This window comes from Streptomyces sp. NPDC012474 (genome assembly GCF_042955185.1).
Lineage (GTDB): Bacteria > Actinomycetota > Actinomycetes > Streptomycetales > Streptomycetaceae > Streptomyces > Streptomyces cahuitamycinicus.
On record NZ_JBIBEP010000006.1, the window covers coordinates 215,999 to 273,669 of the forward strand.

The 57,671-nt window shown below is 72.3% G+C and carries 48 protein-coding genes (2 of these 48 running past the window's edge); 34 read left to right on the forward strand and 14 right to left on the reverse strand.

Annotated elements, in window-relative coordinates:
- The 3 genes from ACFY9S_RS16215 to ACFY9S_RS16225 all read left to right on the forward strand — a co-directional run.
- Window positions 1-1,208, forward strand: partial view of a cellulase family glycosylhydrolase gene (locus ACFY9S_RS16215; RefSeq protein ID WP_391128245.1) — the 3' portion only. Its footprint begins 310 nt before the window's first position; the window shows 1,208 of its 1,518 coding nt (coding positions 311-1,518); its start codon lies off the left edge, out of view; it ends in the stop codon at window positions 1,206-1,208.
- Between the two features lie 229 nt (window positions 1,209-1,437).
- Complete coding sequence (locus ACFY9S_RS16220) at window positions 1,438-3,048, forward strand: alpha/beta fold hydrolase (protein WP_391128248.1); 1,611 nt, start codon at window positions 1,438-1,440, stop codon at window positions 3,046-3,048.
- Between the two features lie 80 nt (window positions 3,049-3,128).
- The gene (locus ACFY9S_RS16225) at window positions 3,129-3,806 is read left to right on the forward strand and encodes an SUMF1/EgtB/PvdO family nonheme iron enzyme (protein ID WP_391128251.1); all 678 of its coding nucleotides are present in this window, start codon (window positions 3,129-3,131) and stop codon (window positions 3,804-3,806) included.
- Between the two features lie 11 nt (window positions 3,807-3,817).
- Here ACFY9S_RS16225 and ACFY9S_RS16230 read toward each other — a convergent pair whose 3' ends face one another.
- On the reverse strand, window positions 3,818-4,414 hold the full coding sequence (locus ACFY9S_RS16230; RefSeq protein WP_391128254.1) for a TetR family transcriptional regulator: 597 nt from the start codon (window positions 4,412-4,414) through the stop codon (window positions 3,818-3,820).
- A 111-nt stretch (window positions 4,415-4,525) separates the two neighbouring features.
- Here ACFY9S_RS16230 and ACFY9S_RS16235 point away from each other — a divergent pair, with 111 nt between their 5' ends.
- Complete coding sequence (locus ACFY9S_RS16235; RefSeq protein WP_391128257.1) at window positions 4,526-5,416, forward strand: NAD(P)-binding domain-containing protein; 891 nt, start codon at window positions 4,526-4,528, stop codon at window positions 5,414-5,416.
- 57 nt (window positions 5,417-5,473) lie between these two features.
- Here ACFY9S_RS16235 and serC read toward each other — a convergent pair whose 3' ends face one another.
- Window positions 5,474-6,592, reverse strand: coding sequence for a phosphoserine transaminase (gene serC / locus ACFY9S_RS16240; protein WP_391128260.1), 1,119 nt, complete (start codon window positions 6,590-6,592; stop codon window positions 5,474-5,476).
- A 72-nt stretch (window positions 6,593-6,664) separates the two neighbouring features.
- Window positions 6,665-8,014, reverse strand: coding sequence for a mucin-1 (locus tag ACFY9S_RS16245; RefSeq protein ID WP_391128263.1), 1,350 nt, complete (start codon window positions 8,012-8,014; stop codon window positions 6,665-6,667).
- A gap of 206 nt (window positions 8,015-8,220) precedes the next feature.
- Here ACFY9S_RS16245 and ACFY9S_RS16250 point away from each other — a divergent pair, with 206 nt between their 5' ends.
- The 16 genes from ACFY9S_RS16250 to ACFY9S_RS16325 all read left to right on the forward strand — a co-directional run bounded on the left by ACFY9S_RS16250 (window position 8,221) and on the right by ACFY9S_RS16325 (window position 29,325).
- A complete protein-coding gene (locus ACFY9S_RS16250) occupies window positions 8,221-9,240 on the forward strand; it encodes a substrate-binding domain-containing protein (protein WP_391128265.1) in 1,020 nt (339 codons plus the stop codon).
- Between the two features lie 71 nt (window positions 9,241-9,311).
- The gene (locus tag ACFY9S_RS16255; RefSeq protein ID WP_391128268.1) at window positions 9,312-10,655 is read left to right on the forward strand and encodes an ABC transporter substrate-binding protein; all 1,344 of its coding nucleotides are present in this window, start codon (window positions 9,312-9,314) and stop codon (window positions 10,653-10,655) included.
- Window positions 10,656-10,750: 95 nt separating this feature from the next.
- On the forward strand, window positions 10,751-11,743 hold the full coding sequence (locus ACFY9S_RS16260; RefSeq protein WP_102913604.1) for a carbohydrate ABC transporter permease: 993 nt from the start codon (window positions 10,751-10,753) through the stop codon (window positions 11,741-11,743).
- A 7-nt stretch (window positions 11,744-11,750) separates the two neighbouring features.
- Window positions 11,751-12,593: an ABC transporter permease subunit gene (locus ACFY9S_RS16265; RefSeq protein ID WP_391128271.1), complete on the forward strand. Its 843-nt coding sequence runs from the start codon at window positions 11,751-11,753 to the stop codon at window positions 12,591-12,593.
- A 72-nt stretch (window positions 12,594-12,665) separates the two neighbouring features.
- Window positions 12,666-15,542 (forward strand): FAD-linked oxidase C-terminal domain-containing protein, encoded by a 2,877-nt coding sequence (locus tag ACFY9S_RS16270; RefSeq protein ID WP_391128795.1) that lies wholly within the window; start codon window positions 12,666-12,668, stop codon window positions 15,540-15,542.
- A 120-nt stretch (window positions 15,543-15,662) separates the two neighbouring features.
- On the forward strand, window positions 15,663-16,799 hold the full coding sequence (locus tag ACFY9S_RS16275) for a peptidoglycan bridge formation glycyltransferase FemA/FemB family protein (RefSeq protein ID WP_391128274.1): 1,137 nt from the start codon (window positions 15,663-15,665) through the stop codon (window positions 16,797-16,799).
- A 204-nt stretch (window positions 16,800-17,003) separates the two neighbouring features.
- Window positions 17,004-17,963 carry an EamA family transporter gene (locus tag ACFY9S_RS16280; RefSeq protein ID WP_391128277.1) on the forward strand — a complete coding sequence of 320 codons (960 nt, stop codon included), beginning with the start codon at window positions 17,004-17,006 and terminating at the stop codon, window positions 17,961-17,963.
- A gap of 80 nt (window positions 17,964-18,043) precedes the next feature.
- Window positions 18,044-18,646, forward strand: coding sequence for a DUF664 domain-containing protein (locus ACFY9S_RS16285; protein ID WP_391128280.1), 603 nt, complete (start codon window positions 18,044-18,046; stop codon window positions 18,644-18,646).
- Between the two features lie 535 nt (window positions 18,647-19,181).
- Window positions 19,182-19,976: a TIGR03084 family metal-binding protein gene (locus ACFY9S_RS16290; protein WP_391128283.1), complete on the forward strand. Its 795-nt coding sequence runs from the start codon at window positions 19,182-19,184 to the stop codon at window positions 19,974-19,976.
- 31 nt (window positions 19,977-20,007) lie between these two features.
- Complete coding sequence (locus tag ACFY9S_RS16295; RefSeq protein WP_391128286.1) at window positions 20,008-21,717, forward strand: acyclic terpene utilization AtuA family protein; 1,710 nt, start codon at window positions 20,008-20,010, stop codon at window positions 21,715-21,717.
- A complete protein-coding gene (locus ACFY9S_RS16300) occupies window positions 21,714-23,312 on the forward strand; it encodes a carboxyl transferase domain-containing protein (protein ID WP_391128288.1) in 1,599 nt (532 codons plus the stop codon). The genes ACFY9S_RS16295 and ACFY9S_RS16300 overlap by 4 nt, the downstream gene beginning before the upstream one ends.
- A gap of 35 nt (window positions 23,313-23,347) precedes the next feature.
- Entirely contained in the window at window positions 23,348-25,201 is a 1,854-nt protein-coding gene (locus ACFY9S_RS16305; protein WP_391128291.1) for a biotin carboxylase N-terminal domain-containing protein, read from the forward strand.
- Window positions 25,202-25,257: 56 nt separating this feature from the next.
- Window positions 25,258-26,379, forward strand: coding sequence for an acyl-CoA dehydrogenase family protein (locus ACFY9S_RS16310; protein WP_391128294.1), 1,122 nt, complete (start codon window positions 25,258-25,260; stop codon window positions 26,377-26,379).
- A 38-nt stretch (window positions 26,380-26,417) separates the two neighbouring features.
- Window positions 26,418-27,986, forward strand: a complete 1,569-nt coding sequence (locus ACFY9S_RS16315) for an AMP-binding protein (protein ID WP_391128297.1) — start codon at window positions 26,418-26,420, stop codon at window positions 27,984-27,986.
- The gene (locus ACFY9S_RS16320; RefSeq protein WP_391128300.1) at window positions 27,983-28,717 is read left to right on the forward strand and encodes an enoyl-CoA hydratase family protein; all 735 of its coding nucleotides are present in this window, start codon (window positions 27,983-27,985) and stop codon (window positions 28,715-28,717) included. The genes ACFY9S_RS16315 and ACFY9S_RS16320 overlap by 4 nt, the downstream gene beginning before the upstream one ends.
- Window positions 28,705-29,325: a TetR family transcriptional regulator gene (locus tag ACFY9S_RS16325; RefSeq protein ID WP_391128303.1), complete on the forward strand. Its 621-nt coding sequence runs from the start codon at window positions 28,705-28,707 to the stop codon at window positions 29,323-29,325. The genes ACFY9S_RS16320 and ACFY9S_RS16325 overlap by 13 nt, the downstream gene beginning before the upstream one ends.
- A gap of 156 nt (window positions 29,326-29,481) precedes the next feature.
- Here ACFY9S_RS16325 and pdxH read toward each other — a convergent pair whose 3' ends face one another.
- A complete protein-coding gene (pdxH, locus tag ACFY9S_RS16330) occupies window positions 29,482-30,150 on the reverse strand; it encodes a pyridoxamine 5'-phosphate oxidase (protein WP_391128306.1) in 669 nt (222 codons plus the stop codon).
- Between the two features lie 285 nt (window positions 30,151-30,435).
- Between pdxH and ACFY9S_RS16335 the strand changes: the two genes are divergently transcribed.
- Window positions 30,436-31,536, forward strand: a complete 1,101-nt coding sequence (locus tag ACFY9S_RS16335; protein WP_102911329.1) for a citrate synthase 2 — start codon at window positions 30,436-30,438, stop codon at window positions 31,534-31,536.
- Window positions 31,537-31,587: 51 nt separating this feature from the next.
- On the opposite strand, the gene ACFY9S_RS16340 is transcribed toward ACFY9S_RS16335, so the two are convergent.
- Entirely contained in the window at window positions 31,588-32,064 is a 477-nt protein-coding gene (locus ACFY9S_RS16340; protein WP_391128309.1) for a diadenosine tetraphosphate hydrolase, read from the reverse strand.
- Between the two features lie 911 nt (window positions 32,065-32,975).
- Here ACFY9S_RS16340 and ACFY9S_RS16345 point away from each other — a divergent pair.
- Window positions 32,976-34,433: a PAS domain-containing protein gene (locus tag ACFY9S_RS16345; RefSeq protein ID WP_391128312.1), complete on the forward strand. Its 1,458-nt coding sequence runs from the start codon at window positions 32,976-32,978 to the stop codon at window positions 34,431-34,433.
- 25 nt (window positions 34,434-34,458) lie between these two features.
- On the opposite strand, the gene ACFY9S_RS16350 is transcribed toward ACFY9S_RS16345, so the two are convergent.
- Window positions 34,459-35,214 (reverse strand): sugar isomerase domain-containing protein, encoded by a 756-nt coding sequence (locus ACFY9S_RS16350; RefSeq protein ID WP_391128315.1) that lies wholly within the window; start codon window positions 35,212-35,214, stop codon window positions 34,459-34,461.
- A 269-nt stretch (window positions 35,215-35,483) separates the two neighbouring features.
- Between ACFY9S_RS16350 and ACFY9S_RS16355 the strand changes: the two genes are divergently transcribed.
- Together ACFY9S_RS16355 and ACFY9S_RS16360 are read left to right on the forward strand one after the other, a co-directional pair.
- Window positions 35,484-36,176, forward strand: a complete 693-nt coding sequence (locus ACFY9S_RS16355; RefSeq protein ID WP_062927503.1) for a metal-dependent transcriptional regulator — start codon at window positions 35,484-35,486, stop codon at window positions 36,174-36,176.
- 609 nt (window positions 36,177-36,785) lie between these two features.
- Entirely contained in the window at window positions 36,786-37,703 is a 918-nt protein-coding gene (locus ACFY9S_RS16360) for an alpha/beta fold hydrolase (RefSeq protein ID WP_391128319.1), read from the forward strand.
- Between the two features lie 19 nt (window positions 37,704-37,722).
- On the opposite strand, the gene ACFY9S_RS16365 is transcribed toward ACFY9S_RS16360, so the two are convergent.
- The 3 genes from ACFY9S_RS16365 to ACFY9S_RS16375 all read right to left on the reverse strand — a co-directional run bounded on the left by ACFY9S_RS16365 (window position 37,723) and on the right by ACFY9S_RS16375 (window position 40,877).
- Entirely contained in the window at window positions 37,723-39,315 is a 1,593-nt protein-coding gene (locus tag ACFY9S_RS16365; RefSeq protein ID WP_391128321.1) for a transporter, read from the reverse strand.
- Entirely contained in the window at window positions 39,312-40,103 is a 792-nt protein-coding gene (locus ACFY9S_RS16370; protein WP_391128324.1) for an ATP-binding cassette domain-containing protein, read from the reverse strand. Before ACFY9S_RS16370 ends, ACFY9S_RS16365 begins: the two co-directional genes overlap by 4 nt.
- Window positions 40,104-40,214: 111 nt before the next feature.
- Window positions 40,215-40,877, reverse strand: coding sequence for a bifunctional DNA primase/polymerase (locus tag ACFY9S_RS16375; RefSeq protein ID WP_391128798.1), 663 nt, complete (start codon window positions 40,875-40,877; stop codon window positions 40,215-40,217).
- A 305-nt stretch (window positions 40,878-41,182) separates the two neighbouring features.
- On the opposite strand from ACFY9S_RS16375, the gene ACFY9S_RS16380 reads away from it, so the two are divergent.
- A complete protein-coding gene (locus tag ACFY9S_RS16380; protein WP_391128327.1) occupies window positions 41,183-42,568 on the forward strand; it encodes a transcriptional regulator in 1,386 nt (461 codons plus the stop codon).
- A 296-nt stretch (window positions 42,569-42,864) separates the two neighbouring features.
- A complete protein-coding gene (locus ACFY9S_RS16385; RefSeq protein WP_391128801.1) occupies window positions 42,865-44,829 on the forward strand; it encodes a hypothetical protein in 1,965 nt (654 codons plus the stop codon).
- 43 nt (window positions 44,830-44,872) lie between these two features.
- Here the strand turns inward: ACFY9S_RS16385 and ACFY9S_RS16390 are convergent, their stop codons facing one another.
- Window positions 44,873-46,183, reverse strand: a complete 1,311-nt coding sequence (locus ACFY9S_RS16390) for an ABC transporter substrate-binding protein (RefSeq protein ID WP_391128330.1) — start codon at window positions 46,181-46,183, stop codon at window positions 44,873-44,875.
- A 117-nt stretch (window positions 46,184-46,300) separates the two neighbouring features.
- On the opposite strand from ACFY9S_RS16390, the gene ACFY9S_RS16395 reads away from it, so the two are divergent.
- Together ACFY9S_RS16395 and purU are read left to right on the forward strand one after the other, a co-directional pair.
- On the forward strand, window positions 46,301-46,801 hold the full coding sequence (locus tag ACFY9S_RS16395) for a hypothetical protein (protein WP_102912438.1): 501 nt from the start codon (window positions 46,301-46,303) through the stop codon (window positions 46,799-46,801).
- 72 nt (window positions 46,802-46,873) lie between these two features.
- Window positions 46,874-47,755 carry a formyltetrahydrofolate deformylase gene (purU, locus tag ACFY9S_RS16400; protein ID WP_391128332.1) on the forward strand — a complete coding sequence of 294 codons (882 nt, stop codon included), beginning with the start codon at window positions 46,874-46,876 and terminating at the stop codon, window positions 47,753-47,755.
- A gap of 61 nt (window positions 47,756-47,816) precedes the next feature.
- Here the strand turns inward: purU and ACFY9S_RS16405 are convergent, their stop codons facing one another.
- Together ACFY9S_RS16405 and ACFY9S_RS16410 are read right to left on the reverse strand one after the other, a co-directional pair.
- The gene (locus ACFY9S_RS16405) at window positions 47,817-49,172 is read right to left on the reverse strand and encodes a maleylpyruvate isomerase N-terminal domain-containing protein (protein WP_391128335.1); all 1,356 of its coding nucleotides are present in this window, start codon (window positions 49,170-49,172) and stop codon (window positions 47,817-47,819) included.
- Window positions 49,169-49,750: a sigma-70 family RNA polymerase sigma factor gene (locus tag ACFY9S_RS16410; RefSeq protein WP_391128337.1), complete on the reverse strand. Its 582-nt coding sequence runs from the start codon at window positions 49,748-49,750 to the stop codon at window positions 49,169-49,171. The genes ACFY9S_RS16405 and ACFY9S_RS16410 overlap by 4 nt, the downstream gene beginning before the upstream one ends.
- Before the next feature lie 360 nt (window positions 49,751-50,110).
- Between ACFY9S_RS16410 and ACFY9S_RS16415 the strand changes: the two genes are divergently transcribed.
- Together ACFY9S_RS16415 and ACFY9S_RS16420 are read left to right on the forward strand one after the other, a co-directional pair.
- Window positions 50,111-50,491 (forward strand): STAS domain-containing protein, encoded by a 381-nt coding sequence (locus ACFY9S_RS16415; protein WP_102913061.1) that lies wholly within the window; start codon window positions 50,111-50,113, stop codon window positions 50,489-50,491.
- 168 nt (window positions 50,492-50,659) lie between these two features.
- Window positions 50,660-51,172 carry an EF-hand domain-containing protein gene (locus tag ACFY9S_RS16420; RefSeq protein WP_391128340.1) on the forward strand — a complete coding sequence of 171 codons (513 nt, stop codon included), beginning with the start codon at window positions 50,660-50,662 and terminating at the stop codon, window positions 51,170-51,172.
- A 28-nt stretch (window positions 51,173-51,200) separates the two neighbouring features.
- Here ACFY9S_RS16420 and ACFY9S_RS16425 read toward each other — a convergent pair whose 3' ends face one another.
- The gene (locus ACFY9S_RS16425; protein WP_391128343.1) at window positions 51,201-52,703 is read right to left on the reverse strand and encodes an AMP-binding protein; all 1,503 of its coding nucleotides are present in this window, start codon (window positions 52,701-52,703) and stop codon (window positions 51,201-51,203) included.
- Window positions 52,704-52,792: 89 nt separating this feature from the next.
- Between ACFY9S_RS16425 and ACFY9S_RS16430 the strand changes: the two genes are divergently transcribed.
- The 4 genes from ACFY9S_RS16430 to ACFY9S_RS16445 all read left to right on the forward strand — a co-directional run bounded on the left by ACFY9S_RS16430 (window position 52,793) and on the right by ACFY9S_RS16445 (window position 56,969).
- Window positions 52,793-53,989, forward strand: a complete 1,197-nt coding sequence (locus ACFY9S_RS16430) for an amidohydrolase family protein (protein ID WP_391128346.1) — start codon at window positions 52,793-52,795, stop codon at window positions 53,987-53,989.
- The gene (locus tag ACFY9S_RS16435) at window positions 53,989-55,122 is read left to right on the forward strand and encodes an acyl-CoA dehydrogenase family protein (protein ID WP_391128349.1); all 1,134 of its coding nucleotides are present in this window, start codon (window positions 53,989-53,991) and stop codon (window positions 55,120-55,122) included. Before ACFY9S_RS16430 ends, ACFY9S_RS16435 begins: the two co-directional genes overlap by 1 nt.
- 6 nt (window positions 55,123-55,128) lie before the next feature.
- Window positions 55,129-56,049 carry an acyl-CoA dehydrogenase family protein gene (locus tag ACFY9S_RS16440; protein ID WP_391128352.1) on the forward strand — a complete coding sequence of 307 codons (921 nt, stop codon included), beginning with the start codon at window positions 55,129-55,131 and terminating at the stop codon, window positions 56,047-56,049.
- Between the two features lie 443 nt (window positions 56,050-56,492).
- Window positions 56,493-56,969 carry an ATP-binding protein gene (locus ACFY9S_RS16445; RefSeq protein WP_391128803.1) on the forward strand — a complete coding sequence of 159 codons (477 nt, stop codon included), beginning with the start codon at window positions 56,493-56,495 and terminating at the stop codon, window positions 56,967-56,969.
- A gap of 500 nt (window positions 56,970-57,469) precedes the next feature.
- Here ACFY9S_RS16445 and ACFY9S_RS16450 read toward each other — a convergent pair whose 3' ends face one another.
- Window positions 57,470-57,671: the end of a cyclase family protein gene (locus ACFY9S_RS16450; RefSeq protein WP_391128355.1), read on the reverse strand. 725 nt of this gene lie beyond the right edge of the window; only the last 202 of its 927 coding nucleotides appear in the window; its start codon lies beyond the right edge, outside the window; it ends in the stop codon at window positions 57,470-57,472.

Below are 57,671 nucleotides of genomic sequence, written 5' to 3' on the forward strand. Positions count from 1 at the left end.
AGCCCGGCACCATGCCGGACAGCATCAGTCACGACGGCAAGAACACCGACCTGCGCGGGCTGACGTCCCTCCAGGTCCTGGACAGGATCGTGGCCTACGCGGGCCGGTCCGGCCTGAAGATCGTGCTGGACCGGCACCGGCCGGACGCGGCGGGACAGTCGGCGCTCTGGTACACGGCGTCGGTCCCCGAGTCGACGTGGATCACCAACCTGAAGGCCCTGGCGACGCGCTACAAGGGCAACTCCACCGTGGTCGGCATCGACCTGCACAACGAGCCCCACGACCCGGCCTGCTGGGGATGCGGCGACACCTCCCGCGACTGGCGCCTGGCCGCCCAGCGCGCAGGCAACGCGGTGCTGTCGGCCAACCCCGAGCTGCTGATCATGGTCGAGGGCGTGCAGTCGTACGACGGCACGAACGGCTGGTGGGGCGGCAACCTGATGGGCGTGGCCCAGCACCCGGTCCAGCTGGACGTCCCGAACCGGCTGGTGTACTTGGCGCACGACTACGCCACGTCGGTGGCCCAGCAGTCCTGGTTCTCCGACCCGTCCTTCCCCGCCAACATGCCGGGGATCTGGGACAAGTACTGGGGCTACATCTTCAAGCAGAACATCGCCCCCGTGTGGCTCGGCGAGTTCGGTACGACCCTCCAGCCCTCGGTGGACCAGAAGTGGCTGGCCGAACTGGTGAAATACCTGCGCTCGACGTCCGCGCACGGCGCCGACAGCTTCCACTGGACGTTCTGGTCCTGGAACCCCAACTCCGGTGACACGGGCGGCATCCTCAAGGACGACTGGCAGACGGTCGACACGGCGAAGGACGCGTACCTGGCGTCCGTCAAGGCCCCGGGCTTCGACACCGGTCCCGGTCCCGGCCCGGGCGGGCCCGGCGACCCCGGAGGCGGCAAGGCCGCTTGCTCCGCCGCGTACACGGTCAGCAGCGACTGGGGCGGCGGCTTCAACGCCGAGGTGAAGGTGACCAACACGGGCACGCTGCCGCTGAAGTCCTGGAAGGTGACGTGGACGTGGAGCGGCTCGCAGAAGGTCACGAGCATGTGGAACGCGTCGCACACCCAGAACGGGGCGAGCGTCGCCGCGGTCAACGCGACGCACAACGGGAGCGTGCCGGTGGGAGGTTCGGCGGGTTTCGGCCTGGGCGGTGCTCCCGGGGGCGGAGGTGTGACGGGTCTGAGTTGTACGGCGACGTGATCGCGGGGTGAGTGGGGCGCCCGGTGCTCGCCGGGCGTACCCATGCCGGGACGGCGTGTCCGGATTGCCGGAACTCGCCTTTTCTGAGGGGTGTCTGAGAGCAGACTATGACTCGATTCGGTCAAGCCTTGGTCGAATCCGTACGCGCGTGGCGCGTTCTTCCGAAACGATTCGGCACGGCCCGTGTCACTCACGGGCCCAACCCCCCTCACTGTTGCGAGAGAACTCCATGAGAAGAAGCGCAGCCGTACTGTGCGGCGTCACGGTCGTCCTGGCCGGGACGCTCGCCGCCGCTCCCGCCGACGCCAGCGCGTCACACTCCGCGAACGCCGCCGCCCTGACGACCGCCGCGGCGAAGATCACATGGAAGAAGTGCGGTACGGACGACGCCCCGACGCTCCAGTGCGCGTCGTTGAAGGTGCCGCTCGACTACGCGAAGCCGCGGGGGAAGCAGATCACGCTGGCGCTGTCCCGCGTGCCGCACACCGCGGCGAAGTCCCAGGGCCCGCTGCTCGTCAACCCCGGCGGCCCCGGTGGCAGCGGTCTGTCGCTGGCCCCGTTCGTCGCGTCGTCCCTGCCCAAGGAGGTCGCGGCCCAGTACGACGTGATCGGCTTCGACCCGCGCGGAGTGGGCGAGAGCCAGCCCGCCCTGGACTGCAAGCCGGGCTACTTCGACCCGGTCCGCCCCGACTCCGTGCCCAGCACGCCCGCGCTGGAGAAGGCCAACCTCGACCGCGCCAAGTCCTTCGCCCAGGCCTGCGGCAAGAAGTACGCCGGCGTCCTGCCGTACATCAACACGGTCAGCGCCGTGAAGGACATGGACTCGATCCGCAAGGCCCTCGGCGCCAAGAAGATCAACTACTTCGGCTACTCGTACGGCACGTACCTCGGCTCGGTCTACGCCAAGCTGTTCCCCGAGCGGGTGCGGCGCCTGGTGCTGGACTCGATCGTCGACCCGACCGGGGTCTGGTACGACGCCAACATCAAGCAGGACTACGCCTTCGACAAGCGCCACAAGGCGCTCATGGCGTGGATCGCCAAGTACGACTCGACGTACAAGCTCGGCACCGACCCGAAGAAGGTCGAGGCCAAGTGGTACGCGATGCGGGCGGCCCTGGCCAAGAAGCCGGCGGGCGGCAAGGTGGGCGCCTCCGAGCTGGAGGACATCTTCATACCCGGCGGCTACAACAACGCCTACTGGCCCACCCTCGCCCAGACGTTCGCGGCCTACGTCAACAAGAAGGACACCGCCGCGCTGGTGAAGGCGTACGACAACATCGCCGTCATCGACGCCTCCGGCGACAACGGCTACAGCGTCTACACCTCGGTGCAGTGCCGTGACGCGTCCTGGCCGCGCGACTGGAAGCAGTGGCGCAAGGACAACTGGGCGGTGCACGAGAAGGCGCCGTTCATGGCCTGGAACAACGCCTGGTACAACGCACCGTGCGCGTTCTGGCCGACGAAGACGCTGAAGCCGGTGAACGTCGCCAACAGCAAGCTCCCGCCGGTGCTGCTGTTCCAGGCCACGGACGACGCGGCCACCCCCTATCAGGGCGGCGTCACCATGCACCGGCTGCTGAAGGGGTCCAGCCTGGTGGTGGAGCAGGGCGGCGGCAACCACGGCATCACGCTGAGCGGCAACGCCTGTCTCGACAAGCACCTCGCCACGTACCTGACCAACGGCAAGGTCCCGCACGGCAACGGCGTGGCCGACGCGGTGTGCAAGAAGAACCCCGACCCGAAGCCGCAGCCGGCGGCACAGCAGGTGCCGAGCACGCCGCAGCCTGCCGTCGCGGCGGCCGGTGACAGCCTGCGCGGGATCCTGGGGTTCGGGCGCTGAGCGCCTCGGTGACCCAGGCCTGACGGGACGACACGGGGGCGTCCGGCGATACTCGCCGGGCGCCCCTAGTATGTCCGGTCATGGGGGAAAGCATGGACAACGAGATGGTGGCCGTCCCGGCCGGGCCCGTCACGCTGTCCGACCGGCGGACCGAGCGCAGCTGGGCGGTCGAGGTCGCGTCGTTCCGGATGTCGGCGTTCCCGGTCACCCAGGCCTGGTACGCCGAGGTCACCGGCGAGCGTCCGGGCACGGCCCGGGGTGAACTGCTGCCCGTCGAGGGCGTGTCCTGGTGGGACGCGGTCCGGTTCTGCGACGCACTGTCCCGGCGCGAGGGCCTGACCCCGGCGTACGAGGTGCGGCCCGGCGGCGGGGCCGCCGACTGGGACACCACCGCCGACGGATACCGGCTGCCGACCGAGGCCGAGTGGGAACACGCCTGCCGGGCCGGCAGCACCGGCCCCCGCTATGGCCCGCTCGACGAGATCGCCTGGTACCGCGGCAACTCCGGCGACCGCATCCACCCCGTGGGCGGCAAGCAGCCCAACGCCTGGGGCCTGTACGACATGCTGGGCAACACCTGGGACTGGTGCTGGGACCTCTACGACGCCGAGGTCTACGGCACGTACCGGGTGCTGCGCGGCGGCGGCTGGTCCGACGAGCACTGGAGCTGCCGCGCCTCGGTGCGCCGCCGGAGCCATCCGACGTTCCGGATCGACGACGTGGGGTTCCGGGTGGCGCGCTCGCAGCCGGGGCCGTAGCGCCGCGCAGGCTATCGGTACGAGGCCACCAAGCGCGCCAGATGGCGCCCAGCCACCTCCAGCGGTGCCTCGCTGCGGGCTACTTGGGAGGCCAGCTCGGCGCCCTCCAACGTGGCGATCACCGTGTGGGCCAGGTCCTCGGCGTCGGGAGCGGCGAAGCCTGCGGCGGCCAGCTTCTCGGCGACGACCGTGCGCCAGCGGGCGAACGCCTCGGCCGCCGCCTGCTGGATGCCGGGGGCACCGGCCGCCGTGCCCACGACGGTGGAGGTGACCGGGCAGCCGTCGAGCCAGTCGGAGTCGCGCAGTCCCTGGGCGAGGGAGGCGGCGAGGATGGGCAGCGCCTTCTCCGGTTCCGGCTCCGCGTCGAGCGTCTCGCGCAGCAACTCGGTGAACTCCTCGTCGCCGAGTCGTACGGCGGCCGCTCCGAGCTCCTGCTTCCCGCCCGGGAAGAAGTGGTAGACCGAGCCGAGCGTCGCTCCGGCCTCGCGGGAGATCTGCTTGATGCCGGTGCCCTCGTAGCCCTGGCGCTGCATCAGGCGGGAGGCCGTTCGGACGATCCGTTCACGGGTGCCGGCGGTTTCGAGGTCGTGCGGGGCCTTGGTCTTCACGCCACCACTCTACCGAGCTAGAGCGATCGCTCTAGTCGCTGTGCTAGGTTCCTCTCTGGATAGAGCGTTCGTTCTAGCCGTCTTCGTTTCGTCGTCCCCGGGGGGATTTCTATGAGTTCGTCCGCCGTGAGCGCGCCGCCCGTGACCGTCCTCGGCCTCGGCCCCATGGGCCGCGCGATGGCCGGCGCCTACCTGGACGCCGGCTACCGGGTCACTGTCTGGAACCGCACCGCGAGCCGCGCCGACGACCTCGTGGCCAGGGGCGCGGTGCGCGCCGCCACCGTCGAGGAGGCCCTGGCGGCGAGCGAGGTGGTCGTGCTGAGCCTCACCGACTACGCCGCGATGTACACCGTCCTGGAGCCCGCCGCCCCGGCGCTGACGGGCCGGGTCCTGGTCAACCTCAGTTCGGACACCCCGGAGCGGGCCCGGGAGGGTGCGGCCTGGGCGGCCCGGCACGGGGCGCGCCACCTCACCGGCGGAGTCCAGACGCCGCCGTCCGGCATCGGGTCGGCGGAGTTCGACACCTTCTACAGCGGCCCCCGGAACCTCTTCGAGCGGTACGAGGACGTCCTGAAGGTCCTCACGGGCACCGACTACCGGGGTGAGGATCCGGGTCTGGCGGCGCTGTACTACCAGCTCCAGATGGACCTGTTCTGGACCACCCTGACCGCTTGGCTGCACATGCTGGCGCTGGCGGACGCCCACGGCATCAAGCCCTCCGAGATCACGCCGTACGCGGCCGGGACGCTGGGCGGGATGGAGCAGTTCCTCGACTTCTACACGCCACGCATCGAGGCGGGGCGGCACTCCGGCGACGTCGAGCGGATCTCGATGGCCGTGGCCAGCCTGGACCACGTCGTGCACACGGCGCGCGACTCCGGGGTGGATCCCGCCCTGCCCGCCGCGGTGCTGGAGACGTTCCGGCGGGCGGCGGCGGACGGTGGGGGAGAGGACAGCCTGACGCGGCTGTTCGAGGTGTTCGGCCGGGGCGCGGCCGCCTGAGAACGAGCGAGGGCGCCCCGCACACGCGGGGCGCCCTCGGTCACGTACGCGGGAAGGTCAGAGCTTCTCGATCACGTAGTCGACGCACTTGGTGAGCGCCTCGACGTCCGCCGGGTCGATCGCCGGGAACATCGCGACGCGCAGCTGGTTGCGGCCGAGCTTGCGGTAGGGCTCGGTGTCGACGATGCCGTTGGCGCGCAGCACCTTGGCGACGGCGGCGGCGTCGACCTCGTCCGTGAAGTCGATCGTGCCGATGACCTGCGAGCGCTTGGCCGGGTCGGTGACGAACGGGTTGGCGTACTTGATGTCCTCGGCCCAGCCGTACAGCGTGCGGGCGGAGGTGGCGGTGCGCCGGACCGACCAGTCCAGGCCGCCCTGGCCGTTGATCCACTCCAGCTGCTGGTTCAGCAGGAAGAGGGTGGCCAGGGCCGGGGTGTTGTACGTCTGGTTCTTGCGGGAGTTGTCGATCGCCGTCGGCAGCGAGAAGAACTCCGGGACGTGGCGGCCGGAGGCGTGGATCCGCTCGGCGCGCTCGATCGCGGCCGGGGAGAAGACGCCGATCCACAGGCCGCCGTCGGAGGCGAAGGACTTCTGCGGGGCGAAGTAGTAGACGTCCGTCTCGGCGATGTCGACGGGCAGGCCGCCCGCGCCGGAGGTGGCGTCCACCAGGACCAGGGAGCCCTCGTCGGCGCCCGCCACCCGCTTGATCGGCATGGCGACACCGGTCGAGGTCTCGTTGTGGGTGAACGCGTAGACGTCCACGCCCGCCTCGGCGACCGCCTCGGGGTGCGTGCCCGGGTCGGCGGAGATGACGTCCGGCTCGGCCAGCCAGGGCGCGAGCTTCGCGGCCTTGGCGAACTTGGAGGAGAACTCGCCGAAGCTGAGGTGCTGCGACTTGTTCTCGATCAGGCCGTGCGTCGCGACGTCCCAGAACGCGGTGGAGCCGCCGTTGCCGAGGATCACCTCGTAGCCGTCGGGGAGCTGGAACAGCTCGCTGATGCCTTCGCGCACCTTGCCGACCAGGTTCTTGACGGGAGCCTGGCGGTGGGAGGTGCCCATGAGAGAGGTGCCGGTCGCGGCGAGGGCGTCCAGCGCCTCCGTCCGCACCTTGGAGGGACCCGCGCCGAAACGTCCGTCGGCGGGCTTGATGTCAGCAGGAATCTGGATCTCAGCCACGCAGGGGAGCGTAGCCGCTTCCAGAAACGTGGGCGAAACGTCGTCCGTCGGGTGAGACGGAGTTTGGACCGATCAGGGGGTCGGCGGGCCGGGCCAGACGGCCGAGGCGTCGTCGCGATGCGGGTCCGGCAGCCGGAGGGGGCGGACGGCGACGGGGCGGACTCCCTCCTCGGCGGTGGCCGTCCAGGGGGCGGGGCGGCCGGAGTAGCACAGTGTGGTGAGGACGAAGACGCCGTCGGCGTAGACCTCGACGTACTCGCCGACGGTGAGGATGCGCAGCGAGGCGGCGGGTTCCGGCAGGAGGGTCTCTCCGAGCGGGGTGCCGTCGGGGCCCGTCACCCAGAGGTTCTTGCCGTCGCAGCCGACCGTGAGCGCGGGCCGGTCCGGGCCGGAGTCCTGCGTGCGCAGGGTGATCTCGGTGCGGCCGGAGAGGCCGACGTCGCCGACCGCGTGCAGGAGGGCCTCGTGCGTCTCCTCACCGAGCCAGGGGTCCAGGCCCGGCCACCATTCCAGGCGGGGCGCCGCATCCGCGGGCACGGCGAGGGACTTGGGCTGGGCGAGCATGCCGCGGCAGCGCTCGCCGGTGTCGCTGAGGCCGACGCGGCGCGGGGTGGTGTGCAGCACGACCCGGGAGCCGTCGGGGGCGGCGACGACGCGCGGGGCGTACGCGCCCGTCGGGCCGAGCGGGCCACGGCGGGTCCACGGGCCGCGCAGGCGCGGAGCGGTCCACGCCTCGAAGCCCCGGGTGGCGCCGATGGAGCCGAGCAGCAGCCAGCCGCCGTCGTCGAGGCGTTCCAGGACCGGGCACTCGAACTCGTCGACGTCGCCGGGGGAGATCAGCGGCGGGTGGACGGTCCAGTGCTCCAGGTCGTCGGAGGTCGCCCAGGCGACGCACCCGCTGACCTCGACGGGCAGGGAGGCGTCGGCGGCGCAGAGCACCATCACCCAGCCGTCGGACTCGTCGTCGCGTACGACGAAGGGGTCGCGCCAGCCCATGCGTTCGCCCGTGCGGTACCAGCGCCCGTCCGCCTCGACGACCGGCCCCGTGCCGTGGCGGCGCCAGCCGGTGCCGTCGGTGCGCCCGGAGCGGGCCAGGCCGATCGACTGCAGGGGCCAGCCGCCGGGGGTGAGTCCGGAGACGGCGGTGTAGAGCATCGCCATGCCCGGCTCGTGCGGGAAGGCGTGCATGGTCCACACCGCCTGCTGGTCGAAGCGGCCCGGCAGGCCGTTGCCGAAGGCCGTGCCCTGCGGTTCCCAGTGGACCAGGTCGGTGGAGGTGGCCCGGCCGTACGAGGTCTCCATGCGCAGGTGGTCGAAGTCGGCCGTCCACGGGCCCTGAAGGTGCAGCGCGGTGTAGGTGCCGTCCGCGTGGCGCAGGAGGTCGAAGTCGTTCACGCAGAGGCCGGGCGGCGCGTATCGCATGGACAGGTCCTGTCTGCCGACAGCGGCACTCAAACGTGTGCGCTGTACTCGTGCTGGTGGGAGTTCCTCTGAGAGTCAGCCGAAGTAAATCTGAACGCAAACGCTTGCGCAACCAGGTGAGCGGGTTTACGGTCTCGTCACTCCCACTCCCGCCGACGTGCTCCGGATCCCCGTCACGCGGCGCGCACCCGATCAAGGAGCGTCCCGTGACGGTCAGCATCACCGATGTCGCCGAGGCCACCGGGGTCTCGGCGTCCACCGTGTCCCGCGCCCTGCGCGGCCGTTCGGGAGTGTCCAAGGAGATGCGGGCCCGGATCGTCGCGGCCGCCGCCGAACTGGGCTACACCGCCTCACGCTCGGCCTCCAGCCTGGCCAGCGGACGCACCTACACCATCGGCGTCGTCGTCCCGTACGTCGGCCGCTGGTTCTTCGGCACGGTGCTGGACGCCGCCGAGAAGGTCTTCAGCGCCGAGGGCTACGACGTCCTGCTGTACAACCTCGGCTCACCGGAGGCGCGCAAGCGATTCTTCACCAAGCTGCCGATCCGCAAGCGGGTCGACGCCGTGCTGTCCCTGCTGATCCCGGACCCGGAGGAGGCCGCCGCCCTGTGCTCCCTCGGCGTGCCGCTGGCGACCACGGTCGGCGGCGCCCGGCCCGGCTTCACGGTGGTCGGTATCGATGACCGGGGCGGGGCGGAGAGCGCCGTACGGCACCTGGTGAACCTGGGCCACCGGCGGATCGGCATGATCTCCGGCGCCAGCGAGCCGCTGCACTGGACCACGCCCCTGGACCGCCGGCAGGGCTACCTGGACGTGCTGGCCGACTCCGGGATCGAGCTGGACCCCGCCCTGGAGGCCGACGGCGGTTACACGGTCGAGGGCGGTGAGCGGGCCATGACGGAGCTGCTGGCGCTGCGCCATCCGCCGACCGCCGTGTTCGCCCAGTCCGACGAGATGGCGATGGGCGCGCTGCGCGCCCTGCGCCGGCACCGGCTGAGGGTTCCGGAGGACGTGTCCGTGGTCGGCTTCGACGATCACGAGCTGTCCGAGGTGGTCGGGCTGACCACCGTGGCCCAGCCGGTCGCGGCCCAGGGCCGGGAGGCGGCCCGGCTGCTGCTGAGGCGTCTGGAGGGACCGGACGCCGGGTCGCCGCGCCCCGTCGAGATGCCCATTCGCTTCATCCTCCGCGAGACCACCGCTCCGCCGCACACCCGCCGGCAGCGGTAGCCCGTAGCCCCTCACCTGCCCCCTCCCCCTGTCCGCGCACCCACCCGCACACCCCGCTCGGAGGCACCACCATGATCACCGGCCACGGAAAACACCGCCGCACGGGCCTGACGGCCCTCGCCCTGCTGCCGCTGGCCGCGTTGGCCGCCTGTGGCGGCGGGGGCGGCGGCAGCGACACCTCCGCCGAGGAGGGCAGCGGCAAGGGCACCATCAGCGTCTGGGCCCACCAGGGCCAGGCGGGCGAGACGGCCGCGCTGCAGAGCGCGGTGAAGTCCTTCAACTCCTCGCAGAACGCCGTCAAGGCCGAGCTGAAGCTGATCCCGGAGAACGACTACACCAAGACCATCACCGCCACCGACGCCTCCGAACTGCCGGACGTGCTGGAGTTCGACGGCCCGACGATGGCGAACTTCGTCTACAACAGCAAGCTCGCCCCGGTCGACGGCCACGTCTCCGCCAAGACCCTCGGCAACGCCACGGACGCGATCAAGGCGCAGGGCGAGATCGGCGGCAAGCACTACGGCCTCGGCATGTTCGACGCCGGGCTCGGTATGTACGCCAACAAGAAACTGCTGGACGCGGCCGGCGTGAAGTACCCGACGGGTGTGGACGACGCCTGGACGCCCGAGGAGTTCGGCAAGGCGCTGGGGGCGCTGAAGGGCAAGGACTCCGACGGCAAGGTCCTCGACATATCGGAGCAGTACGGCCTGGCCTCCGAGTGGGGCACCTTCGGCTTCTCCCCGATTCTCTGGTCGGCCGGCGGCGGCCTGCTGAAGGACGGCAAGGCGCAGGGCGCCCTCGACAGCCCGAAGGTCGTCTCCGCGATGAAGACCTTCCAGTCCTGGAAGACCTACGTCGACCCCAACACCGACGGCAACGCCTTCGCCAAGGGCAAGGTGGCGCTGAGCTGGGTCGGCCACTGGAACTACCCCGCCTACAGCGAGGCCCTCGGTGACGACCTCGTCGTCCTGCCGTTGCCCGACTTCGGCGACGGTCCCAAGACCGGGCAGGGCTCGTGGGCCTGGGGCATCGGCGCCGGCAGCAAGAACGGCAAGGCCGCCGGCGCCTTCCTGGACTACCTGCTGAACGACACCAACGTCGGCGCGATGACGAAGGCCAACGGCGCGGTGCCCGCCACCAGGACCGCGCTGGCCAAGAGCGACCTCTACAAGAAGGGCGGGCCGCTCCAGCTCTTCGCCGACCAGCTGGCCAAGCCGTGCGGCGACAGCGACATCAGCTCCTCCTGCGTCGCCGTCACCCGCCCGGTGACCGCCGGATACCCCACCGTCACCGCCAAGTTCAACACGGCCCTCAACTCGATCTACGGCGGCGCCGACCCCGAGGAAGCCCTGCGCAAGGCCGCCCGCGCCATCGACCGGGACTTCACCGACAACGCCGGCTACGAGATCCCGTAACCCGCAGGACGCATCGGCCCGGGCGGGCCGCCGTCGACGTGGCGACACAGCCGTGCACCGACCGCGCCCGCCCCGCCGGGAAGAGGACCCCTCCCGTGAAAACCGTGGAACCCGCGCACGCCGCGGCCCCAGGCCGGGCGCAGGCCGTGTCGTCCGCACGCCCCGCGAAGCCCCCGCGTCCCGCGCGCGGCAACCGCGACCGGCTGCACGGACTGCTGATGTCCGCCCCGGCCGTCGGCGGGCTGATCGCCTTCGTCGGCATCCCGTTCGGCTACGCCGTGGTGCTCTCCTTCTACAACGTCCGCCTCGGATCGCCGCTGGAGCCCGCCTTCTTCGGCGTGGAGCACTACCGGCGGCTGTTCACCGACCCCGACCTGTCCGGCCCGTTCCTGCGGGCGCTGCTGAACAACCTGACCTTCGCCGCGGTCGTCGTACCGCTCCAGACGGGTCTCGCGCTGGCGCTGGCGATCCTGCTCAACCGCAAGCTGAAGGCCATCGGCGTGTTCCGCGCCTTCTTCTTCATGCCGGTGGTCTTCCCGATGGCGCTGGTCGCCGTGATCTGGCGGCTGATCCTCGCCCGCAGCGAGCAGGGCCTGCTCAACTCCCTGCTGGACACGGTGAGTCTCGGCAACTGGGGCGCCTTCGACTGGCTCGGTGACGGCCTCACCGCGATGGGCTCGATCATCGTGCTGTCGGTGTGGCAGGGCGTCGGCTTCCAGATGGTCATCCTGCTGGCCGGTCTCCAGCAGATCCCGGGCGAGCTCTACGAGGCCTCCCAGCTGGACCGGGCCTCGCGCTGGCAGCAGTTCCGCCACGTCACCCTGCCCGGCATCCGCGGCACCCTCGTGTTCGTCGCGATGCTGACCTCGGTGCTGTCCTTCCGGGTCTTCGACCAGGTGTACATCCTCATCCGCGGCGGCGGCCTGGACGAGGACGCCACCCGGACGGTGATGTACCAGGCCGTCACCACCGCCTTCGACCAGAACAACATCGGCCAGGCCTCGGCCGTCACGGTGGTGTTCTTCCTGATCGTCGTCGCCCTGACCATCGTCCAGCGCCGCGTCGTCCGGCCCGACAACGAGGACTGACCAACCCATGGCCATGACCCGTACGCCCGTGCGCCGCGTCCTCGACTACACCGTCCTGAGTGTCCTCGCGTTCGTCTTCGCGCTCCCCGCGCTCTACCTCTTCCTCGGCAGCCTGAAGCCGTCGGACGAGGTACTGAACGGCCTGTCCGGCTTCCTGCCCACCCACCTCTCCTTCGATAACTACGCAGCCGTCCTCGACAGCCTGAACTCCGACAGCACCGGCTACTTCTGGCAGTTCATGGGCGTGTCGGTGCTGCTGTCGTTCGTGGTGGTGACGGGCGGGCTGATCGTCAACTCGATGGCGGCCTACGGGCTGACGCGGCTGAAGTGGCGGGGGCAGAACGCGGTGTTCACCCTCGTCCTGCTGCTGATGCTGATCCCGTTCGAGTCGGTCGCGGTGCCGCTGTTCTACATGTTCAACGGCCAGCGCAACACCCTGTTCATCCAGGCGCTGCCGTTCGTCGCCAACGCCTTCGCGATCTACCAGTTCCACACGTTCTTCAAGAAGATCCCGACGAGCATCGAGGAGGCGGCCCGGCTGGACGGCGCGGGGCCCTGGCGCACCTTCTTCGCGATCATCGTGCCGATGTCCAGGCCGGTGTTCGCCTCGGTCGCGATCCTCACCTTCCTCATCCAGTGGGGCTCCTTCCTGTGGCCGGTGCTGATGGTGTCCGACCCGGCGGTGCGTCCCCTCCCTCTGGAGATGAGCGTCTTCCAGGGGCAGCAGCCCCCGGACTGGGGCCAGATCCTCGCCTTCGGCGTGCTGCTGGTGCTGCCCGTGCTGATCGTCTTCGCGTTCTTCCAGCGCTGGTTCGTCGAGGGCGTGGCCAGCTCCGCCGTCAAGGGCTGACCCACCGGGGCGCCCCGGGCCGTCACTGTCAGTGGCCGGGTGCATGCTGGACGCATGACGGATGTCGGGGATCTGGCTGCCCTCGAGGCGGAGCTGCGCCGGGGCGTCCGGGGTGACGTGGGGTTCGACGTCACCTCCCGGGCGCTGGTCACCATGGACGCCTCCAACTACCGGCGGGTGCCGCTGGGCGTGGTCGCTCCGCGTGACGCCGACGACGTGGCGGCCGTCCTGGAGGTGTGCCGGGAGCGGCGGGTCCCGGTCGTCGCGAGAGGTGGCGGCACGTCGATCGCCGGGCAGGCGACGGGCACGGGCGTGGTGCTGGACTTCACCCGGCACATGAACCGGCTCGTGTCGCTCGACCCCGAAAGCCGCACCGCCGTCGTGCAGCCGGGGCTGGTGCTCGACCGGCTCCAGGACGCCGCCGCCCCCCACGGCCTGCGCTTCGGCCCCGACCCCTCCACCCACAGCCGCTGCACGCTCGGCGGCATGATCGGCAACAACGCGTGCGGCTCGCACTCCGTGGCGTGGGGCACTACCGCGGACAGTGTCCGGGAGCTGGACGTCGTCACCGCGCGCGGTGAGCGGCTGCGGCTCGGGCGGGACTGGGCCGGGGCGCCGGACGGACTGCGGGCGCTGCTGGAGGGCGAACCGGCCCTGCTGCGCACCGGCTTCCCCGACCTGCCCCGCCGCATCTCCGGCTACGCGCTGGACGCCCTGCTGCCCGAGCGCGGCGCCGACGTGGCCCGCTCCTTCTGCGGCTCCGAGGGCACGCTCGGCGTGCTGACGGAGGCGGTCGTGCACCTGGTCGAGGCGCCCCGCGCGCGTGCGCTGGCCGTGCTGGGCTACGCCGACGAGAGCGCGGCGGCGGAGGCCGCGGCCGGGCTGCTGCCCTTCAGGCCGCTGACGGTGGAGGGTATGGCGGCGGACCTGGTCCCGTCGCCGGAGGCGCTGCCGCGGGGCGGGGCCTGGCTGTTCGTGGAAACCGGCGGGGAGTCCGCGGGGGAGGCACGCGCGCGTGCGGAGGCGGTCGTGCGGGCCGCCGATGTCGTGGACGCGCTGGTGGTCACCGATCCGGCGGGGCAGAGCGCGCTGTGGCGGATCCGGGAGGACGCGAGCGGTACGGCGACCCGCATGCCCGACGGGACCGAGGCCTGGCCCGGCTGGGAGGACTGCGCGGTGCCGCCCGCCCGGCTGGGGGCCTATCTGCGGGACTTCCGGGCGCTGATGGCGGAGCACGGGCTGCGCGGCACACCGTACGGGCACTTCGGGGACGGCTGCATCCACGTCCGCATCGATTTCGATCTGCTGACGCAGCCCGGCATCGCCCGCTTCCGCAGCTTCTCGGAGGAGCTCGCGGAGCTGGTGGTGGCGCACGGCGGATCGCTGTCCGGGGAGCACGGGGACGGGCAGGCGCGGGCGGAGCTGCTGCCGAAGATGTACGGCTCGGAGATGGTCGGCCTCTTCGAGCGGGTCAAGGGGGTGTGGGACCCGGACGACCTGCTGAACCCCGGGATGCTCGTCCGCCCCGCGCCGCTGGACAGCGGCCTGCGCTTCTCCGTCCTGCCCCGTGAACCGGTCGACGTGGCCTTCGGCTACCCGGCCGACGGCGGCGACTTCCCGGCTGCGGTGCGGCGCTGCGTGGGCGTCGCCAAGTGCCGTACAACGTCGGTGTCCGGCTCGGGCGTCATGTGCCCGTCCTTCCGGGCGACGGGCGAGGAGGAGCACTCCACGCGCGGGCGGGCCCGGCTGCTGCACGAGATGCTCGCCGGTGAGGTGGTGACGGACGGCTGGCGCTCGGAGGAGGTCCGGGACGCCCTGGATCTGTGCCTGTCCTGCAAGGGCTGCCGGTCGGACTGCCCGGTCGGGGTCGACATGGCCACGTACAAGGCGGAGTTCCTGCACCACCACTACGCGGGACGGCGCCGCCCGGCCGCGCACCACACGATGGGCCGGCTGCCGGTGTGGCTCCGGGCGGTGGCCCGTACGCGCACGGCGTGGCTGGTCAACGCCTTCGCACGGGTGCGCCCCCTCGCCCGGGCGGCGAAACGGCTGGGCGGGATCGCCCCCGAGCGGGAGATCCCGCGGCTGGCGTCACGGACGTTCAGCCGGTGGTGGGAACAGAGGCGGGGCTCCGCACAGGGTGACCTGGTCGTCCTGTGGCCCGACACCTTCACCGAGCACCTCTCCCCGGCCGTGGGGCAGGCCGCCGTACGGGTCCTGGAAGCGGCCGGGCTGCGGGTGGCGCTGCCGCCGACCGTGCACCTGGCGAAACCGCCGGTGGGCGACGGCAGGACGGTCGCCCTCGACCCGCTGTCCCTGCTGCGCGGCCGGGGCCGGGTCTGCTGCGGACTGACGTACGTGTCGACGGGCCAGCTGGACCGTGCCCGGGCCGTCATGCGCCGCACGCTCGACCTGATGGAGCCGGTGCTGGAGACCGACGCGCCGGTCGTGGTCCTGGAGCCGAGCTGCGCCGCGGCCCTGCGCACGGACGTCCCCGAACTGCTGCACGACGACCCGCGCGCGGCCCGCCTCGCCGCCAAGGTCCTCACCTTCGCGGAGACGCTCGAACGCCACGCCCCCGGCTGGACGCCGCCGCGCGTGGCCCGCCCGGTGGCCGGCCAGACCCACTGCCACCAGCACGCGGTGCTGGGCGACGCCGCCGACCGCCGGCTGCGGGAAGGGGCCCGGCTCACCGGCGAACTGAGCGGCGGCTGCTGCGGCCTCGCGGGGAACTTCGGCTTCGAGAAGGGCCACTACGAGGTGTCCGCCGCCTGCGCGGAGGAACAGCTCCTGCCGTCCGTACGGGACGCCCCGGACGGCGCGGTGGTCCTGGCGGACGGCTTCTCCTGCCGCACCCAGCTCCAGCAGCTGGCGGGCGTACGGGGCAGGCATCTGGCGGAGGTGCTGGCCGAGGCGCTGGACGAGAACCCGGGGCGTGACGGCACATGAGGCGTTCGGGCCACGGGAGGGCGGACCCGAGTGTCTGAACCGGGGGCGGGCCGAAGCCGCTCCTAGGCTCGCGGGACCAACCACTGCCCGTCGAGGGCAGCTGCTCGAAGGAGCCCGCGCATGAGCGTCCGCGTCCAGCCGATCACTCGCGACGAGCATCTCGCGTTCGTCACGGCCCGTCCCTCCGCCAGCCACACCCAGGTCCCCTCCTGGGGTGAGGTCAAGCCCGACTGGCGGGCGGAGAGCCTCGGCTGGTTCGACGGCGGCGGGCAGCTCGTCGGCGCGGGACTGGTACTGCTGCGCCCCCTGCCCGGGCCGCGGCTGCCCGGGCTGCCGCGGTACCTCGCCTACCTCCCCGAGGGCCCGCTGATCGACTGGCACGGGCCCGGTCTCGACCGTCTGCTGGAGCCGATGCTCGCGCACCTGAGACGGCGGGGTGCCTTCGCGGTGCGGATGGGCCCGCCGGTCGTGGTGCGCCGCTGGAGCGCCGACGCGGTCAAGGCGGCGATCGCGGACCCGGCCGCCCGGCGGCTGCGTGACGTGCGGGCGACGTCGTACGAACCGCGGGCCGGCCATGTCGCGGACAGCCTGCGCCGGATGGGCTGGCGGCAGTCCGAGGCGACCGGCGAGGACGGCTTCGCCGCGGGCCAGCCCCGCTACGTCTTCCAGGTGCCGTTCGCCGGCCGGTCGCTCGAGGACATCCACAGCGGCCTGAACCAGCAGTGGCGCCGCAACATCAAGAAGGCGGAGAAGGCCGGGGTGAAGGTCGTGCGCGGCGACCTGGAGGACCTGCCGGCCTTCCACGAGCTGTACAGCGAGACCGCGGAGCGGGACCGCTTCGTCCCGCGCCCGCTGGCGTACTTCCAGCGCATGTGGAGCGCGCTCACCGCCGAACACCCGGACCGGATGCGGCTCTACCTCGCCTACCACGACGGCGAGGTGCTCGCCGCGGCCACCATGCTGACCGTCGGCGACCACGTCTGGTACTCCTACGGCGCCTCCACCGCCCGCCGCCGCGAGGTCCAGCCGAGCAGCGCCGTGCAGTGGCGCATGATGACCGACGCGCACGAACTGGGCGCCGCCGTCTACGACCTGCGCGGCATCACCGACACCCTGGAGGAGTCCAGCCACCTGCTGGGCCTGCTGCGCTTCAAGGTGGGCACCGGCGGTGAGGCCGTGGAACACCTCGGCGAATGGGACTACCCGCTCAACCGGCTGCTGTACAAGGCGCTGAACCTGTACCTCGCCCGCCGCTGACGTCTCACAGCGCGAGACAGAGGCAAAAGGGGTTCACGCACCTGACGGAGTCCATTACCCTGGACTGTGCAGTGCATCGGGCTGTACGTTGAGTGCACCCCGATGTACGCACCGCACATGCGCAGCACCCCTGACAGTCAGCACTCCTGGCAGTCAGCACCCCTGACATCGAGCCCCTGACACCGACCGAGCACAGGACAGCCCGTGACCCCGCCGGAGACCGCCACCCCGCCCTCGTCCGCGACCGCCGACGCCACCGCGCCGGCCGCCGGTCCAGGCCGGCTCGGTTTCCTCGGACCCGTGGGGCTGGTGCTCGCGGGCGGGATCTCCGTGCAGTTCGGCGCCGCCCTGGCGGTGACGCTCATGCCCAGGGCGGGGGCCCTCGGGGTGGTGGCGCTGCGCCTGCTGGTCGCGGCCGTCGTCCTGCTCCTGGTCTGCCGCCCGCGGCTGCGCGGCCACTCGCGCACCGACTGGGGCACCGTCGTCGCCTTCGGCATCACCATGGCCGCCATGAACGGCCTCTTCTACCAGGCCGTCGCCCGCATCCCGCTGGGCCCCGCGGTCACGCTGGAGGTCCTCGGCCCGCTCGCCCTCTCGGTCCTCGCCTCCCGCCGGGCGGTCAACGTCGTGTGGGCGGCGCTGGCCCTCGCCGGTGTCTTCCTCCTGGGCGGGGGAGGCTTCAGCGGCCTCGACCCCACAGGGGCGGCCTTCGCCCTGGGCGCCGGCGCCATGTGGGCCGCCTACATCGTCTTCAGCGCCCGTACGGGCCGCCGCTTCCCGCAGGCGGACGGGCTGGCCCTGGCCATGGCGGTGGGGGCGGTGCTGTTCCTGCCGCTGGGGATCGCCGAGTCGGGGACGAAGCTGCTCGACCCGGTGACGCTGGGCCTGGGCGCGGCGGTCGCCCTGCTCTCCTCGGTGCTGCCGTACACCCTCGAACTCCTCGCCCTGCGCCGCCTGCCCGCCTCCACCTTCGCGATCCTGATGAGCCTCGAACCGGCCATCGCCGCGACGGCCGGCTTCCTCATCCTCGACCAGGCGCTCAGCACCGCCGAGGCCGCCGCGATCGCCCTCGTCGTCGCGGCGAGCATGGGCGCGGTGCGCACCCAGGTGGGCGGCGGGCGCAAGAAGAGGGCGGCGCTGCGGAGCACAGGCCTGGAGGGCTGAGCCGCTCCGCAGCGCAAGAGGCCGCTCTTCCGGTCCGGCCCGGTCAATCAATGTCAGTGCCGGGTGCCACACTGCCGCGCATGACCCCACCGGACCCGAAGGCCGACCTCCTCCGCTATCTCCAGGACGCGCGTGACGCCCTGCTGTGGAAGCTCGACGGGCTCTGCGAGTACGACATCCGCCGCCCGCTGACACCGACCGGCACCAATCTGCTCGGGCTGGTCAAGCACACCGCCGGAGTGGAGCTGGGCTACTTCGGCGACACCTTCGGCCGGCCCTACTTCGCCGAGAACCCGCCGCCCTGGTGGTACACGCAGGACGCCGAACCCGACGCCGACATGTGGGCCACCCCGGACGAGTCCCGCGAGGACATCGCCGGGCTGTACCGCCGGGCGTGGGAGCACGCGGACGGCACGATCGCGGCGCTGCCGCTGGAGGCGACCGGGCGCGTTCCCTGGTGGCCCGAGGAGCGGCGCGAGACCACTCTGCACCACGTCCTGGTGCGCGTGATCGCCGACACCAGCCGTCACGCCGGTCACGCCGACATCGTGCGCGAACTCATCGACGGCTCGGTCGGCCTGACGCCGGGCAAGGACAACATGCCCCCGGGCGACCGGGCTCGGTGGGAGACCCATCGGCGCAGGCTGGAGGAGGCGGCGAGAGAAGCGGGCGCGGCCGGCTGAGCCCCGTGGCGCCGGGCGGGTGCGCGAACCGGGGCCGACGCACCGAGATCCCGCGCACCGGCTTCCCGCGCGCGCCGACTTCCCGGCATCGGGATTCCGCGCACCGGCTTCCCGCGCGTCGGCTTCCCGCGCGCCGGCTTCCCGGCATCGCAATTTCCGCGCATCGGCTTCCCGGCACCGGCACCCCGCGCACCGGCTTCCCGCGCACCGGCCTCCCGGCACCGGCTTCCCGCGCACCGGCCTCCCGGCACCGGCACCCCGCGCACCGGCCTCCCGGCACCGGCACCCCGCGCACCGGCATCCCGTAGCGCGCCCGCGGTCGGCGGGGCTCCGCGGCCCGCAGTACGTCGATCTCGCCGCCGACGAGCGCGGCCGGTCGCCGGAACCAATTCATGCAAGCACGCTTGATTGTTTCTGAGCCCGCTGCCATGCTCCTCAGCACCCCGCACCACCCCGCACCACCCCGCACCACCCCGCACCACCCCGCACCACCCCGCAAACCACCGCACACCGCCGTGCCCCGAGGGGAGCGCCCGTGTCCGATCCGACCTCCGTGATCGACGATCTGCGCGAGGAGAGCGAGGAACTCGACCGCCTCGTGGCCGGGTTGCCCCCGCTGCGCTGGTCGATCGCGACCCCCGCGCCCGGCTGGAGCGTGGCCCACCAGATCGCCCACCTGGCCTGGACGGACCGCTCGGCCCTGCTCGCCGTCACGGACGCCGAGGGTTTCCGCGCGCTGGTCGAGAAGGCCCTCGCCGCGCCGGGAACCTTCGTCGACGAGGGCGCCGACGAGGGCGCTCAAGCCCCGCCCGGCGAGCTCCTCGCCCGGTGGCGCGTCGGCCGTACGGCACTGGAGGAAGCCCTGCGGGCCGCCCCACCCGGGGCGCGCTTCCCCTGGTACGGCCCGCCCATGTCGGCCGCCTCCATGGCGACGGCCCGTCTCATGGAGACCTGGGCCCACGGGCAGGACGTGGCCGGCGCCCTGGGTGTGGTGCGCCCACCCACCGACCGGCTGCGGCATGTGGCCTGGCTCGGGGTGCGGACCCGGGACTTCGCCTACGGCGTGCACGGTCTCACGCCGCCCGGCGACCCCTTCCGCGTCGAACTGCGCGCCCCCTCCGGCGACCTGTGGACGTACGGCCCCGAGGACGCCCCGCAGCGCGTCACCGGACCCGCCCTCGACTTCTGCCTCCTGGTCACCCAGCGCGCCCACCGCACCGACCTCGCCCTGCGTGCCGACGGCCCCGACGCCGACCGCTGGTTCGGCATCGCGCAGGCCTTCGCGGGACCGCCGGGCAGCGGACGCCCGCCGAAAGAGGCCGGCTCGTGACGCCCGTGCGCGGCGGTGAGGAGGCGGCCAAGTGACCATCCTCCGCATCGGCAACGCCTCCGGCTTCTACGGCGACCGCTTCGACGCGATGCGCGAGATGCTCACCGGCGGCGAACTCGACGTCCTCACCGGTGACTACCTCGCCGAGCTGACCATGCTCATCCTCGGCCGCGACCGCCTCGAGGATCCGGCCGCCGGATACGCCCGCACGTTCCTGCGGCAGCTGGAGGACTGCCTGGGCCTCGCGCACGAGCGGGGCGTCAGGATCGTCACCAACGCGGGCGGGCTCAACCCGGCCGGACTCGCCGACGCCGTCAGGCAGCTGGCCGACCGGCTGGGCATTCCCGTGCGTGTCGCCCATGTCGAGGGCGACGACCTCACCACCGCGCTCCCCCGAGCTCTCGGCTCCGCTCGAGCAGGGGGGACCCCCGCGGGGAGCATCGCCGCCCACGCCTACCTCGGCGGCTTCGGCATCGAGCGGTGCCTGCGGGCGGGCGCCGACGTCGTCGTCACCGGGCGCGTGACGGACGCGGCCCTGGTCACCGGGCCCGCCGCCGCCCACTTCGGATGGACACCACGCGACCACGACCGGCTCGCCGGTGCCGTCGTCGCCGGGCACGTCCTGGAGTGCGGGGCACAGGCCACCGGCGGCAACTACGCCTTCTTCACCGGCGGCGACGTCCGTCGGCCCGGCTTCCCGCTCGCCGAACTGCATGAGGACGGCAGCTGCGTCATCACCAAACACCCCGGCACCGGCGGCTTCGTCGACGTCGGCACGGTCACCGCCCAGCTGCTGTACGAGACGGCCGGTGCCCGGTACGCGGGGCCGGACGTCACCGCCCGGCTGGACACCGTACGGCTGCGCCAGGACGGGCCCGACCGGGTCCGCATCGAGGGCGTGCGCGGAGAGGCGCCGCCGCCCACCCTCAAGGTCGGGCTCAACCGGCTCGGCGGCTTCCGCAACGAGGTCGCCTTCGTGCTCACCGGCCTCGACATCGAGGCCAAGGCCGCCCTGGTGCGGGACCAGATGGAACCCGCCCTCGGCAAGGTCGCCGACGTGCGCTGGGAGCTGGTCCGCACCGACCGGCCCGACGCCCCGAGCGAGGAGACCGCGAGCGCGCTGCTGCGGCTCGTCGTGCGGGACCCCGGCCAAGAGGTCGTCGGGCGGGCGCTGAGCGGGGCGGCCGTGGAGCTGGCACTGGCCAGCTACCCCGGCTTCCATGTGCTGGCCCCACCCGGGAAGGGCTCGCCTTATGGGGTCTTCGAGGATGTGTACGTCCCCCATGGTGGCGTCGACCATGTGGCCGTCCTCCATGACGGGCGTCGGGTCCCCGTGCCACCGGCCCACGACACGGCCGTACTCGACGAGGTGCCGGAGCCTCCGCTCCCCGAGCCGCCGGCGCCCGGGCCGGTGACACGCGCCCCCCTCGGCCTGGTCGCGGGCGCCCGCAGCGGGGACAAGGGCGGCAACGCCAACGTCGGGGTGTGGGCCCGCACGGACGACGCCTGGCGGTGGCTCGCGCACGAGCTGACCGTCGACCGGTTCCGGGAGCTGATCCCCGAGAGCCGCGAGCTGACCGTCGTACGCCATGTACTGCCGAACCTGCGCGCCCTCAACTTCGTCGTCGAGGGCATCCTCGGCGCCGGTGTCGCCGCCCAGCACCGCTTCGACCCGCAGGCCAAGGCCCTCGGCGAATGGCTGCGCTCCCGCCACCTGGACATACCGGAGGCACTCCTGTGACCGTCCTGACCTCCGCCCTGGACCCGAACGACCCGGAGTACCGGGCCAACCGCGAGGCCATGCTTCTCAAGCTCGCCGAGCTCGACGCCGAGCACGCCAAGGCCGTGGCGGGCGGCGGCGAGAAGTACGTCGCCCGGCACCGGGGGCGCGGCAAGCTCCTCGCCCGCGAGCGCATCGAGCTGCTCCTCGACCCCGACACGCCGTTCCTGGAGCTGTCCCCGCTGGCCGCCTGGGGCAGTGAGTACACCGTCGGCGCGTCCCTCGTCACCGGCATCGGTGTCGTCGAGGGCGTGGAGTGCCTGATCACCGCCAACGACCCGACCGTGCGCGGTGGAGCGAGCAACCCCTGGTCGCTGAGGAAGGCCCTGCGCGCCAACGACATCGCCCTCGCCAACCGGCTGCCCTGCATCAGCCTGGTGGAATCCGGCGGCGCCGACCTGCCGTCGCAGAAGGAGATCTTCATCCCCGGCGGCGCCGTCTTCCGCGACCTCACCCGGCTGTCCGCCGCCGGCATTCCGACCGTCGCGGTCGTCTTCGGCAACTCCACCGCGGGCGGCGCCTACATCCCCGGCATGTCCGACCACGTGATCATGGTCAAGGAGCGGGCGAAGGTGTTCCTCGGCGGTCCGCCGCTGGTGAAGATGGCGACCGGGGAGGAGAGCGACGACGAGTCCCTGGGCGGCGCGGAGATGCACGCCCGCGTGTCGGGCCTCGCCGACCACTTCGCCGTCGACGAGCAGGACGCGCTCCGGCAGGCCCGGCGCGTGGTCGCCCGCCTCAACCACCGCAAGGCGCACGCGGACCCGGGCCCCGCCGCGCCGCCCGAGTACGACGCCGACGAACTCATCGGCATCGTCCCCGGAGACCTGAAGAGCCCCTTCGACCCCCGTGAGGTCATCGCCCGCATCGTCGACGCCTCCGACTTCGACGAGTTCAAGCCGCTGTACGGGACGAGCCTGACCACCGGCTGGGCCGCCCTGCACGGCTATCCGGTCGGCATCCTCGCCAACGCCCGGGGCGTGCTGTTCAGCGAGGAGTCCCAGAAGGCCGCGCAGTTCATCCAGCTCGCCAACCAGCGCGACATCCCCCTGCTGTTCCTGCACAACACCACCGGCTACATGGTCGGCAGGGAGTACGAGCAGGGCGGCATCATCAAACACGGCGCGATGATGATCAATGCCGTCAGCAACTCGAAGGTCCCGCACCTGTCCGTGCTCCTGGGCGCCTCCTACGGCGCCGGGCACTACGGCATGTGCGGCCGCGCCTACGACCCCCGCTTCCTCTTCGCGTGGCCCAGCGCCAAGTCGGCCGTCATGGGACCCCAGCAGCTCGCGGGTGTGCTGTCGATCGTCGCCCGCCAGTCCGCCGCCGCCAAGGGGCAGCCCTACGACGAGGAGGCGGACGCGGCGCTGCGCGCCATGGTCGAGCAGCAGATCGAGTCCGAGTCGCTGCCCATGTTCCTGTCCGGGCGGCTCTACGACGACGGCGTCATCGACCCGCGCGACACCCGCACCGCCCTCGGCCTGTGCCTGTCCGCGATCCACACCGCCCCCTACGAGGGCGCGCGCGGCGGCTTCGGCGTCTTCCGGATGTGAGGGAACCAGTGACCAATGCCGTGAGGGGCCCTTCAGTGATCACTTCCGTGCTCGTCGCCAACCGGGGCGAGATCGCCTGCCGCGTCTTCCGCACCTGCCGCGACCTGGGCATCCGCACCGTCGCCGTGCACTCGGACGCCGACGCGAACGCCCTGCACGCGCGCGTGGCCGACGCGAGCGTACGACTCCCGGGGGAGACACCCGCCGACACCTATCTGCGCGGCGACCTCCTCGTGAAGGCCGCCCTCACTGCCGGAGCGGACGCCGTGCACCCCGGCTACGGCTTCCTCTCCGAGAACGCCGGCTTCGCCCGGGCCGTCCTGGACGCGGGCCTGGTCTGGATCGGCCCGCCCCCGCAGGCCATCGAGGCGATGGCGTCCAAGACCCGCGCCAAGCAGCTCATGGGCATCGAACCGCTCACCGACGTCACCGAGGCCGACCTGCCCGTGCTCGTCAAGGCGGCAGCGGGCGGCGGCGGCCGGGGCATGCGCGTCGTACGGCACCTCGCGGACCTGGACGCCGAACTGGTCGCCGCCCGTGCCGAAGCGGCGCGTGCTTTCGGCGACGGCGAGGTCTTCGTCGAGCCGTACGTGGAGAACGGCCGCCACGTCGAGGTGCAGGTCCTCGCCGACACCCACGGCACGGTCCGGCCGCTCGGCACCCGCGACTGCTCCCTCCAGCGCCGCCACCAGAAGGTGATCGAGGAGGCCCCGGCCCCCGGCCTGCCCGCCGCACTCGACGAGGAGATCCGCGCCCTCGCCGTACGGGCCGCCCGGGCCGTCGGCTACGTGGGCGCCGGAACGGTCGAGTTCCTCGTCGCCGACGGCAGGGCCCACTTCCTGGAGATGAACACCCGCCTCCAGGTCGAACACCCCGTCACGGAGGCCGTCTTCGGCATCGACCTGGTGGCGGAGCAGATCCGCATCGCCGAGGGCCACTCCCTCGAAACCGGTCCGCCACCCGCGCGCGGCCACGCCGTGGAGGCCCGCCTGTACGCCGAGGACCCCGCCCGCGACTGGTCCCCGCAGACCGGCACCCTGCACCGTCTGTCCGTCCCCGGGCCCGTCCGCCTGGACACCGGGTACACGGACGGCGACGAGATCGGCGTCCACTACGACCCCATGCTCGCCAAGGTCGTGGCCCACGCCCCGACCCGCGAGCAGGCCCTGCGCACCCTCGCCTCCGCCCTGGAACGCGCCGAGATCCACGGCCCCGTCACCAACCGCGACCTCCTGGTCCGCTCCCTGCGCCACCCCGAGTTCACCGCGGCCCGCATGGACACCGGCTTCTACGACCGCCACCTGCCGGAGCTGACCGACCCGCGTCCCGACCCGCACGCCCCCCTGGCAGCCGCCCTCGCCGACGCCCATGGCCGCTCCCGCTTCGGCGGCTGGCGCAACGTCCCCTCACAGCCGCAGACCAAGCGGTACGTGGCGGCGGGCGAGGAGTACGAGGCCCGTTACCGGCACACCAGGGAGGGTCTGGAGGCGGAGGGGGTGGAGGGAGTGCGGGTGGTCCACGCCGACGCGCGTCTGGTGATCCTCGACGTGGACGGGGTGCGGCGGAAGTACGCGGTCGCCCGCTACGGCAACCAGGTCCACGTCAACACCACGGCCCTCACAGCCCTGCCCCGCTTCCCCGACCCCGCCGCCCAGCACGCCCCCGGCTCCCTCCTGGCGCCCATGCCGGGCACGGTCGTCCGAGTCGCCGAAGGCCTCACGGCAGGAACACCGGTGAAGGCGGGCGAGCCCCTGCTCTGGCTGGAGGCGATGAAGATGCAGCACAAGGTCACCGCACCGGTGACGGGAACGCTGACCGACCTGCGCGTCGCACCGGGGCAACAGGTCGAGCCGGGCGCGCTCCTGGCCGTGGTGAAGGAAGCCCCGTAAGGGGCGCGGGGAACTGCGCGACAAGCCACGTACGGTTCGCACCCGAAAGGACACTCATGGACACCGAAGACCACAAGGCCCTGCGAGAAGCCGTAGCCGCGCTCGGCAAACGCCACGGCCTCCAAGGTGACACCACCCAACTCTGGTCAGAGGCAGGCAAACTCGGCTACCTGGGCGTCAACCTGCCGGAGGCGTACGGCGGCGGTGGCGGCGGCATCTCCGAACTCTCCATCGTCCTCGAAGAACTCGGCGCAGCCGGCTGCCCCCTCCTCATGCTGGTCGTATCACCGGCGATCTGCGGAACCGTCATAGCCCGCTTCGGCACGGAAACCCAGAAACAGCAGTGGCTCCCGGCCCTGGCCGACGGCACCCGCCTCATGGCCTTCGGCATCACCGAACCCGACGCCGGCTCCAACAGCCACCGCATCACCACCACGGCACGAAAAGACGGCACCGACTGGCTCCTCACCGGCCGCAAGGTCTTCATCTCCGGCGTCGACATCGCGGACGCGACCCTCATCGTCGGCCGCACCGAGGACGCCCGCACCGGCCGCCTCAAGCCCTGCCTCTTCATCGTCCCGCGCGACACCCCCGGCTTCATCCGTCGCCCCATCGACATGGAACTGAACGCCGCGGAAAAACAGTTCGAGCTGACCCTCGACGACGTACGGCTGCCCGCCGACGCCCTGGTCGGCGACGAGGACGCAGGCCTGCTCCAGCTTTTCGCCGGCCTCAACCCCGAACGCATCATGACCGCCGCCTTCGCGATCGGCATGGGCCGCCACGCCCTCACGAAGGCCGTCGACTACGCCCGCGACCGCACCGTCTGGGACACCCCCATCGGTGCCCACCAGGCCATCGCCCACCCCCTCGCCCAGGCGCACATCGACCTCGAACTCGCCCGCCTGATGATGCAGAAGGCCGCCGCCCTCTACGACGCGGGCGACGACATCGGCGCCGGAGAGGCCGCCAACATGGCCAAGTACGCCGCCGGGGAGGCCTGCGTGAAGGCGGTCGACCAGGCCGTGCACACCCTCGGCGGCAACGGTCTCACCCGCGAGTACGGCCTGGCCCGGTTGATAACGGCCGCGCGCGTGGCTCGTATTGCCCCCGTGAGCCGGGAGATGATTCTCAACTACGTCTCCCACCAGACCCTGGGCCTGCCCAAGTCGTACTGAGCACCCTGAGACGGCCCGCGCGCGAGGAGGAACCCGCCATGTTCCGCAGCGAGTACGCAGACGTCCCGCCCGTCGAACTGCCCATCCACGACGCCGTCCTGGCCCGGGCCGCCGAGTTCGGCGACATCCCGGCGCTGATCGACGGCACGGACGGCACCACCCTCTCGTACGAGCAGGTGGACCGGTTCCACCGGCGCGTCGCCGCCGCCCTCGCCGAGGCCGGTGTCCGCAAGGGCGACGTCCTCGCCCTGCACAGCCCCAACACCATCGCCTTCCCGACCGCCTTCTACGCGGCCACCCGCGCGGGCGCCACCGTCACGACCGTGCACCCGCTCGCCACCGCCGACGAGTTCGCCAAGCAGCTGCGGGACTCCGCGGCCCGCTGGATCGTCACCGTGTCACCGCTGCTGGACATCGCCCGCCGGGCCGCCGAACTCGCGGGCGGTGTACACGAGATCTTCGTGTGCGACAGCGCGAGCGGCCACCGCTCCCTGATCGACATGCTCGCCTCGGCGGCCCCCGAACCGCAGGTCGCCATCGACCCCGCCGAGGACGTCGCGGCCCTGCCGTACTCCTCCGGAACCACCGGCACCCCCAAGGGCGTGATGCTCACGCACCGGCAGATCGCCACCAACCTCGCCCAGCTCCACCCGGCGATCCCCGCGGGCCCGGGCGACCGCGTCCTGGCCGTACTGCCCCTCTTCCACATCTACGGCCTCACCGCCCTGATGAACGCGCCCCTGCGGCAGGGCGCGACCGTCGTCGTCCTGCCCCGCTTCGACCTGGAGCAGTTCCTCGCGGCCGTCCAGAACCACCGCATCACCGCCCTGTACGTGGCCCCGCCGATCGTCCTGGCCCTCGCGAAGCACCCCGCCGTAGCCCAGTACGACCTGTCGTCCCTGCGGTACGTCATCAGCGCCGCCGCACCCCTGGACGCCCGTCTCGCCGCCGCCTGCTCCCGGCGCCTCGGCCTGCCGCCCGTCGGCCAGGCCTACGGCATGACGGAACTGTCGCCCGGCACCCACGTCGTCCCCCTGGACGCCATGAGCGACGCCCCGCCCGGAACCGTCGGCAAACTCATCGCCGGCACCGAGATGCGCATCGTCTCCCTCGACGACCCCGGCAAGAACCTGCCCGCCGGCGCATCCGGCGAGATCCTCATCCGCGGACCCCAGATCATGAAGGGCTACCTCGGCCGCCCCGACGCCACCACCGCCATGATCGACGCCGACGGCTGGCTGCACACCGGCGACGTGGGGCACGTGGACGGGCAGGGCTGGCTGTTCGTCGTCGACCGCGTCAAGGAACTCATCAAGTACAAGGGCTTCCAGGTGGCCCCCGCCGAGCTGGAGGCCCTGCTCCTCACCCACCCGGGCATCGCCGACGCCGCCGTCATCGGCAGGTACGACGACAACGGCAACGAGGCCCCGCACGCCTACGTGGTCCGACAGGCGTCCGCCGCGGACCTCACCGAGGCGGAGATCATGATGTACGTCGCCGAACGCGTCGCCCCCTACAAGCGGATACGCCACGTCACCTTCATCGTCGGCGTCCCCCGCGCGGCATCCGGCAAGATCCTCCGCCGACAGCTCAGGGAGAACGCATGACGCTGATCGCCCGCTCCCGCGCGCGAGCCGTGGAAACCCTCACCCTCGACTCACCGCACAACCGCAACGCCCTGTCGGCGGCCCTGGTCGGCGAACTGGCCGACGCGCTCGCCCACGCCGCCGAGGACACCGGCGTCCGCGCGATCGTCCTCACCCACACCGGCAACACGTTCAGCGCGGGCGCCGACCTCAAGGACCCTCCGCCACCCGCTGCCCTGGTCGCCCTGCTGCGGCAGATCGTCGAGCTGCCCAAGCCGGTCGTCGCCCGGGTCACCGGCCACGTCCGCGCCGGCGGCCTCGGCCTTCTGGCCGCCTGCGACATCGCCGCCGCCTCCAGCGAGGCCACCTTCGCCTTCACCGAGGTCCGCATCGGAGTCGCCCCGGCGGTCATCTCCCTCCCACTCCTGCCCCGCACGAACCCACGCGCACTGGCCCGCCACTACCTCACCGGCGAACCCTTCGACGCGGCGGAGGCGGTCGCAACAGGCCTGCTCACCACCCATGCCGACGACGTCGACGCGGCCCTGGCACCCGTCCTGGACGGTCTGCGCCGCTGCGCCCCCGCCGCCCTGGCCGAGACGAAACGGCTGCTCACGGCTAGGGTGCTGGAAGCCTTCGACCGGGACGCGGACGCCCTGACCGCGCTCTCGGCCCGGCTCTTCTCCTCCCCGCAGGCCCGCGAGGGGATGACGGCCTTCCTCGAACGACGGGATCCGGCATGGGTGGTGTGAGCACGGCCGACCGTGCGGAGAGAGTCCCCAAGCAGGACCGCAGCCGGGCCACCCGGCAGCGACTCCTCGAAGCCGCCGTGTCCTGCCTCGCCGAACACGGCTGGGCGGGCTCCACCGTCTCCGTCGTCGCCGAACGCGCCGGCGTCTCCCGCGGCGCCGCCCAGCACCACTTCCCGACCCGCGAGGACCTCTTCACGGCGGCCGTCGAATACGTCGCCGAGGAACGCTCCACGGCCCTGCGCGCCCTGTTCCCCGAGGGCGCGGCAGACGACCGTCACGCCGTCGTCGCCGCCCTGGTCGACCTCTACACGGGGCCGCTGTTCCGCGCCGCCCTCCACCTCTGGGTCGCCGCCTCCAACGAGGAACAGCTCCGGCCCCGCGTCACCGAACTCGAATCCCGCGTCGGCCGCGAAACCCACCGCATAGCCGTCGACCTCCTCGCCGCCGACGAATCCGTCCCCGGCGTCCGCGAAGCGGTCCAGGGCCTCCTCGACATGGCCCGCGGCCTGGGACTCGCCAACCTCCTCACGGACGACGCGGCCCGCCGGGAACGAGTGGTGGCCCAGTGGGCGGGGCTGCTGGAGGAGACGCTGGGCCGAGGCCGATGATGACGCCACTCGGTGCCCGAGCCACCACCTGAGCCCGGCACCCGAGCCACGATGTGAGCCCGGCCCCGTCAGCACCTGACCCCGGCACCGTCACGACGTGAGCCCGGCCCCGTCAGCACCTGACCCCGGCACCGTCAGGATCTGACCCCGGCACCGTCACGGACTGAGCCGCTCCACCCGCCAGCTCCCGTCGGGTCGCTCCACGTACCGCAACCGGTCGTGCAACCGGTTCTCGCGGCCCTGCCAGAACTCCACCGTCTGCGGCGCCACCCGGAAACCGCCCCAGTGCGGAGGCACCGGCACCTGCTCGCCCTCCGGGTAGCGCGCGGCCAGCTCGGCGTACGCGCCGTCGATGTCGGCCCGCGTGGAGATCACCGAGGACTGGGCGCTGGCCCACGCGCCCAGCTGTGAGCCGTGCGGGCGGGTCCGGAAGTACGCCGCCGTCTCGTCCCGGCCGGTGCGCCGGGCGACCCCGCTCACGATGACCTGCCGGGCCATGGGGTGCCAGGGGAACAGCAGCGAGACGTACGGGTTCTCCGCCAGGTCACGGGCCTTGCGGGAGCCGTAGTTCGTGTAGAAGACGAAGCCCTGCTCGTCGAAGTGCTTCAGCAGCACCGTACGGGAGCTCGTCCGCCCCTCGGCGTCGGCCGTCGAGACGATCATGGCGTTCGGCTCGAACAGCCCGCCGTCCGTCGCGGCCTGCTTGAACCAGCGCGCGAACTGCTCGACGGGGGTGGCGGCGAGCTCGGTCTCGGAGAGCCCCTCGGCCCGGTACTGCTTGCGCATCGAGGCCAGATCGAAGGGAACGTCGTCGCGGTCGGTCACCCGGTCATCTTGCCGTACGGATGGTGTCCTTCGTCACTGCGTGGCACTGAGTGCCGCGAACTCTCCCCAACGGTGGCACTCGGGGATATCGTTTCCGTGCCGTTCCGGTTGGGTGACCGTCGGCCGGACGGGGCATCACAGGGGCAGCCGGCCAGGACCGCGAGTCGCCGTACACGACCGTGGATCCCCCGGACGGCCGCCCGCTGCGCAAGCCGACTGACACATGGTTCGTTCGTCCCACCCCACATCACACCATCTGTCACTTCCATCACGAGGAGCCGCCTGATGTCCGACTTCGTACCCGGGCTCGAGGGAGTCGTCGCGTTCGAGACGGAGATCGCCGAACCGGACAAGGAGGGCGGCGCCCTCCGGTACCGGGGCGTCGACATCGAGGATCTCGTCGGCCACGTCTCGTTCGGCAACGTCTGGGGCCTGCTCGTCGACGGCGCCTTCAACCCCGGTCTGCCGCCCGCCGAGCCCTTCCCCATCCCCGTGCACTCCGGCGACATCCGCGTGGACGTCCAGTCCGCCCTGGCCATGCTCGCGCCCGTCTGGGGCCTCAAACCCCTCCTCGACATCGACGCCGAGCAGGCCCGCGCCGACCTGGCACGGGCGGCCGTCATGGCCCTGTCCTACGTCGCCCAGTCCGCCCGCGGCCAGGGCCTGCCGATGGTCCCGCAGCGGGAGATCGACAAGGCGCAGTCCGTCGTCGAGCGCTTCATGATCCGCTGGCGGGGCGAGCCGGACCCCAAGCACGTGGCGGCGGTGGACGCGTACTGGACGAGCGCCGCGGAGCACGGCATGAACGCGTCCACCTTCACGGCCCGGGTGATCGCCTCGACGGGCGCCGACGTCGCGGCCGCGCTCTCCGGCGCGGTGGGCGCGATGTCCGGCCCGCTCCACGGCGGCGCCCCCTCCCGCGTCCTCGGCATGATCGAGGAGATCGAACGCACGGGCGACGCGGAGTCCTACGTGAAGAACGCGCTCGACAAGGGCGAACGCCTCATGGGCTTCGGCCACCGCGTCTACCGCGCCGAGGACCCGAGGGCGAGGGTCCTGCGCCGCACGGCCCGCGAACTGGGGGCGCCGCGCTTCGAGGTCGCCGAGGCCCTGGAGAAGGCGGCCCTCGCCGAACTCCACGCCCGCCGCCCCGACCGCGTCCTCGCCACGAACGTCGAGTTCTGGGCGGCCATCGTCCTGGACTTCGCCGAAGTTCCGGCGCACATGTTCACGTCCATGTTCACCTGCGCCCGCACGGCCGGCTGGTCCGCCCACATCCTGGAGCAGAAGCGCACGGGCCGCCTGGTCCGCCCCTCGGCCCGTTACGTGGGCCCGGGCACCCGCGACCCCCACGACATCGAGGGCTACGAGGACATCGCCCACTGACGCATCTCACACACGGCCTCGCCCGGCTCCGGGTGAGGCCGCCCGCACGTCTCACCCTCCGAGCCGGTCCAGCTCCTCGCCGATCGCCTCCCGCATCGGTTCGTGCCGAGCCCCGAGCGCGTACCGCTCCTCGCCCCACATCTCCCGCGGGTAGAGCCACACGGGCAGCCGCACGAACTCCGCGGGCTCCCAGTCGTACCGCGGCCACACATGCGCGTGCAGAAACCCGTCGGCGTTCCCGAGGATCTCCAGATTGACCCGCCGGAACCCCGACTCCACCCGTCGGCACGCCCGCTCGACGGCCTCTCCCAGCCGGTCCATGTCGGACAGGAACGCCAGCCGCCCGCTCCGCGGCAGCTCGGACAACCGCTGCACCGCGGGATCATCGGTCAGCAGCACCGAGTAGCCGGGCAGGAACTGCACATCGCCGATCACCGCGAACCCGGCCTCCAGCCGCCGCATCACGGCCGGGTTCTCACCCCGCAGGGCGCTCCCGATCCGGTCGTCGCGCCACGCACCCACTGTCATCGCCCCCGGGAAGCCGCAGAAAAACGCAGACGACCCGCGAGTCTGGTTCCTCCTGGGGAGGAGCCGGCCGGACGTACCGGCGACTCGCGGGTCGGGTGACTGCTGGAGATCGGGCCGGCTGCGCGTTTCGTTCACACGCTGGTCCGGCACCGCACTGTGCGTGGTGACGGGCCGCTAGCCCGCAGCCACCTCACGCGTCCGGGATTCATACATCTGCCGGATCACCTCCTTTCGGTGTGAGCCACACACTAGGAACCGCCCGCTCACCGATCAACCCATTTTTCGAGACGTTGACTGTGTCGGTTCGGGGCGGATGCCCCACTCGTATCCGTCACCCCGCTGAAGCAACCGCAGATTCCGGTGGGAAACGTTGACCCTGCCCACGGGTGTGGTGACGCTGTGCTGTCCCCTGGCGCGGACCGAAACCCTCCCGGTCCATGTCCCTGACCATTTGCCCCGCGGCACTACAGCACGCACGAGGTCGCCGGTGATGTATCCGAAGTGCTGCTTGGCACGAGTCCTCAGCAGACGAGGGAACCCGTGACTGTCCGGACTGGTGCGAGCGTAAGAGCCGCGGCCCGTGGCCTTCGCCGTCAGGACATGCTCGGGATACCTCACGATCCGGTCGGGCTCTTGAACGCGTGGCCGAACTCTCTGCTACTCCGGCATGGCTCGCCTGCGTTGCGCTCTTGGGGATCCCACCGCCCGACGCCTGTATGAAGATCGAGATCGATGGGTACACGCGGCAGGGAGCGGCGGCAGGGCTCTGTTGTTGATCGACTGATGGCGTCGGTAGGCCGCGGTGTGGTCGGCCGGGTGGTCTCCGGAGCCGTTGACGTGGGGATTGCCGCCGTACAACGATTCCTTCAATGTTGTGGGAATCGGTGTGCGCTGGGTCACGTTCCAGTTGAATGATTGCAAGGAGCGAACCGACGTGCCGTACGTGCGGACGCAGCCTGCAGGGGGTCCAGGTGAGTGCTTCCCGGCGTAGTGGGGCCACCGACGAGCTGGGGCCGGACGAGCCCGAGCGGGAGAGTTCGGATGGTTCGGATCTGCTTGCCGCTTTGCTGGACGGCATGGACGCGGCGCTGTGCGCGTTCGACGCCGACGGGGTCGTGACGCACTGGAACCGTGAGGCCGAGCGGATCCTGGGGTGGAGTGCGGACGAGGCCGTGGGGCGGCGTGGGCTGGCCGGGTGGGCCGTGCGCACCGCGGACGCCGAGGAGGTCGAGGGCCGGCTGCTGTCCGTCATGCACGCGCCCGGGCGGCAGGTGCACGAGTTCGCGCTGCTGACGAAGGACGGCGGGCGGGTGCTCGTGCGGACGCAGTCGGCGGCGGTGCGCGGGCCCGACGGGAAGCCCGCGGGTGTGTACTGCGCGTTCAGCGAGGTGCACACGCAGATCGATCTGGAGCGGTCGATCGCGCTGAGTGAGGCGCTCTTCGAGGACGCCAGCTGGGGTGTCGTGCTGGTGGACGTGGACCTGCGGCCGGCCGTGGTGAACGCGCACGCGGCCCGCGCGCTGGGCACGGGACGTACGTCGGTGCTGGGGCGGCCGCTCGGCGAGTTGCTGTCGCACGGCGTGGAGGAGCTGGAGAGCGCGCTGCAGCATGTGCTGGCGGAGGGTGCGCCGCCCGCACCCGCCGAGGTGTGGGTGAGTGTGCGCGCCAAGGAGGGCGAGAAGCGGCGGTGCTGGCGCAGTGGCTTCCTGCGGCTGGCCTCGCCGCTCGCGGAGGAGCCGGTTCCGCTGGGTGTGGGCTGGTTGTTCCAGGATGTGACGGAGGCCAAGCAGACCGAGCAGGAGGCGTCCCTGCTGCGCTTCCGCACGCAGCAGCTGCACCGTGCTTCGCGGGCCGCCGCCGAGTGCGAGGACCCGGCGGAGGCGGCGACGGTCCACCTGGACTTCGCCCTGGCCGGTTTCGCCGACCACGGGCTGATCGACCGGGTCGCCGGCGGCGCGCTCACCGACGCGGAGGCCGAGGGGCCGGTGCGGCTGGTCCGGGTCGCCGCCACACCGTCGGGGGCGCCGGGCCCGAGCAGGCTGGCCGGCCGCGCGGGTCTGCCCGTGCGCTACGCCGAGGGGCATCCGGCCCTGCAGTGCGTGGAGCGCGTGGGAGCCCTGCGTGCGAGCGCGGGCGCCGCCCCGCCCGAGGCCGCCCGCGAGTGGGCCCTGGCCCGCCAGTGGCCTCCGGACGCGGTCCACGCCCTGTGCGCGGTGCTGCGCAGCCGGGGCCGGACCCTGGGCGTCGTGACGTTCCTGCGGGGCGCCGGGCGCAGTGCCTTCGAGCGGTCCGACGCGATGTACGCGGAGGACGTGGCGGTACGGATCGCTGCGGCGCTGGATCTGGCGGGGCTGTCCGACGAGGAGTGAGCGGGGCGCCCGCACCGGGGCCCGGTCAGTGCCGGTAGAAGATCCGGTCGCGGTACTGCTCCATCACCCGGGCGTTCCAGTCGTGGCCGCCGTCGACGTTCCCGGAGCGCAGCAGGGGCGGCTCGATGCCGCGGTCGGCGAGGGTGGTGGCCGCCGTCGCCATGACGGCCTGGAGGAGGGCCGAGGTGACGACCGTCGAGGCGGGGGCGAAGGGGGCGGGGATGTCGTCGTGGGTCAGTTCCGCGTCGCCGACCGCGATCTTCGAGTCGAGGACGAGGTCGCAGTGGTCCTTCAGGTACGTGCCGGAGGCGTGCCGGGACTTCGTCTGCGCGGCGTAGGCCACCGAGGTCACGCCGATGACCTTGACGCCCAGGGCGCGGGCCTTCATGGCCATCTCGACGGGCAGGGCGTTGCGGCCCGACAGGGAGATGATCAGCAGGGCGTCGCCCTCGCGGAGCGGGGAGCTGTCGAGGACGGCGCCGGCGAGGCCGTCGACGCGTTCCAGGGCGGAGCCGAGGGGCGCGGGCATGACGTCGACGCCGACGGCACCGGGTACGGCGAGCAGGTTCATCAGGGCGAGGCCGCCGGCGCGGTAGACGAGGTCCTGCGCGGCGAGGGAGGAGTGTCCGGCGCCGAAGGCGAAGAGCCGGCCGCCGCCCGCGACGGTGTCGGCGAGGAGTGTCCCGGCCGCGGCGATGCCGTCGGCCTCCTCGTCGCGCAGCCGCCGCAGCAGGCCGATCGCGGCGTCGATGAACTGGCCGGCCGACGCGCGGTCGCTCATTCGGGGTCCCTTCGGGCTGGCCTGGCGGCTCGTGTCGCGCATACGGTGCGGTCTGGACCAGTGCGGTGTCAATACGGCCGTCAGGGGCGTGCGCCGGGTGCCGGGAAGCCCTCGAAAGGGAAGTCCGTACCCTTGCGCACGGCCGGGTAATCCCCGGCTTTCCCTCCCGCGGCACGGTTGTCGGTGCTATCCGGCAGAATTGGTTGCAGGGCCAGCGCACGCGCCGGTGAGCCGTCCAGCCTCCGGCAGATCTCATTCGAGGGGCACGTATGTCCGGACTGATCGACACCACGGAGATGTATCTCCGCACCATCCTCGAGCTGGAGGAAGAGGGTGTGGTCCCCATGCGCGCCCGTATCGCCGAGCGGCTGGACCAGAGCGGGCCGACCGTCAGCCAGACCGTGGCGCGCATGGAGCGTGACGGCCTGGTGTCCGTCGCCAGCGACCGGCACCTGGAGCTGACCGACGAGGGCCGCCGGCTGGCCACGCGTGTGATGCGCAAGCACCGCCTCGCCGAGTGTCTGCTCGTCGACGTGATCGGTCTGGAGTGGGAGCAGGTCCACGCCGAGGCGTGCCGCTGGGAGCACGTGATGAGCGAGGCCGTGGAGCGCCGTGTCCTGGAGCTGCTGCGGCACCCGACGGAGTCGCCGTACGGCAACCCGATCCCGGGTCTGGAGGAGCTGGGCGAGAAGGACGGCGCCGATCCGTTCCTGGACGAGGGCATGGTGTCGCTGGCCAGTCTCGACCCGGGCCCCGAGGGCAAGACGGTCGTGGTGCGCCGGATCGGCGAGCCGATCCAGACGGACGCGCAGCTGATGTACACGCTGCGGCGGGCGGGTGTGCAGCCCGGCTCGGTGGTGAGCGTGACGGAGTCGGCGGGCGGGGTGCTGGTGGGCAGCGGTGGCGAGGCGGCCGAGCTGGAGTCGGACGTCGCCTCCCACGTGTTCGTCGCCAAGCCCTGATCCGGCCCGGCCCGGGGCGCCGAGCCCCGAGCCGGTCGGCCGTCTTGGGTCAACTCCCGGTGCGCAGGGGGTTCTTGTGGCGTTGGCGTGATCCGGACCGAATCCGGGATCCAGTCCGTCGAATGGCAGCGCTCGTACGCTTCCCGTGCGACGCTGTCGCGTGAGGCATATGACCTGAGGGGTTCTTGGCCGCGGCTCGACAGCGATGTCGCCCGGCCGGGGAGGGGGCGGGAGGATGTGCCGTGGAGATGTGGAGAGCCCCGGCGCTTTGTGGCGCCGGGGCCTGTCCTCCCCTGTGCTGACCCGGAGCCCCGAGCTCTCAGGGTCATTCCCCTCGGACCGGTTTCCCCGAGCGGTCCGCCTCCCGCTGGAGATCTCCCCGCGGCGGCGGCGATCAATCCCCGGGAGTGGTCACTCGAACGAGGGGTGTTGCCCGCGAGACCCCCGTTCTCGAATGCGCTTTCGATAGTCTGCGGGCGGCGCACGGCACACTTGCACCGACAGGTACGGCAACCAGCACGGCAGAAGGCACAGCAGGCAGAACACGGTTCACAGGACCGGCCGGCTCGGTGAGCCGCGGTCCGCGCGAAGCTTGGGGGGTGCCAGGACATGGCGCGACGCATCGACGTGACCGGGACGGGCGGCGTACGCCTGGCGGCCTGGGAGTTCGGGGACCCGCCCAAGACCGATCCGGCGCGGGACGGGCAGGGGGCGCAGCACGGGCAGGGGGCGCACGACGGGCAGACCGTGCCGGAGGGTTCCCCGGGCGTGCTGTTACTGCACGGCCTCATGGGCCGTGCCTCACACTGGGCGTACACCGCCCGCTGGCTCTCCGCGCGGTACCGCGCGGTCGCCCTCGACCAGCGCGGCCACGGCCGCAGCGACAAACCCCCGCAGGGCTCCTTCACACGTGACGCCTACGTCGACGACGCCGAGGCCGCTCTGGAGCAGCTCGGTCTCGCCCCGGTCGTCCTGATCGGCCACGCCATGGGCGCGCTGACCGCCTGGCAGCTCGCCGCCCGGCGTCCCGACCTGGTCCGCGGGCTGATCATCTGCGACATGCGGGCCTCCGCGCTCGGCGCCGCCTCGCAGCGCGAGTGGGGCCAGTGGTTCAAGGCCTGGCCGCTGCCCTTCGCCACGCTCGCCGACGTCCGCAAATGGTTCGGCGAGGACGACCCCTGGGTGGAGCGGCCCAATCCGGCCCGTGGTGAGTTCTACGCCGAGGTGATGGCCGAGTCCCCGGACGGCTGGCGTCCGGTCTTCGAGCCGGAGCAGATGCTCCGCTCCCGCGAGACCTGGGTGTACGACGCGCACTGGGAGGAGCTGGCCCAGGTCCGCTGCCCCGCCCTGGTCGTACGCGGTCTGGACGGCGAGCTGGGCCGCGCCGAGGCCCAGGAGATGGTCCGGGTCCTGCCCCGCGGCCAGTACGCGGAGGTCGCCGACGCCGGCCACCTGGTGCACTACGACCAGCCGGAGGCCTGGCGCGCCGCGATCGAGCCGTTCCTGGACGCGCTGGGCGACCACTGACGCGTCTGCGCCCGGCGCGTCACCCCTTGCTGACCGCCGCCAGGATCTCCGGCAGCCGCCGGGCCGTCCGCGGAGCGGCCAGTTTCAGTCCCGCCGCCGCGAGCCCCGCCCCGTACGCCGTGCCCACCGGCAGCAGCAGCCACGTCCAGTCGTCGCCGTCGGCGCTCACGTTCAGCCAGATCGTGAGCGCGATGACGGGCGCGCACAGCAGGGCGGCCGCCAACATCCCGCCGAAGATGGAGATCCAGGCGAGCCCGGTCTGCCCGGGGGCGACGTTCTTGTAGCCCTCCTGCGGGATGGAGTAGGGGAAGCGGGCGGACGTCCACGCCCCGGTCGCGAGCATCGCGCCGAGCAGTGCGAAGGACAGCCCCAGCGCCTCGGGCAGCCGCCGCCAGTCGCCGAGCATCGCCGTCGTCAGGGCCGTCACGAGCGTGGCGTACGGCAGCGTGATCAGCAGCAGGGCGTACGCCCGGGCGCGCAGCTCGACGTAGGCGTCGCGCGTCGAGGAGATCGTCATCGCGACCATCCAGAACGCCGAGGTGTCCTGCCCGAACTGGTTGTACATCTGGATGCCGAGCATCCCGGCGGCGAAGCACGCGAAATACACGGACCCGGTGCCCTGCCAGGCGTTGAACACCGGCACGATCAGCCCGATGGCCAGCGATGTCACCCAGGCGGCCTTGGTCTTCGGGTCGCGCCACACGTACCGCAGGCTGCGCTCCATGACCGTGCCCGTACGGCCCGGGGGCAGCAGCCGCCCCAGCCCGGTCGACGACCGCTCCTTGGCGGCCGACTCGGCGCCCGGCAGGGTCGAGCCGTCGGGTGAGGTCATCAGCCGGGTCAGATGCCGCGACCAGAGCGCGAGCAGTGCCACCAGCGCACCCGCGGTCAGTGCCAGTTGCGCGGCGGCGAGACCGTACGAGCCCTCGCCCACCGCGTGCACGGCCCCGATCGCGGAGGCGGGCGGCACCCACCGCAGCACCCCGGCCGCCGGGGCGAGTTCGCCCAGCCCCGACGCCCCGATGCGCTGCGCGCCGAAGTTGACGATCTGCGCCCCGATCGCGATGACGAGCCCGCTGAGCACCGCGAGGTCCCGTCCCTTGCGGCTGGTCAGCAGCCGTACGTTGGCGGCGGCGACGGCCCGCGCGAGCGCCACGCACACCAGCAGCGCGAGGACGACGGCGACGGCACCGACGGCGAACGCCGCCCCGCCGCGTGCCACAGCGATCACGGACCCGACGAGCAGGCACAGCGTGAACAGCGGCCCGATGCCCACCAGGGAGGCCGTGAGCAGGGCCCGCACCAGCGGCCGGGGCCGCAGCGGCAGCATCACCAGCCGGGTCGGGTCGAGGGTCTCGTCACCGCTGGGGAAGAACAGCGGCATCACCGCCCACCCGAGCCCCAGCACCGCCACCGCCAGCACGACCACGGACTCGGCGTGCGCGTGGCCGCGCAGCGCGATCAGGCCGATCAGCTGGAGCGCGGCGAACAGCAGGGCGAAGACGGCGGAGGTGATGTAGGCGGCCTTCCGACCGCCGGACTGCCGCAGCCCGTTGCGCAGCAGCGACAGCTTCAGCCGTACGAAGACGGGGGTGATCGCCTCGGTGCTCACCGGGCCCCGCCGCCCAGCCAGTCGAGATCGGACCCGGCGTCCCGGCTCTGCGCGCCGACGAGTTCGAGGAACGCCCGCTGCAGCGAGGGCGCGTCCCCGCGCACCTCGGCGAGCGTGCCGGTGGCGCGGATCCGCCCGGCGGCCATGACGGCGACCCAGTCGCACAGCGACTCGACGAGCTCCATGACGTGGGAAGAGAACACGACCGTGGCGCCCGAGGCCGTGTACCGCTCCAGGACGCCCCGGATGGTCTGCGCGGAGACGGGGTCGACCCCCTCGAACGGCTCGTCCAGGAAGAGCACTTCGGGATTGTGGAGGAGAGCGCTGGCCAGTCCGATCTTCTTGCGCATGCCGGTCGAGTAGTCGACGACCAGCTTGTGCTGGGCCCCGGCCAGGTCGAGGACGTCGAGGAGCTGCGTCGCCCGCTTGTCGACCTCGGCACCGGGCAGTCCGCGCAACCGCCCTGAGTACGCGAGCAGTTCCCGCCCGGAGAGCCGCTCGAAGAGCCGCAGCCCCTCCGGCAGCACTCCGATCCGGGCCTTCACCTCGACGGGGTCCCGCCACACGTCGTGCCCGACCACCTCGACGGTCCCGTGATCGGGCCTGAGCAGCCCGGTCACCATCGACAAGGTGGTGGTCTTCCCGGCTCCGTTCGGCCCGACGAGCCCGATGAACTTGCCTGCGGGCAACTCGAGATCGACCCCGGCAACGGCCACCTGCTGCCCGAACCGCTTCCAGAGCCCCTGTACACGCACAGCGCTGGTTCCCACCGCGTCTCCCTCCGTCACCCCGCACCCTACGGTGGAGAAGCGGCCCTCAAGGGGCGCGGGGAACTGCGCGATCCACCACGACCGACCGGCAGCCGCCGACGAACACGGACCAGGCAGACGAAGGGGCGCTTACCGGTCCCGGCCGCACGCATAGGCCAACGGCGAGATCAACTCCTCCGCATCCGGCAGCCACCGATTCGCAGGCGTCGGCCGGCAGGCCCACTGCACAGCCCCCCGGGACCCGAACCGAGTGGGCGGCGCAGCCACATACGCCCCCTCACCCAGCACCGTCAGATCCAGCGACGACACCGACCACCCCAGCTTCCGCACCAGGTCCGGCACCTTCACACCGGCCCCCGGCAGCACGAAGAACTCCATCCGCCGGTCCGGCGTGAGCGTCACCGGCCCGAGCGTCAGCTCCATCCGCTCCATGCGTGCGAGCGCCAGGAACCCGGCCGTCTCCGGCACGGAGATCGCGTCGAACGTCCGCCCCGTCGGCAGCAGGATCGACGCGGTCGGCTGCTTCTGCCACATCCGCCGCGCGACCGTCGCACTGCCCGTCGCCTGCGTCGCCCAGTCCGGGCGCGCCGGGTGCGACCCGGGCGCCGGACACGCCGCGTCACCGCAGGAGCAGTGCTGGCTGCCGTCGACGGGTTCCAGCCAGGTGCCGGGGAACACGTCCCAGTGGCGCTCCTCGGCGTAGCGAACAGCGGTCTCCAGCAGCGATTCCCCGCGCTGCTTCGGGATCTGAGCGGCTTCGGTGCCGGCGATCGTCTCTTCCACGATGAACACAACTCTGGTCGTCACCAGGGGTTACGCCCACCCGTGTGCGCGGGGGAGAGCACCGCCCCTGTTCCCGGGGCGCATGGGTGCATCTGCGGGGGCGCGCGAGAGGATCCGTCGCGGAGCTGGGTAACCACGAGTGGGGCCGGCAGCAGCCGTTACCCCGGCATTCCTCACATGTCTCGCATTTTCGCCTGGTCGGCGGGGCATTGATCTTCACGGCCGGATCCTTTCGCCGGGACGTGAGGGGTTCGGCCGCGGAAGACACGTCAACTCGGTGCGTGGGCAGGCACCGCAGCCTCAGGGGGTACGCCATGGCCGCAAGGCCTCTCGTCGCCCGTCAGCCGAACGAACGGCTGCAGGCGCTCATCCAGGAAGCCGGATGCTCCAACGCGGGCCTGGCCCGCCGGGTCAACATGTGCGGTGCCGAGCACGGCCTCGACCTGCGCTACGACAAGACGTCGGTGGCGCGCTGGCTGCGCGGGCAGCAGCCGCGGGGCCGGGCACCGGCGATCATCGCCGAGGCGCTGGGCCGCAAGCTCGGCCGTACGGTCACGATCGACGAGATCGGCATGGCCAACGGCAAGAACCTCGCCTCGGGTGTGGGCCTCCAGTTCTCGCCGACGGTGCTGGGGGCCATCGAGCAGGTCTGCGAGCTGTGGCGCAGTGACGTGGGGCGGCGGGACTTCCTGTCCGGTTCCTCCGTCGCGGCGTCCGCGCTGGTCGAGCCCAGCCGGGACTGGCTGATCTCCGCGCCCGACGCGCAGGTCTCGCGCTCGGCCGGACCGCGGGTGGGGCAGTCCGACGTGCGGGCGGTGCAGGCCATGACCCAGGCGCTGGTGGACCTCGACCACCAGTACGGCAGCGGGCATGTGCGGCCGGTCGTCGTGCACTACCTCAACAGCGTGGTCTCGGGGCTGCTGGCGGGGTCGTACCGGGAGGCGGTCGGGCGGGACCTGTTCGGCGCGGTGGCCCGGCTGACGGAACTCGCCGGGTACATGGCCGTCGACACCGGCCAGCCCGGCCTGGCCCAGCGCTACTACATCCAGGCGCTGCGGCTGGCGCAGGCCGCCGGGGACCGCGGCTACGGCGGGTACGTCCTCGCGGCCTCCATGAGCCATCTCGCCGCCCAGCTCGGAAACCCGCGGGAGATCGCGCAGTTGGCGCGGGCGGCGCAGGAAGGGGCGCGGGGGCGTGTGTCGCCGCGGGCGGAGTCGATGTTCCTCGCGGCGGAGGCGCGCGGGCACGCCCTCATGGGCGACGTGCGCGCCGCCCAGTCCTCGGCGGGGCGCGCCGTGAGCGCCCTGGAGGCGGCCGACCCGGCCGCCGGGGACGACCCGGTGTGGATCGCGCACTTCGACGAGGCTTACCTCGCCGACGAGTTGGCCCACTGCCACCGGGACCTGGGGCAGGCCGAGGCGGCGGCCCGGTGTGCGCAGGAGTCGCTGGCCGGGCATCCCGAGACGCGGGCGCGCCGCCGGGCCATCGGCTATGTGCTGTTGGCCACGGCGCAGGTGCAGCAGCGGGAGATCGAAGAGGCGTGCAACACCGGCATGAAGGCCGTGGAGCTGCTGGAAGGGCTGCGCTCCAACCGGGGCGCCGAGTACCTGGAGGACTTCCAGCAACGGCTGGAGCCGTACCGGGACGAGGCGGTGGTGAGGGAGTTCGGGGCGCGGCTCGACCTGCAGACGGCGGCGTGAACACAGGGTCTGCCGATACGTGACGTGCGGGAAACGGCTGCTGGGCGCGGAGGAGGTGACCTGGGCAACGTGCCGTGACCCGCTGGTGTTACCGCGCTCACAGGGCCGGAGGCCGGGCCCTGTGCTGCGTGGCACGGGGCTCTGGGGACCCGGTAGCGTGACCCGACGATTCACAAGGTCCCCCATTAGTAGGAGTCCCGGTGACGCAGAGTGGACAGGGCGAGGAGCCCTCGGCGCGCCCCGCGCGCGAAGGCATCGTGCTGCCCTCCGACGGTGGCGAGCCCCTGCTGCCGGGCATGACGGGCGGACCGGGCGACGCCCAGGGCCGCCGGCCCGTCCCGCCCCCGGCGGGCGGACCGCAGGCCTCGGCCCCCGCGGAGGGCCAGACCTGGGGCCAGCCGTGGGGCCCCGACCGGCAGCAGACCCCGCCCCCTTCGCCGGGCCAGACCTGGGAGTCCCAGCCCCAGCAGTGGAGCACGCAGGAGCCGCCCGCGTGGGACGCGCAGGCGCCGGGCGCACTCCCGCCGGAGGGCGCCCAGCCCCCGAACCTCTACGCGGGCCCACCGGCCGACCCCGGCCCGTACGGCACGGCCCAGCCGCCCGCGGGCCACACCGGCTACGACCCGTACGGCACCGCCGGCGCGGGAGCCCCCCGGCCCCCGGAGGGCTCCGGCGCGCAGCCGCAGCCGGGCTCCGGCGGGCAGGGGCAGCCGGGCGGCTCCGGGTACGGATATCCGCAGGGGGCGGGTCTGCCGCCGGCCGCTGACGCGTACGGCACCCCGGCCGCCGGTGCGTATGGCGCCCCCGGCGGCTCCGGCGCCCAGCCGCAGGGCCCCGACGCCTACGGCGCCTCCGACGGGGGCGGCGCTCAGCCACGGCCGGGCTCCGGCGGGCAGGGGCAGCCGGGCGGCTCCGGGTACGGGTATCCGCAGGGGGCGGGTCTGCCGCCGGCCGCCGGTGCGTACGGCGCCTCCGACGGGGGCGGCGCCCAGCCGCAGCCGGGATCCGGTGCGCACGGGACGGGTCTGCCGTCGGCCGCTGACGCGTACGGCACCCCGGGCGGGGGAGCACGGCCGCAGCCCGGCGCCGAGTCGTACGGCGGCGGTCTGCCGCCGGTGTCCGGTGCCTACGGGTCCACCGACGGGGGAGTCCCCCAGCCCGCGCCCGCCGACGAGGGGGCGACCCAGTACATACCCCCGGTCGCGGGGGACGCGGCCGCCGCGGCCACGCAGTACCTGCCGCCCGTCGCGCCGTCCGGCGACGAGGGGGCGACGCAGTACATACCCCCGGTGGGCCCGGGGGCGCTGCCGCCCGAGATGCCTTCCGGTGAGGACCCCGAGGCGACGCGGTTCCTCGGGACCGGGCGCCGGACCGGGGCGGGAGCCGGGCCGCTGCCGGCCACCTCGCATCCGGACGCCGAGGCGACGCAGTACATCCCGCCGGTGCCCGGCGGGGACAAGCAGCCGCCCGCCGAGTTCGACAACCTCTTCCGCAGCCAGGGGGGCGCCGAGAGCCCCGCAGGGGCCACTCAGCAGATGCCCCGCATCGAGCAGCCCGGGCCGCAGCCCTCGTACGCCGCTCCCCGGAATTCCCAGGACCCGCCCGCCGGAGGCCGGTCGCGCGGTGGCCGTGCCGGCTCGCGCGTACCCGTCATCGCCGCCGTCGGCATCGGCATCGCCGTTCTCGGCGTCGGCGCGGGCGCGCTGCTCGCCGGTGGCGGCGGCGGTGACGACGACGGCGGCGACAACAAGCCGGTGGCCGCCTCCGCACCCGCGGCGGACGGCTCCGCCTCCCCGTCCGCCGACCCGGCCCGGGCCCAGGCGGTCGAGCTGGACAAGCTGCTCGCCGACAGCGGCAACAGCCGCAGCATGGTGATCAACGCCGTCGCCGACGTCAAGGGCTGCGACAACCTCTCCCAGGCCGCCAAGGACCTGCGGGACGCGGCCAAGCAGCGCACCGGGCTGGTCACCCGGCTCTCCGGCATCGAGGTCGACGAGCTGCCCGGCCACGCCGCGCTCACCACCGCCCTCACCAAGGCCTGGCAGGCCTCCGCCTCGGCCGACAACCACTACGCGGCCTGGGCCGACCAGACCGCCGGCAAGAAGGGCTGCAGGAAGGGCCAGGCCCGGCCCACCGGCCAGACCCAGGCCGGCAACCGGGCCAGCGGCGTGGCCACCACGGAGAAGGCCAAGGCGGCCGGGCTGTGGAACGGGATCGCGAAGAAGTACGGCCTGACCGAGCGGCAGCCGACGCAGCTGTGACGGGGGCGGTCCGGGCGGGACGTGAACTGCCGGGCGGAGACGCTCAGTAGTTCACGTCGGCGTCCTGCAGCGTCCTCGTCGTGTCGACGAAACCCTTGCGCGCCGAGACCAGCCGTCCCTCCCGCACCACCTGGAGGGTCACGTTCGCGTTGACCAGGCGCGGGAAGCCCACGGCGGCGAGCTTGTCCTGGAACCGCCAGCGCAGCGTCGGCGTGAGGCCGCCCGTGGTGACCTCCAGGCCGTCGTCCAGGACCTCGGTGACCGTGTCGGCGGACACCTCGCCGTCGCCGAGCGACTCGACGGCCTGCCGGAACACCGTGTAGGCGATCCACGTGGTCTGCACTCCGGCGTCCGCGGGGTCGATGCGGTTGTCGCCGAAGGCCTGCTCGCGGATCACCCGCTTCATCCCGTCCCAGCGCGGATCGCTCGCCACCGGGTACCAGCCGGTGATGTACGAGCCCTCGTAGGGGCCCGACGCCCCGCCGGTGGCGTCGATCACCGTCTGGTCGACACTGCCCAGCACGGTGGCGGTCCGCACCTCGGGGTAGTCCTCGCGGGCCCGCCGGAAGGAGTCCATGAAGGTGCCGTTGCGGTCCCCCAGGGCGGGCACCACACACCCCTGGTCCGCCGTGTCGGTGCTCGTCGTGCGCAGAGCGCGCTCGGCCTGGCCGTCGTACTCGGTGGCGTCCTCCGCGGCCCGCTGGTCGTTCGAGGCCCGGTGCCCGCCCGCTTTCAGACCGGAGTCGAGCAGCGGGGGCAGCTGGTCGCCCGTGATGGTGTCGGGCCTGATCAGCGCGACGGGCCCGCACTCGGCGAGGGCACTGCCGAGACCGGCCAGCAGCGCGGGCTGGCCGCCGTTGACGGGGTACGACAGGGGGCTGGTGAACTCGGCGTTGGTGGCGCCGTAGCCGCCCAGGTAGGGGATGCCGGCGCCCTCCAGCGACGGGAAGAAGGAGTCCGCGTACTGGCTGTAGGACCCGACGACCGCGACCACGTTCTCCTTGACCGCCCGCCGGGCGCACTTGGCGGCGGCCACGCTGTCGTTGTGGTCGTTGCAGGTCAGCACGTTCAGCCTGCGGCCGTTGATCCCGCCCTTGGCGTTGATCCAGCGGGCGTAGGCGTGGGCGAAGGCGGGCATGCCGGGCTTGTTGGTGGCCTTGGTGCTCTGCGGAGCCCAGGTCATGACGGTGATGGTGTCGTCCCCGGCACCCGCCGTGGTGCCGGGGACGACACCGCATCCGGCGAGGAGCGACGCGCACGCGACCGCCGTGCCCGCGGACAGGACGCCTTTTCTGGCGTGACGGGTGAGGAGGCCGGGGAGGAATGTGCTGCGGGTGCGTCGCCTGCCGGTCATGGTTCCGCACGATTCCGTCACACGGCCAACCCGTGAGTGATCGCAGGTCGACAATGGGTGACGCGCAGGTGAATTGCGGGGGTGGATGTGACCGATGTGGAGGGGAACGTACGATCGATGACCGTGCAAGCTTCGGAGAACTCTTCCCGTCGTGGCCGTCGCTCATCCACCATGGGCGGCATGCCTGTCAACGACATGCCGTGGTGGCGCTGGCGCAGCAACGTGCGCTCGGCCCTGCACATGCTCTCCGATCCCGGGTTCCAGCGGGACGTCTGGCTGGCCGGCGTGGACGGCTACGGCGACGTGACCGACGCGGTGTACCGGCTGGTCGAGGACACCTGGCTGGACCACTGGTCCGCCGAGAAGTACGTCGGCACGATCTTCCGCGACGCGCAGGAGGCGGCCCTCGTCGACAGCGCGGTGCTGCGGGTGCTGCGGATCATGCACCAGGTCGGGCCGGACGCTCCGGTCGCCGCGTATCTGGAGCACGAGGCGTGGCCGGAGGCGGTCCGGGCGGCCCGGGAGGCGCATGTGAGGCTCGCGGCCGGTGACGGTGAGGAGCCGGACACGGCGCCGCGCAGCCTGGACGTGCTGCAGATCATGACGAGGTCCGCGTAGCGGTTCCGCGCAGCGGTTCCGCGCAGCGGGACGATTGCCGGTGGTGTGGTCCCCTGTGGGACCCTGTCCTGCATGAACGAGCAGTCCACCAGCACCGCGGTCCCGGCCGACCAGTACGTCCTCACCCTCTCCTGCCCGGACAGGAAGGGCATCGTGCACGCCGTGTCGAGCTATCTGTTCATGACCGGCTGCAACATCGAGGACAGCCAGCAGTTCGGCGACCACGACACGGGACTGTTCTTCATGCGCGTCCACTTCTCGGCGGACGCGCCCGTGACCGTGGAGAAGCTGCGGGCCAGCTTCGCGGCGATCGGTGACTCGTTCCAGATGGACTGGCAGATCCACCGGGGCGACCAGCGGATGCGCATCCTGCTGCTGGTCAGCAAGTTCGGGCACTGCCTGAACGACCTGCTGTTCCGGGCCCGCACCGGCGCGCTGCCGGTGGAGATCGCCGGAGTGGTGTCCAACCACACTGACTTCGCCGAGTTGGTGGCGTCCTACAACATCCCCTTCCACCACATCCCGGTGACGAAGGACACGAAGGCCGAGGCCGAGGCGCAGCTGCTGGGGATCGTGCGCGACGAGGGCGTGGAGCTGGTCGTGCTGGCCCGGTACATGCAGGTGCTCTCGGACGACCTGTGCAAGGCGCTCTCGGGGCGGATCATCAACATCCACCATTCGTTCCTGCCGAGCTTCAAGGGCGCGAAGCCGTATCACCAGGCTCACGCCCGGGGTGTGAAGCTGATCGGTGCGACGGCTCACTACGTGACGGCCGATCTCGACGAGGGGCCGATCATCGAGCAGGAGGTCGAGCGGGTCGGGCACGATGTGACGCCGGAAGGGCTTGTCGCGATCGGGCGTGATGTGGAGTGCCAGGCGCTGGCGCGGGCCGTGAAGTGGCATGCCGAGCGGAGGATTCTGCTCAATGGGCGGCGGACGGTGATCTTCGCCTAGCAGGTCCTGCCGGGTGCGGGTCGTGTGTGGTTGTCGCGCAGTTCCCCGCGCCCCGAGTTACTCACATCCGGCTCAGTGAAGCGGCCGCGAACAGGACGTTCCTGATCGCCTCCCGATCTCCCACCTGCCCCGCCGCCGCCTCCTGCGGGGGCACGTGGCCGGCGGCCAGGCGGCAGAACTCGACGCCGTCCAGGGCCACGTGGGCCACCTCGTGCTCGGCGGAGCCCTTCGCCGCGGGGGAGTCCAGCGGGATCAGCCACTCGCCGCCGCCCGAGCCCTCGATCTCCAGGCGGAGGCTGCGGCCCGGTTCGCCCGCCGCGACCAGATGACGATGGGGGGCGGCGGAGGCCAGACCGGCCCGGCGGCGGTGGGCCAGGGCCGTCGGCAGCATCCGGGCCGCCAGGTCGATCATGCGGTGCAGATGGCGCGGCGAGGGCGGGGCGTAGGGGTAGTCGACCGCGTCGGCGATGTCCTCCGCGTGCACCCAGCACTCGAAGGCGCGGTCGAGCATCGCGTCGTGCAGGGGCAGTTCGAAGTCGCCGTACGACACCGGCGTCTTCCCCGCGCCGCCGCCCGTGAAGGACACCGCGCGCACCAGGCTGTGGCTCTGCTCCCGCCAGGGTGCGCGGACGAACCGGGTGGGCGGGAAGTGGGAGGCGCGCCAGAACGCCTCGGTGCGGGCCGCCGGGGTCGGGCGCCGGGCCGGGACGTCGCCCAGCGGGTCGTCCAGGCCGAGCGCGACCGCCACCAGGCCGTCGACGCTGAGCAGATGCGCGATGACCCCGGCGACGGTGGTGCGGCGACTCGTCGCCGCGTCGGAGCGGAACCAGCGCAGCCGTACCGGCGCGTGCCACTCGGCGTCGCCGAAGTCCTGGAGCAGGGCGTCCAGCCGCGCGGTCTCGGCGTCGTAGGCGGCGGCCCAGTCCGGTACCGGAATGCGCGGCGGGCGCCGCTCCAGGCAGGTGTCCAGTACGCGGGTGCGCAGCCCCGGGTCCAGGTCGAGGCTCTCGGGGCGTTGCAGCAGGCCGACCGCCTCGCGCAGCCGCCGGGCCTCGTCGGCGCAGGAGCCGCAGTCCCCGAGGTGCTCCTCGACGGCCGTGGCCTCCTCGGCCGAGCAGGCGGCCAGCGCCCAGGCGCCGAGCAGGGCCTTCAGTACGGGGTGTTCGAGGACGGGCGGGGCGGGCGGCGGTGCCGTGAGGCCGAGGTCCGCCGGCGCGGCCAGCGGCAGTCCACCGTCCTCGACGGAGGCCCGGGGCATGGGGATCCGCGGCGGCCGCCCGTGCCCAGGGGTGTCACCGCGCCCGGTATCGACGCCTTCACCCTGAACGCCGCTTTCATCCCGGGTGTTGTCCTTCTCCTCGGGTTCGTTCTCCCCCTCGTCGCCGTCGTGCGCCTCGAACCGTTCGGGCCCGTTCACACCGCACCCCCGTATCCGGGCGGTGCGCCCGGAGCCTCGGTGTCGTGGGCGGTGGAGAGCAGTTGCAGGCCCAGGCGCAGCCGGCGGCGGGCCTCGTCCTCGGTGATGCCGAGGTCGGCCGCGGTCCGGCGGTAGTCGCGACGCTGGAAGTAGGCCCGTTCCAGGGCCGAGCGCAGCGGGACCGGCATGGACTGGACGATGTAGTCGGCGCGGGCGGCGACCGAGGCGCGGCGCACCTTGTGCTCCAGTTCCTCCGCGGTGCCGGAGCCTTCGCGGGCGAGTGCGGCGGTCTCGGTGGCGCGCAGCCGCTGCACCGCCAGCCGGTGGGTCAGCGTGGCGACCCAGGTGCGCAGCGGGCCCTGCCGGGGGTCGTAGGAGTCGGGGTGCTCCCAGACGTGGACGAAGACCTCGCGCGTGATGCCGTCGGCGGCGTGCTCGTCGCCGAGTACGCGGTGGGCGAGGCCGTGTACGAGGGAGGCGAACCGGTCGTAGAGCTCACCGAGGGCGGCGGCCTCCCCGCGGGCGAGCCGTTGCTGCATCTTGCGGTCCCAGCGAGGCGGTACGTCCTTTTTCGCCATGTGGCCCCCTCACCCCCTGCTCGTCTCCCGCACGCGTGCTCTGTCCAGCCTGTCTCCGGTGTCTCCTCGAATGTAGTCGGCACGTCTGCTAGCGCACGCCCCTTTGTGGCAATGTGCGCCCCCCGACCGGCCGCAGGTGGTAGGGGGCGCGGGGCTCGCACCGGATGCCTTTGGGCTCGCGCCTACCCCACCGCCCTCTGATCAGACCTGACTGAAGAGGATCGAACAGGATCGAAGCCGACTAAAACAAGCCTCTTCCGCGGGGGATCCGTTTTTCGGGTTGTGTTTCAGGGAACTGCCGCTGGGCAGCCGCGCTGCAAGGAAGCGTAGGGTCTGCTTCCGTTTTGGCGAGCGAGGGGCGTGGTGGTGACCTTCAAAGTGACCGGCGGCGAGCAGGGCGAATGGGCCGTGCTCCAGGTGTCGGGCGAACTGGATCTGGTGACGTCACCGGTGCTGCGTCAGCGCGTGCACGACGTGGTGGCCGAGGGACACCACTGTCTCGTCCTGGACCTGTCCGAGGTGTTCTTCTGCGACTCCAGCGGCGTCGGCGTGCTCATCGCGGCCCGCCGGCTGATCCGCTCCTGCCAGGGCCGGCTGCGCCTGGTGCTGCCCGCCCGGGGCGCGGCCGACGGGTCCCACGTCAACCGGGTCCTCGGCGCGCTGGGTGTACGCAGGCTGTTCGACGTGTACGGCGATGTGAACGCGGCCCTCGGCGACGAGGGTGAACCCCTGTCCGCGTGACAGCGCGATGACGCACGGTGGACGGAGTGTCGCCGTTCCGGCACGCCGTTGTCCCGGAATTCCCCCGGTCTTGGCACAAGTGACGTTTTCCCGCGCCCGAACGGCTCCCTCCGTCGTACGCTCCGACCGAGACACACCCCACCCGACGTAAGGCGGCCCGAAAGAGACATGGTCAGCAGCGAGTACGAGCGCAGGATCGCCGCCCGGTTCGCCACCTTCGACCAGGACGGCAACGGCTACATCGACCGCGAGGACTTCTACGGCGCGGCCAAGGCGCTGCTCACGGAGTTCGCCGTGACGGCCCGGTCCGACAAGGGTCAGGCCCTGTACGGCGGCGCCGAGGCCTTCTGGCAGGGCATGGCCGGGATGGCGGACCGCGACGGCGACCAGCGCATCACACGCCAGGAGTTCGTCAACGGCGCGGTCAAGCGCCTGCGCGACAACCCCGACCGGTTCGCCGAGATCGCCCGCCCCTTCCTGCACGCGGCCCTGGACGTCGCCGACACCGACGGGGACGGCGCCGCGACGATCGAGGAGGCCGGCCGTGTCCTGAAGTGCCTCGGCGTCCCCGAGGACATCGCGGGCCCGGCCGTCGCCACGCTCGACACGGACGGTGACGGCAAGGTCGGCGAGGCCGAGGTCATCCCGGCCTTCGCCCGCTACTTCACGGTGCCCGAATAGCCTGAACACGGGCGCGTGCCCGACGGGGTCACGTGCCCGCGTAGCGGTCGCGGAGCTTGTACTTCAGCACCTTCCGCAGGGTCTCGCCCCGCGGAAGGGCGGCCACCACCTCCAGCCGCTCCGGCAGCTTGTGCACCGACAGCCCCTCGGCGCGCAGGAAGCCGGTCACGGCGGCGAGCGTCAACGCCTCGGATCCCGGGGGCTGTTCCACCACCGCGCACACCAACTCCCCACGCGACGCGTCCGGCAGCCCGATCACCGCCACGTCCGCGACCGCGGGATGCCGGTGCAGCAGGTCCTCGATCTCCTGGGCCGAGATGTTCTCGCCCTTGCGGATGATCACGTCCTTGAGCCGGCCGGTGAGGACCAGGTGCCCGGTGTCCGTCAGGCGCCCGAGGTCGCCGGTGCGCAGGAACCCCTCCTCGTCGAAGGCCTCCGCCGTCTGCCCCGGGTCCAGATACCCCCGGCACACGGCCTCCCCGCGCAGCCGCACCTCCCCGTCCACGATCCGGATCTCCATCCCCTCCGGTGGCCGCCCCTCGGTCGTCGCCAGCAGCTCGGGGGTGTCGTCCGGCGACCCCATGGTGATCATCGGCACCTCGGTCATGCCGTACCCGTGGGTGAGCTGCACGCCCATCTCGCGCACGACGGCGTGGTACAGCTCCGGCGGCTTGGGCGCCCCGCCGCTCGCCAGCAGCCGCAGGGCCGGCACCACCGGCTCTCCCGGCCGCTTGCGCTGCTCCGCGAGGAACATCGAGTAGAACGCCGTCGACCCGCCCGCCATCGTCACCCCGTGCGCGCGGTACGCCGCCAGCGCGTCCGGCAGCGCGAACTGCTCGAACAGCACCGCCGGGAAGCCGTACAGCAGCAGCATCACCGTGTAGTCGGGTCCGCCGATGTGGGCGTAGGGGAAGGCGATCGAGCCCACGTCGTCCGCCGAGGGGCGCAGCGCGTGCGCCAGGCAGGAGCCGCCCGCGAGCAGCGAACGGTCCGTGTGCAGCACGCCCTTGGGGTCGGAGGTCGTGCCGGACGTCCAGTAGATCCAGCGGACGGCGGTGCCGTCGCGGGGCGGGGGAGGCAGGAGGGACGGATCGCCGTCGGGCAGGCCGTCGTAGGCCTCGAAGACGCCCTTCGCGCCCAGCCGCCGGGCCATCTCCCCGTGGTCGAAGCCGCGCCAGGTGCCCGGCACCGCGAAGAACTCCGCCCTGGACTCGCGCAGCGCGAAGCCGACCTCGCGGTCCCGGTAGAAGGGGATGATCGGGGTCTGCACGGCACCGAGACGGGCCAGGGCGAAGGACAGCACGGCCGTCTCGATACGGGTGGGCAGCTGCCAGGCGACCACCGTGCCGGGGCGCACGCCCATGCCGTACAGCCCGGCCGCGACCCGCTCGGCACGCGCGTGCAGCTCCTCGAAGGTGAGGGTGCGGCCGTCCTGGAGGAAGAGCGGCCGGCCGGGGGTGAGGGCGGCGCGGCGGGCGACCAGGTCCCACAGGGTGCGGGACGCGCTCAGGGCGTGCGGGGTCTCGTTCACGGCTGCCCCCTGCTGCTTGGCTGACGGGTCGTCAGGTGGGATGCTATCTGACGCTGCATCAGATAAGTACCGTCCGGCGGAGGGGACCCATGGCGACCGAACTGCCCCGCATCATCAGCGTCGACGACCACGTGATCGAGCCCGCCCACCTCTTCGACACCTGGCTGCCGGCCAGGTACCGCGAGCGCGGACCCCGGCCGCTGACCGCCGGGATCGGTGAACTCGCCTACGTCGGCGGCAAGTACCGGATCACCATGGACCCGGACGGCCAGCCCACCGACTGGTGGATCTACGAGGACCTGAAGTTCCCGTACAAGCGCAACATCGCCGCCGTCGGCTTCGACCGGGACGCGATGACCCTGGAGGGCATCACCCGCGAGGAGATGCGGCCCGGCTGCTGGGACCCCAAGGAACGTCTGAAGGACATGGACCTCAACCACGTCGAGGCGAGCCTCTGCTTCCCCAGCTTCCCGCGCTTTTGCGGCCAGACCTTCGCCGAGGCGCACGACAAGGAGGTCGCCCTGGCCTGCGTGCGCGCCTACAACGACTGGATGGTCGAGGAGTGGTGCGGCGACAGCGGCGGGCGGCTCATCCCGCTGTGCCTGATCCCGCTGTGGGACATCGGGCTGGCCGTCGCGGAGATCCGCCGCAACGCCGCGCGCGGGGTGCGGGCGGTGACCTTCTCGGAGATCCCGACCCACCTCGGGCTGCCGTCCATCCACTCCGGCTACTGGGACCCGTTCTTCGCGGCCTGCCAGGACACCGGGACGGTCGTCAACATGCACATCGGGTCCTCGTCCCAGATGCCGGCCGCGTCCCCGGACGCACCGCCCGCCGTCCAGGCCTCGCTCAGCTTCAACAACGCGATGGCCTCGATGATGGACTTCCTCTTCAGCGGGGTCCTGGTGAAGTTCCCGCGCCTCAAACTCGCCTACTCCGAAGGCCAGATGGGCTGGATCCCGTACGCCCTGGAGCGTGCCGACGACGTCTGGGCGGAGCACCGCGCCTGGGGCGGCGTCCGCGACACGACCCCCGAGCCGCCGTCGACGTACTACTACCGGCAGATGTTCTGCTGCTTCTTCCGCGACAAACACGGCGTGGCGTCGATCGACGTCGTCGGCCGCGACAACGCCACCTTCGAGACCGACTACCCGCACGTCGACTCGACCTTCCCGCACACCAAGGAGGTCGCCCTCGACCACGTCAAGGGCCTCGACGACGAGACGGTGTACAAGCTGATGCGCGGCAACGCCATCCGGATGCTGGACCTGGACCTCGACCGCTGATGGACCTGTCGTACACGCCCGAGGAGGAGGAGTTCCGGGCCCGGCTTCGGGAATGGCTCGCGCGAACGCTCCCCGGTCTCCCGCCCAGGCCGTCCCCCGACGACTGGCCGGCGCGGCGGGCCTACGATCTCGACTGGCAGCGCAGGCTGTACGAGGCCGGATACGCCGGCGTCCACTGGGACGCCACCCCGAGCGTCCGCCTGATCTTCCTGGAGGAGACCGAGAAGGCCGGCGCACCCTATGTGGGCGCCAACTTCGTGGGCCTGCTCCACGCCGGCCCGACGATCGCCGCGGAGGGCACCCCGGACCAGCGGGCGCGCTGGCTGCCGCCCATCCTGCGCGGCGAGGAGGTCTGGTGCCAGGGCTTCAGCGAACCGGACGCCGGCTCCGACCTCGCGGCCCTGCGCACGCGCGCGTGGCGCGACGGCGGCCACTACGTGGTGACCGGCTCCAAGATCTGGACCTCGCACGCCGAAGTCGCCGACTGGTGCGAGTTGTTGGTCCGCACCGACCCGGCCGCCCCGAAGCACCGGGGCATCACCTGGCTGGCCATGCCCATGGACGCGCCCGGCATCACCGTACGGCCGCTGCGCACGCTCGCCGGGCCGGCCGAGTTCGCCGAGGTGTTCCTGGACGACGTGCGGGTGCCGGTGGCGAACCGGGTCGGGGACGAGAACGACGGCTGGCGCGTGACCATGGTGACGCTGTCCTTCGAGCGGGGCACGGCCTTCGCCGGCGAGGTCGTCGCCTGCCGCCGCGTCCTGGCCGAACTGGCCGTCGAGGCCCGTAAGAACGGCCGCTGGGACGACCCGGTCCTCAGACGGCGGCTGGGCAGGCTCAACGCGGAGTTCCGGGCACTGTGGCGGCTCACGCAGTGGAACGTGAGCGCGGCGGAGGCCTCGGGCGGAGTGCCGGGCGCGGGCGGCTCGGTCTTCAAGCTGCGCTACTCGCACGCCCGCCAGGAGCTCTACGACGCTGCCGCCGAGGTGCTGGGTCCCGACTGCCTCGACCTGGACCGGCCGTGGACCCTCGACCGGCTCTCCGCCCTGGCGTACACCATCGCGGCCGGCACGTCGCAGGTCCAGCACAGCATCATCGCCGAGCGCATCCTCGGCCTGCCGAAGGGACGGTGAGGTGCCGTGCGGTTCCGGCTGACGGACGACCAGCGGGCGCTGCGGGACGGGGTGCGCGAGGCGCTGGCACGGCGGTTCGACGGCCGGGCGCTGTGGGCGGCGGTGGAGGCAGCCGACGGTGCCGGCGGGGCGGGGGCGGGGCGTGCGGCCGGGCCGCCACGGCTCGACCGGGGGCTGTGGCGGGCCCTCGGTGACCTCGGGTTCTTCGCGCTGCGGCTGCCGGAGGCGGACGGCGGGGTCGGACTGGAGCTCGCGGAGGCCGTGTTGGTGTTCGAGGAGGCGGGGCGGGCGCTGCTGCCCGGGCCGCTCGTCGCCACCCACCTCGCGGCCGGTGCCGTACCGGGCGCGGCCACCGGGCATACGGTGGTGGCGGCCGTGGACGGCGGGCTCGTGGAGTGGCTGGCGGAGGCGGACACCGTACGCGGGGACACCACCGGGGCCGTGCCGCTGCGCTCGCTCGACCCGCTGACGCCCCTGCACCGCGTGCCCGCCGCGCGGCCCGCCCCCGACCCCGTCGCGATCCTGCTCACCGCCGCCGAGCAACTCGGCACGGCCACCCGTGTCTGCGAACTGGCGGCGCAACACGCCCGGACCCGCGAACAGTTCGGACGGCCTGTCGGGGCCTTCCAGGCGGTGGCACATCTGTGCGCGGGGATCTTGGTCCGGGCGGAGACGGCCCGCGCGGCGGTCTACGCGGCCGCCGTCACCGGCGACCCGGCCGACATCGCCGCGGCCCGGATCCTCGCCGACGAGGCCGCCGTGCGCGGCGCCCGCGACTGTCTCCAGGTCCACGGCGGGATGGGCTTCACCTGGGAGTCCGAGGTCCATCTGCATCTGAAGCGTGCATGGGTTCGAACCCACCGTACGGGCGGAGTTACGGAGAGTGAGGAGCTGTTGGCGACGGCTCTGGCGTCGGAGACGGCCTGACAGGCCGTCTGGCTGCGATATCGCCGCGACCGCTCCCGGATGTGTCGCGGATCGTGGCATACCGGAATCACGGAGCGTTGATATCGGCTTGTGTCCTCAGTGTGACTCGCTACGACCTGGAGTCGATTGCCTGCTCCGGTACCTTGTGTCAAATGCGAGTGGCTCCGAGCGCAGTGCGACCCCGTGGCGCCGCCTGTTCGACTGCCCGCGGCGAGCGTCGCACAGTATGCCGCAGGGGTACTCCTTCGCGCTGGAATATGCCCGAAGCGCTTGTTGGCGTGACTGTACGTCAACCATGCTGTCCCACAAGGGATTCACGTTCTGTGATTCTTGCCCCGGCCGTTGTTCTGGCCATGCAGAAAATGGCTACGATCGTGGCCTTCGTGAGGCGCGAGCCTAAGTGTCCGCCGGTTCGGATGGTGTGAGCGGTGCAGGTGCTTCAAGTGCAGCTGGAGATCCGGCCCGACCCCGCAGAAGTGGGGCGAGCCCGGCGGTGGGCCCGCTCCCGCCTGGCCGGGTCCGGCATACAGGCCGACGAACCCCTCGCCGAGACGCTGATCCTGCTCGTCTCCGAGCTCGTCACCAACGCCGTGGTGCACACCGGCCGTCCCGCCGTCCTGCGGCTGTCCCTGCCGCACGTGGTGACGGAGGAGTCCACCGTCCGTCTGGAGGTCGCGGACCGCAGCGGCCGGGCCCCCGTGCCCCGGTGCGTCGGCGACGAAGCGACCGGCGGCCGGGGCCTGGCGCTCGTCGACGGCCTCGCCGACCGCTGGGGCTGGAGCGTCGAGGCCGCCGGCAAGCGCATCTGGTGCGAAGTGGACCGGTGCGCCAAGTCCCCGGACCTCGCGGCGTCGTGCGGGGGCGGCGCGGTGGCGTGCGGCGGGGCGGCTTTCGAGGGTCTGGCGTACGAGGCGGTGTGATGCCGCCGCCCGTTCCGGCGGGGTGTGGCGTAGCGCCGCCGCCCGTTCCGGTAGGGCGTGGTGTACGGCGGCACATGCCGCGGGTTCGTGCGGCGGGGCCGGGGCACGGATGCACGGCGGGCCGGCGGGTTCTGTCGGGGCATGCGGCGATGCGCCGGGACGTGCTTCCGTGCGCGCCCACGGCAAAAGCCACCTAAAAGACATTTCCCCGAACTCCTGTTGACGCGTCGTGACCGTTTGCTCACTCTGGTGGGCAGCGATTCGCCGTGAGGGGACGACGAGGGCTTCGGTGGACGGCAGCCCTCGGCGAGTGTGAGTCGTGATTCGGCGTCGGCTCCCTTCAGGGGCGGGGAGCCGGGGCGGGAGCGCCGGAGTCGGGTGGCGGCGCGCGCTGCCGTGCTCGGGGCGAGCAGCGCGGCGCCGCCATCCAGCTGCGGCGGATGGCGGCCCGGCCGTGCCGGTCCGCCGCGCGTCCGGCGGGCGGGCCCCGGGTCGTCGGCCTACAGGACGGCGACGGGAGCCACCGGAGAGCCGGTCGCCCCGGTGAACGGCTCCGGGGTCGCCGTCAGCAGGAACGCGTACTGCCCTTCTTCTCCACAGGCTGTGGACAACTTTTCGAGATTCCAGTTCTGGCCCTGTGGCATGCCCATCTCTACGAGGTCGAGGGCGTGCACCGGCAGCCAGAGGTCCTCCACCTCGGGC

Bases quoted from the DNA above. Each gene is read 5' to 3' on its own strand.
- ACFY9S_RS16220 (WP_391128248.1), top strand. From the start codon at position 1,438: ATGAGAAGAAGCGCAGCCGTACTGTGCGGCGTCACGGTCGTCCTGGCC.
- ACFY9S_RS16225 (WP_391128251.1), top strand. From the start codon at position 3,129: ATGGGGGAAAGCATGGACAACGAGATGGTGGCCGTCCCGGCCGGGCCC.
- ACFY9S_RS16235 (WP_391128257.1), top strand. From the start codon at position 4,526: ATGAGTTCGTCCGCCGTGAGCGCGCCGCCCGTGACCGTCCTCGGCCTC.
- ACFY9S_RS16245 (WP_391128263.1), bottom strand. From the start codon at position 8,014: ATGCGATACGCGCCGCCCGGCCTCTGCGTGAACGACTTCGACCTCCTG.
- ACFY9S_RS16255 (WP_391128268.1), top strand. From the start codon at position 9,312: ATGATCACCGGCCACGGAAAACACCGCCGCACGGGCCTGACGGCCCTC.
- ACFY9S_RS16265 (WP_391128271.1), top strand. From the start codon at position 11,751: ATGGCCATGACCCGTACGCCCGTGCGCCGCGTCCTCGACTACACCGTC.
- ACFY9S_RS16275 (WP_391128274.1), top strand. From the start codon at position 15,663: ATGAGCGTCCGCGTCCAGCCGATCACTCGCGACGAGCATCTCGCGTTC.
- ACFY9S_RS16285 (WP_391128280.1), top strand. From the start codon at position 18,044: ATGACCCCACCGGACCCGAAGGCCGACCTCCTCCGCTATCTCCAGGAC.
- ACFY9S_RS16310 (WP_391128294.1), top strand. From the start codon at position 25,258: ATGGACACCGAAGACCACAAGGCCCTGCGAGAAGCCGTAGCCGCGCTC.
- ACFY9S_RS16315 (WP_391128297.1), top strand. From the start codon at position 26,418: ATGTTCCGCAGCGAGTACGCAGACGTCCCGCCCGTCGAACTGCCCATC.
- ACFY9S_RS16320 (WP_391128300.1), top strand. From the start codon at position 27,983: ATGACGCTGATCGCCCGCTCCCGCGCGCGAGCCGTGGAAACCCTCACC.
- ACFY9S_RS16325 (WP_391128303.1), top strand. From the start codon at position 28,705: ATGGGTGGTGTGAGCACGGCCGACCGTGCGGAGAGAGTCCCCAAGCAG.
- ACFY9S_RS16335 (WP_102911329.1), top strand. From the start codon at position 30,436: ATGTCCGACTTCGTACCCGGGCTCGAGGGAGTCGTCGCGTTCGAGACG.
- ACFY9S_RS16340 (WP_391128309.1), bottom strand. From the start codon at position 32,064: ATGACAGTGGGTGCGTGGCGCGACGACCGGATCGGGAGCGCCCTGCGG.
- ACFY9S_RS16345 (WP_391128312.1), top strand. From the start codon at position 32,976: ATGATTGCAAGGAGCGAACCGACGTGCCGTACGTGCGGACGCAGCCTG.
- ACFY9S_RS16350 (WP_391128315.1), bottom strand. From the start codon at position 35,214: ATGAGCGACCGCGCGTCGGCCGGCCAGTTCATCGACGCCGCGATCGGC.
- ACFY9S_RS16355 (WP_062927503.1), top strand. From the start codon at position 35,484: ATGTCCGGACTGATCGACACCACGGAGATGTATCTCCGCACCATCCTC.
- ACFY9S_RS16360 (WP_391128319.1), top strand. From the start codon at position 36,786: ATGGCGCGACGCATCGACGTGACCGGGACGGGCGGCGTACGCCTGGCG.
- ACFY9S_RS16380 (WP_391128327.1), top strand. From the start codon at position 41,183: ATGGCCGCAAGGCCTCTCGTCGCCCGTCAGCCGAACGAACGGCTGCAG.
- ACFY9S_RS16385 (WP_391128801.1), top strand. From the start codon at position 42,865: ATGACGGGCGGACCGGGCGACGCCCAGGGCCGCCGGCCCGTCCCGCCC.
- ACFY9S_RS16390 (WP_391128330.1), bottom strand. From the start codon at position 46,183: ATGACCGGCAGGCGACGCACCCGCAGCACATTCCTCCCCGGCCTCCTC.
- ACFY9S_RS16395 (WP_102912438.1), top strand. From the start codon at position 46,301: ATGACCGTGCAAGCTTCGGAGAACTCTTCCCGTCGTGGCCGTCGCTCA.
- purU (WP_391128332.1), top strand. From the start codon at position 46,874: ATGAACGAGCAGTCCACCAGCACCGCGGTCCCGGCCGACCAGTACGTC.
- ACFY9S_RS16410 (WP_391128337.1), bottom strand. From the start codon at position 49,750: ATGGCGAAAAAGGACGTACCGCCTCGCTGGGACCGCAAGATGCAGCAA.
- ACFY9S_RS16420 (WP_391128340.1), top strand. From the start codon at position 50,660: ATGGTCAGCAGCGAGTACGAGCGCAGGATCGCCGCCCGGTTCGCCACC.
- ACFY9S_RS16430 (WP_391128346.1), top strand. From the start codon at position 52,793: ATGGCGACCGAACTGCCCCGCATCATCAGCGTCGACGACCACGTGATC.
- ACFY9S_RS16435 (WP_391128349.1), top strand. From the start codon at position 53,989: ATGGACCTGTCGTACACGCCCGAGGAGGAGGAGTTCCGGGCCCGGCTT.